Source organism: Nitrosomonas sp., from assembly GCF_019635155.1.
Lineage (GTDB): Bacteria > Pseudomonadota > Gammaproteobacteria > Burkholderiales > Nitrosomonadaceae > Nitrosomonas.
In genome coordinates this window covers 173014-230684 of record NZ_JAHBZY010000002.1, presented here as the reverse complement: position 1 = coordinate 230684, position 57671 = coordinate 173014, and the positions used below count along the sequence as shown (strand labels likewise).

At 46.8% G+C, this 57671-nt stretch carries 53 protein-coding genes and 1 pseudogene (2 of these 54 only partly in view); 27 read left to right on the top strand and 27 right to left on the bottom strand.

Going from position 1 to position 57671, the window contains the following annotated elements; translation table 11 throughout:
- Both serB and KF839_RS02620 read right to left on the bottom strand, forming a co-directional pair.
- A protein-coding gene (gene serB, locus KF839_RS02625; RefSeq protein WP_292916267.1) for a phosphoserine phosphatase SerB crosses the window boundary here: on the bottom strand, positions 1–724 show its 5' portion. The gene continues 113 nt to the left of window position 1, outside the view; the window shows 724 of its 837 coding nt (coding positions 1–724); it begins with the start codon at positions 722–724; the stop codon falls past the left edge of the window.
- A gap of 43 nt (positions 725–767) precedes the next feature.
- A complete protein-coding gene (locus tag KF839_RS02620) occupies positions 768–2228 on the bottom strand; it encodes a sensor domain-containing diguanylate cyclase (protein ID WP_292916266.1) in 1461 nt (486 codons plus the stop codon).
- Positions 2229–2518: 290 nt separating this feature from the next.
- Between KF839_RS02620 and KF839_RS02615 the strand changes: the two genes are divergently transcribed.
- From KF839_RS02615 to KF839_RS02600, 4 genes are all read left to right on the top strand, one after another.
- On the top strand, positions 2519–4015 hold the full coding sequence (locus tag KF839_RS02615) for a leucyl aminopeptidase (protein ID WP_292916265.1): 1497 nt from the start codon (positions 2519–2521) through the stop codon (positions 4013–4015).
- 69 nt (positions 4016–4084) lie between these two features.
- The gene (locus KF839_RS02610) at positions 4085–4531 is read left to right on the top strand and encodes a DNA polymerase III subunit chi (RefSeq protein WP_292916264.1); all 447 of its coding nucleotides are present in this window, start codon (positions 4085–4087) and stop codon (positions 4529–4531) included.
- Between the two features lie 11 nt (positions 4532–4542).
- Positions 4543–4902 (top strand): hypothetical protein, encoded by a 360-nt coding sequence (locus tag KF839_RS02605; protein ID WP_292916263.1) that lies wholly within the window; start codon positions 4543–4545, stop codon positions 4900–4902.
- Positions 4903–5042: 140 nt separating this feature from the next.
- Positions 5043–7811 (top strand): valine--tRNA ligase, encoded by a 2769-nt coding sequence (locus KF839_RS02600; protein ID WP_292916262.1) that lies wholly within the window; start codon positions 5043–5045, stop codon positions 7809–7811.
- A 114-nt stretch (positions 7812–7925) separates the two neighbouring features.
- On the opposite strand, the gene KF839_RS02595 is transcribed toward KF839_RS02600, so the two are convergent.
- Positions 7926–8819, bottom strand: coding sequence for an SPFH domain-containing protein (locus KF839_RS02595; protein ID WP_292916261.1), 894 nt, complete (start codon positions 8817–8819; stop codon positions 7926–7928).
- A 556-nt stretch (positions 8820–9375) separates the two neighbouring features.
- Between KF839_RS02595 and KF839_RS02590 the strand changes: the two genes are divergently transcribed.
- From KF839_RS02590 to KF839_RS02580, 3 genes are all read left to right on the top strand, one after another.
- Positions 9376–10074: an OmpA family protein gene (locus KF839_RS02590; RefSeq protein ID WP_292916260.1), complete on the top strand. Its 699-nt coding sequence runs from the start codon at positions 9376–9378 to the stop codon at positions 10072–10074.
- Entirely contained in the window at positions 10074–11300 is a 1227-nt protein-coding gene (locus KF839_RS02585; protein ID WP_292916259.1) for an ExeA family protein, read from the top strand. Before KF839_RS02590 ends, KF839_RS02585 begins: the two co-directional genes overlap by 1 nt.
- 446 nt (positions 11301–11746) lie before the next feature.
- Entirely contained in the window at positions 11747–11932 is a 186-nt protein-coding gene (locus tag KF839_RS02580; RefSeq protein WP_292916258.1) for a C4-dicarboxylate ABC transporter, read from the top strand.
- A 186-nt stretch (positions 11933–12118) separates the two neighbouring features.
- On the opposite strand, the gene KF839_RS02575 is transcribed toward KF839_RS02580, so the two are convergent.
- Positions 12119–13084 (bottom strand): MBL fold metallo-hydrolase, encoded by a 966-nt coding sequence (locus tag KF839_RS02575; RefSeq protein ID WP_292916257.1) that lies wholly within the window; start codon positions 13082–13084, stop codon positions 12119–12121.
- 50 nt (positions 13085–13134) lie between these two features.
- On the bottom strand, positions 13135–15111 hold the full coding sequence (gene acs, locus KF839_RS02570) for an acetate--CoA ligase (RefSeq protein WP_292916256.1): 1977 nt from the start codon (positions 15109–15111) through the stop codon (positions 13135–13137).
- A gap of 235 nt (positions 15112–15346) precedes the next feature.
- On the opposite strand from acs, the gene rimP reads away from it, so the two are divergent.
- The 5 genes from rimP (at position 15347) to truB (ending at position 21435) form a co-directional block, all read left to right on the top strand.
- Positions 15347–15814 (top strand): ribosome maturation factor RimP, encoded by a 468-nt coding sequence (rimP, locus tag KF839_RS02565; RefSeq protein ID WP_292916255.1) that lies wholly within the window; start codon positions 15347–15349, stop codon positions 15812–15814.
- A gap of 27 nt (positions 15815–15841) precedes the next feature.
- Positions 15842–17314 carry a transcription termination factor NusA gene (nusA, locus tag KF839_RS02560; protein WP_292916254.1) on the top strand — a complete coding sequence of 491 codons (1473 nt, stop codon included), beginning with the start codon at positions 15842–15844 and terminating at the stop codon, positions 17312–17314.
- Between the two features lie 80 nt (positions 17315–17394).
- Positions 17395–20031, top strand: a complete 2637-nt coding sequence (gene infB, locus KF839_RS02555; RefSeq protein ID WP_292916253.1) for a translation initiation factor IF-2 — start codon at positions 17395–17397, stop codon at positions 20029–20031.
- A gap of 26 nt (positions 20032–20057) precedes the next feature.
- Positions 20058–20432 (top strand): 30S ribosome-binding factor RbfA, encoded by a 375-nt coding sequence (gene rbfA / locus KF839_RS02550; RefSeq protein ID WP_292916252.1) that lies wholly within the window; start codon positions 20058–20060, stop codon positions 20430–20432.
- On the top strand, positions 20389–21435 hold the full coding sequence (gene truB, locus KF839_RS02545; protein ID WP_292916251.1) for a tRNA pseudouridine(55) synthase TruB: 1047 nt from the start codon (positions 20389–20391) through the stop codon (positions 21433–21435). Before rbfA ends, truB begins: the two co-directional genes overlap by 44 nt.
- Positions 21436–21564: 129 nt before the next feature.
- On the opposite strand, the gene rimO is transcribed toward truB, so the two are convergent.
- From rimO to KF839_RS02525, 4 genes are all read right to left on the bottom strand, one after another.
- Complete coding sequence (gene rimO / locus KF839_RS02540) at positions 21565–22899, bottom strand: 30S ribosomal protein S12 methylthiotransferase RimO (protein WP_292916250.1); 1335 nt, start codon at positions 22897–22899, stop codon at positions 21565–21567.
- A 228-nt stretch (positions 22900–23127) separates the two neighbouring features.
- A complete protein-coding gene (locus tag KF839_RS02535) occupies positions 23128–23352 on the bottom strand; it encodes a hypothetical protein (RefSeq protein WP_292916249.1) in 225 nt (74 codons plus the stop codon).
- Between the two features lie 15 nt (positions 23353–23367).
- A complete protein-coding gene (locus KF839_RS02530; RefSeq protein WP_292916248.1) occupies positions 23368–24072 on the bottom strand; it encodes a hypothetical protein in 705 nt (234 codons plus the stop codon).
- Between the two features lie 99 nt (positions 24073–24171).
- Complete coding sequence (locus KF839_RS02525) at positions 24172–25086, bottom strand: LysR family transcriptional regulator (RefSeq protein ID WP_292916247.1); 915 nt, start codon at positions 25084–25086, stop codon at positions 24172–24174.
- A gap of 237 nt (positions 25087–25323) precedes the next feature.
- On the opposite strand from KF839_RS02525, the gene KF839_RS02520 reads away from it, so the two are divergent.
- The 5 genes from KF839_RS02520 (at position 25324) to KF839_RS02500 (ending at position 31208) form a co-directional block, all read left to right on the top strand.
- Entirely contained in the window at positions 25324–26745 is a 1422-nt protein-coding gene (locus KF839_RS02520) for a form I ribulose bisphosphate carboxylase large subunit (RefSeq protein ID WP_292916246.1), read from the top strand.
- An 80-nt stretch (positions 26746–26825) separates the two neighbouring features.
- A complete protein-coding gene (locus KF839_RS02515; protein ID WP_292916245.1) occupies positions 26826–27182 on the top strand; it encodes a ribulose bisphosphate carboxylase small subunit in 357 nt (118 codons plus the stop codon).
- Positions 27183–27312: 130 nt separating this feature from the next.
- Entirely contained in the window at positions 27313–28119 is an 807-nt protein-coding gene (locus tag KF839_RS02510) for a CbbQ/NirQ/NorQ/GpvN family protein (protein ID WP_292916244.1), read from the top strand.
- A 55-nt stretch (positions 28120–28174) separates the two neighbouring features.
- Positions 28175–30502, top strand: a complete 2328-nt coding sequence (locus KF839_RS02505) for a nitric oxide reductase activation protein NorD (RefSeq protein WP_292916243.1) — start codon at positions 28175–28177, stop codon at positions 30500–30502.
- Between the two features lie 58 nt (positions 30503–30560).
- Positions 30561–31208: a hypothetical protein gene (locus tag KF839_RS02500; protein WP_292916242.1), complete on the top strand. Its 648-nt coding sequence runs from the start codon at positions 30561–30563 to the stop codon at positions 31206–31208.
- A gap of 51 nt (positions 31209–31259) precedes the next feature.
- Here the strand turns inward: KF839_RS02500 and KF839_RS02495 are convergent, their stop codons facing one another.
- The 6 genes and pseudogenes from KF839_RS02495 to KF839_RS02475 form a co-directional block, all read right to left on the bottom strand.
- Complete coding sequence (locus tag KF839_RS02495) at positions 31260–31607, bottom strand: HVO_A0114 family putative DNA-binding protein (RefSeq protein ID WP_292916241.1); 348 nt, start codon at positions 31605–31607, stop codon at positions 31260–31262.
- Positions 31588–31716 (bottom strand): annotated as a pseudogene (locus KF839_RS14925) (toxin-antitoxin system TumE family protein); the annotation flags it as partial. The gene KF839_RS02495 and the pseudogene KF839_RS14925, both read right to left, overlap by 20 nt.
- Before the next feature lie 12 nt (positions 31717–31728).
- Positions 31729–31944 (bottom strand): hypothetical protein, encoded by a 216-nt coding sequence (locus KF839_RS02490; protein ID WP_292916240.1) that lies wholly within the window; start codon positions 31942–31944, stop codon positions 31729–31731.
- A 66-nt stretch (positions 31945–32010) separates the two neighbouring features.
- On the bottom strand, positions 32011–32352 hold the full coding sequence (locus KF839_RS02485) for a type II toxin-antitoxin system PemK/MazF family toxin (RefSeq protein ID WP_292916239.1): 342 nt from the start codon (positions 32350–32352) through the stop codon (positions 32011–32013).
- Positions 32345–32575, bottom strand: coding sequence for a type II toxin-antitoxin system MazE family antitoxin (mazE, locus tag KF839_RS02480; RefSeq protein ID WP_292916238.1), 231 nt, complete (start codon positions 32573–32575; stop codon positions 32345–32347). The genes KF839_RS02485 and mazE overlap by 8 nt, the downstream gene beginning before the upstream one ends.
- Before the next feature lie 136 nt (positions 32576–32711).
- The gene (locus KF839_RS02475) at positions 32712–34451 is read right to left on the bottom strand and encodes a dihydroxyacetone kinase family protein (protein WP_292916237.1); all 1740 of its coding nucleotides are present in this window, start codon (positions 34449–34451) and stop codon (positions 32712–32714) included.
- A 278-nt stretch (positions 34452–34729) separates the two neighbouring features.
- On the opposite strand from KF839_RS02475, the gene KF839_RS02470 reads away from it, so the two are divergent.
- Genes KF839_RS02470 through KF839_RS02460 form a run of 3 tightly spaced genes read left to right on the top strand, consistent with a single transcriptional unit; the run spans position 34730 to position 38743 of the window.
- Complete coding sequence (locus KF839_RS02470) at positions 34730–36628, top strand: spermidine synthase family protein (RefSeq protein ID WP_292916236.1); 1899 nt, start codon at positions 34730–34732, stop codon at positions 36626–36628.
- 37 nt (positions 36629–36665) lie between these two features.
- Positions 36666–38384, top strand: a complete 1719-nt coding sequence (locus tag KF839_RS02465; protein ID WP_292916235.1) for a cation:proton antiporter domain-containing protein — start codon at positions 36666–36668, stop codon at positions 38382–38384.
- Positions 38385–38440: 56 nt separating this feature from the next.
- Positions 38441–38743, top strand: coding sequence for a hypothetical protein (locus KF839_RS02460; protein WP_292916234.1), 303 nt, complete (start codon positions 38441–38443; stop codon positions 38741–38743).
- 6 nt (positions 38744–38749) lie between these two features.
- On the opposite strand, the gene KF839_RS02455 is transcribed toward KF839_RS02460, so the two are convergent.
- Positions 38750–39154, bottom strand: a complete 405-nt coding sequence (locus KF839_RS02455) for a hypothetical protein (RefSeq protein ID WP_292916233.1) — start codon at positions 39152–39154, stop codon at positions 38750–38752.
- Positions 39155–39331: 177 nt separating this feature from the next.
- Between KF839_RS02455 and KF839_RS02450 the strand changes: the two genes are divergently transcribed.
- The 5 genes from KF839_RS02450 (at position 39332) to KF839_RS02430 (ending at position 45245) form a co-directional block, all read left to right on the top strand.
- A complete protein-coding gene (locus KF839_RS02450; protein WP_292916232.1) occupies positions 39332–40600 on the top strand; it encodes an NRAMP family divalent metal transporter in 1269 nt (422 codons plus the stop codon).
- Positions 40601–40621: 21 nt separating this feature from the next.
- Positions 40622–42445, top strand: coding sequence for an ABCB family ABC transporter ATP-binding protein/permease (locus tag KF839_RS02445; RefSeq protein WP_292916231.1), 1824 nt, complete (start codon positions 40622–40624; stop codon positions 42443–42445).
- 214 nt (positions 42446–42659) lie between these two features.
- Positions 42660–43520, top strand: a complete 861-nt coding sequence (gene motA, locus KF839_RS02440; protein ID WP_292916230.1) for a flagellar motor stator protein MotA — start codon at positions 42660–42662, stop codon at positions 43518–43520.
- Between the two features lie 37 nt (positions 43521–43557).
- Entirely contained in the window at positions 43558–44475 is a 918-nt protein-coding gene (motB, locus tag KF839_RS02435; RefSeq protein WP_292916229.1) for a flagellar motor protein MotB, read from the top strand.
- 23 nt (positions 44476–44498) lie between these two features.
- A complete protein-coding gene (locus KF839_RS02430; RefSeq protein WP_292916228.1) occupies positions 44499–45245 on the top strand; it encodes a class I SAM-dependent methyltransferase in 747 nt (248 codons plus the stop codon).
- Between the two features lie 13 nt (positions 45246–45258).
- Here KF839_RS02430 and cysS read toward each other — a convergent pair whose 3' ends face one another.
- Complete coding sequence (cysS, locus tag KF839_RS02425; protein WP_292916227.1) at positions 45259–46641, bottom strand: cysteine--tRNA ligase; 1383 nt, start codon at positions 46639–46641, stop codon at positions 45259–45261.
- Between the two features lie 150 nt (positions 46642–46791).
- Here cysS and KF839_RS02420 point away from each other — a divergent pair, with 150 nt between their 5' ends.
- Together KF839_RS02420 and KF839_RS02415 are read left to right on the top strand one after the other, a co-directional pair.
- Entirely contained in the window at positions 46792–47385 is a 594-nt protein-coding gene (locus KF839_RS02420; RefSeq protein ID WP_292916226.1) for a peptidylprolyl isomerase, read from the top strand.
- Between the two features lie 29 nt (positions 47386–47414).
- On the top strand, positions 47415–47906 hold the full coding sequence (locus tag KF839_RS02415) for a peptidylprolyl isomerase (RefSeq protein ID WP_292916225.1): 492 nt from the start codon (positions 47415–47417) through the stop codon (positions 47904–47906).
- Between the two features lie 65 nt (positions 47907–47971).
- On the opposite strand, the gene KF839_RS02410 is transcribed toward KF839_RS02415, so the two are convergent.
- The 10 genes from KF839_RS02410 to truA form a co-directional block, all read right to left on the bottom strand.
- Positions 47972–49147 (bottom strand): O-succinylhomoserine sulfhydrylase, encoded by a 1176-nt coding sequence (locus tag KF839_RS02410; RefSeq protein ID WP_292916224.1) that lies wholly within the window; start codon positions 49145–49147, stop codon positions 47972–47974.
- 88 nt (positions 49148–49235) lie between these two features.
- Complete coding sequence (gene purF, locus KF839_RS02405) at positions 49236–50756, bottom strand: amidophosphoribosyltransferase (RefSeq protein WP_292916223.1); 1521 nt, start codon at positions 50754–50756, stop codon at positions 49236–49238.
- A 133-nt stretch (positions 50757–50889) separates the two neighbouring features.
- On the bottom strand, positions 50890–51396 hold the full coding sequence (locus KF839_RS02400) for a CvpA family protein (protein WP_292916222.1): 507 nt from the start codon (positions 51394–51396) through the stop codon (positions 50890–50892).
- Between the two features lie 55 nt (positions 51397–51451).
- Positions 51452–52174 (bottom strand): SPOR domain-containing protein, encoded by a 723-nt coding sequence (locus KF839_RS02395; protein ID WP_292916221.1) that lies wholly within the window; start codon positions 52172–52174, stop codon positions 51452–51454.
- Positions 52175–52196: 22 nt separating this feature from the next.
- Positions 52197–53495 (bottom strand): bifunctional tetrahydrofolate synthase/dihydrofolate synthase, encoded by a 1299-nt coding sequence (gene folC, locus KF839_RS02390; protein WP_292916220.1) that lies wholly within the window; start codon positions 53493–53495, stop codon positions 52197–52199.
- Positions 53496–53518: 23 nt separating this feature from the next.
- The gene (accD, locus tag KF839_RS02385) at positions 53519–54394 is read right to left on the bottom strand and encodes an acetyl-CoA carboxylase, carboxyltransferase subunit beta (RefSeq protein WP_292916219.1); all 876 of its coding nucleotides are present in this window, start codon (positions 54392–54394) and stop codon (positions 53519–53521) included.
- A 36-nt stretch (positions 54395–54430) separates the two neighbouring features.
- Positions 54431–55294, bottom strand: a complete 864-nt coding sequence (trpA, locus tag KF839_RS02380; RefSeq protein WP_292916218.1) for a tryptophan synthase subunit alpha — start codon at positions 55292–55294, stop codon at positions 54431–54433.
- A 62-nt stretch (positions 55295–55356) separates the two neighbouring features.
- A complete protein-coding gene (gene trpB, locus KF839_RS02375) occupies positions 55357–56556 on the bottom strand; it encodes a tryptophan synthase subunit beta (RefSeq protein WP_292916217.1) in 1200 nt (399 codons plus the stop codon).
- Positions 56543–57169, bottom strand: coding sequence for a phosphoribosylanthranilate isomerase (locus KF839_RS02370; RefSeq protein ID WP_292916216.1), 627 nt, complete (start codon positions 57167–57169; stop codon positions 56543–56545). Before KF839_RS02370 ends, trpB begins: the two co-directional genes overlap by 14 nt.
- 22 nt (positions 57170–57191) lie before the next feature.
- Positions 57192–57671 carry the 3' portion of a tRNA pseudouridine(38-40) synthase TruA gene (gene truA / locus KF839_RS02365; protein WP_292916215.1) on the bottom strand. Its footprint extends 321 nt past the window's final position, so only the last 480 of its 801 coding nucleotides appear in the window; the start codon falls outside the window, past its right edge — the gene reads right to left on this strand; its stop codon occupies positions 57192–57194.

The window sequence follows — 57671 nt, the reverse complement described above, 5'->3', positions numbered from 1 at the left end:
CGGACATCATATCCATATCGTTGGCGCCATCCCCGATCGTAATTACTTGTTCGCGCTTTAACGCCAATGCTTCGCATACCTGCCGGAGAACCTGCGCTTTGCCTTGCCTACCGATAATTTCTCCTTGCACTTTACCGGTCAATTTATTGTCTTGAATATCCAACACATTAGCCGCTGAGAAATCCAATCCCAGCTTTGCCTTAATGCGCTCCGTAAAAAAAGTGAAACCACCGGATATCACCATCGTTTTTAATCCGGCACGCTTGGCTTTCTGCAACATGATCTCGGCACCGGGACTCAGTTTCACACGCTCGTCGTACACTCTTTGTAACGCATCTTGATGTAAACCCTGCAACAACGCAGTGCGCCGTACCAGGCTTTCTTCAAAATTCATTTTGCCTTGCATGGTTTGTTGTGTAATTTCTGAAACTTGCGCTTTGATATTCAGCATATCCGCAATCTCATCAATGGATTCAATCGCCAATAATGTCGAGTCCATATCCATCGCGACCAATTTAAAATCCGATAGCTTAACTTCCGGACTCACATATGCAAAATCCAGTTCCGCCTGAGCGCAATGTGCGGATATATCCTCAGAAAAACTTGCTTTAATCAAACGAAAAGCCTGACCGGTTATCCGCTCAATCCCTTCCGCTTGCGACAACTTCGCTAAAGCGCGCAAATCGCTATTATTGATCTCCAATCCCTGAATAATCAGATTCATTATGTCTTTATTTTAAATGTAAGGCAGGTCATTATAAAACTTCTCACTTGCGCCATTCGATTATTTGGTTCCGGCCTGCATTCTTAGCTGCATAGAGCGCTGAATCGGCTGCTTTGACCATGTCTTTGGGCTCAAAAAAATTGACTTCGCCTTCCTGATACGCTGCCACGCCAATCGAAGCGGTAACACGAATGGTTGTGGCGCCATCGAATTTGTATGCGATTGCCGCAATCGCATCTTTTAACCGGGCGATCAAATTTCGCGCGGCGGTCAGCGGAGTGCCCGGAAGAATCAAAGCGAATTCTTCCCCGCCATAACGGCTCAGTGTATCATCTTGCCGAATTTGGTCGAAAATTGTTTTGACCACATTAGCCAAAATGGAATCTCCCGCGACATGCCCGTAGGTGTCGTTGACATCTTTGAAATGGTCAAGATCGATAATCGCGATGGTTAACGGTAAATTATATTGCGTGGCGAGATAGAACTCCCGCTGCAAGGTCTCATCGAAATAAGTCCGGTTATAGGCACCCGTTAAGCCATCACGCTGCGATTTGTCTTCCAAGTCTTTCATTCGGGACAAGCTATAAATCAACAATAGCTCTTTAGCTTCCGCTAAAATTCCGGTGACTTGTGACGGGTGATGGATCGTCAGTTCAAACAGATCTTCAACAGCACTTAAACCGACTTCCATTATTTTTATAACTTCAATCAATGCATTGGCATCAAACCCAAGCCAATCCTTCGCTGCCTCATTCAATGCAACCATTTTCTCAGCTTCTTGCGGATATATAAAATAATCGGCCAAATAGCGGGAAACCGCTAGGCAGGAATGTAACGTCGGCCCTAAATGTCTGGGTTCCGGTTGACTATGACTGTTAATGCACGATAGCGCTATATAATCCGGTATATGCCACCGCTTTAGCAACGCATAACCCAGCTCATCGTGCCCGCAACCCAATGTTTCACGCTCGGTTTTCAGCAAAATATCGTGATCGGTCGTTGCGTTAAAAATTTTTTCGTACTCTTCCGGCATTAAAGCCCAAAAAGCAATAATTCCAATTTCTTGAATCAAGCCTGCTAAGAATAAATCATCCAGATAGCTGAGTTCCAGTTTTTCACCAAGCGCCCTGCAAGCCAGCGCGGATGCAATCGATCGGCGCCAAAACACATAACCGTCAAACGCGGCATTTTGTCCGGATAGCGATGCTTGCATTAATGAATGCGACAATGAAAAGGATAACGCTATAACAAGAACCGTATGTGTACCCAGTATGCTGACAGCTTGGCGTATATTGGTCGCAATCCGACGGGATTTGTACAAAGGCGTGTTTGCTGTCCGCAGCAATTTTGCAGATAACACGGGATCCATAGAAATGTATTGACAAATAGTGCCTATATCCGCCTGTGGGTCATTTGCCAATTCGATGATCTTTACGGCGACCGCCGGTAAAGTCGGTAACGTCTCACAAATATTTAATCGCCTTCTCAGTGAATCATCAATCACTTATTATCTCTATCCTCATGTAACATCTATATACTACTGAATAATATACTGATTAATCTCCGATAATATTAAGATAACATATTAGCTTCATTCTGTAGACGGTATTTATTGAATAACGCCGGAATTGTCCGTGTTATGCTCAATTTCATAATCGGGCATCCATTTTTTCAATCAAACTGCTACTATGCGATTTTATTTTCTATCGATTTTTGACAGAATCCGCTTTTTATATAAGTTAGTCATCGGGCACTTCGTATCTATTAAGTCATCATGCAATAAAGGAGCTGAATGTGGATTTCGCTATCAAAGTAGGAACATCGGATAAACAACGTGGTGCCTGTATGGTTGCCGGCATTTTTGAATCCAGAAAAATGACGGAAACGGCAAAAATTCTCGACAAAACTACTCAAGGTTATATCAAAAGCATTCTTGCATCCGGCGATATGGAAGGGAAAGCGAATACTTCGCTGCTGCTGCATAATGTGCCGAATACGCAATTTAAAAGAATTCTCCTTGTCGGTTTAGGAAAGGAACAAGAATTCAAGGAAAAAAACTTCTTGGCAACCATCGGTTTGATTTTAAATGCATTACAAAAAACTGCAGTGACCGATGTAACATTATCCTTATCCGATTTTCCGCTCAAACAAAAAAACGACGATTGGAAAGTTACACAAACCGCCATCGCGGTATTGAATAGTCTCTATCGCTTTGATCAACTCAAAAGCAAGCCGGAGAATGATCGCAATCCGTTACGAAAGATTGTTTTATGCATTGACGATCGCGCCGCGCTACCAAGCTGCGAGAATGCCTTGCGGCAAGGCTTGGCAATCGCGCATGGTATAAATTTAACTAAAGACTTGGGAAATCAAGCACCGAATATTTGCACCCCGACCTATCTTGCCAAGCAAGCCAAAGATCTGGCAAAAACGCACAAGCTTAAAGCTACCGTGCTTGAAGAAAAAGATATGGAAAAGTTAGGCATGGGTTCCTTGCTGGCCGTCGCTCGCGGCAGCGAACAGCCGGCTAAATTAATCGTACTGGAATATCAAGGATTAACTAAAAAAGATAACCCGGTAGTCCTGGTTGGCAAAGGTGTCACTTTTGATACCGGGGGCATTTCGCTCAAACCTGCCGCAGAAATGGATGAAATGAAATTTGATATGAGCGGCGCCGCCAGTGTACTGGGAACTATGCTTGCTACCGTCGAGTTAAAGTTACCTATCAACTTGATCGGCATCATCCCGGCAACCGAAAATATGCCCAGCGGCAAAGCCACAAAACCGGGCGATGTTGTCACCAGCATGTCTGGACAAACCATTGAAATCCTGAATACCGACGCGGAAGGCCGTTTGATTCTGTGCGATGCATTAACCTACGCCGAGCGCTACAATCCGAAACTGGTTATCGATATCGCAACATTGACGGGTGCATGTGTGATTGCGCTCGGAAACTTCACGACAGGTCTATTAAGTAATGATGAACAGCTCGCACAAGAGTTAATTGCGGCAGGTGAACAAGCGGTCGATAAAGCATGGCAATTACCGCTGGGAGATGACTATCAGGAATTATTAAAAAGTAACTTCGCCGATATCGCCAATATTGGCGGCAGGGCAGCCGGCACAATCACTGCAGCTTGCTTTCTCTCCCGCTTCACTAAAAAATATCGTTGGGCTCACTTGGATATTGCCGGTACCGCTTGGAAATCCGGGAAAGATAAAGGATCAACCGGCCGGCCTGTTCCATTATTAATGCAATTCCTGATCAATCAAGCAAAAGCAACGAGTTGAACACGTTAATGGACGCTCTGATTGATATATTTATCCCACGCGCATTGATTACAGGAGAACGATCACAAATTGAATGGAACTGAAGAAGGGATGGTTCAAATATTTTTCTACTCCGGGGCTGGCGACAAGCTCATTACTGCTTGCCGGCTATGCGCCAAAGCGGTGCAACAGCAGATGAAAGTCCTGGTATATGCGTTAGACGAATCATTAATCAAACAATTTGACGAATTACTTTGGACATTCTCTTCCATCAGCTTTATTCCGCATTGCAACTTACGCGATGAGCCGGATCTGGTGAATATGACACCGGTAGTTCTGAGCAACCGCATCCCTAATGATGAAAAATTCGATGTACTGCTCAATCTGGATCGGCAGTATCCGCCGACGGTCGTTCAGTTTAAACGGGTTATCGAAATCGCGGATAATTCCCCGACCGATAAATCGGAAGCGCGAATTCGATATCGATGCTATAAAGATGCAGGTTACGAGATACAACATTTTCAGCTTAATGAATAAATCGATTGCTTATGAGTGAGAATAATTCTTCAACAGACCTGGATGATTCCGAGATTTTGACAAAATTCCGTAATCTTCTTAGCAAATATCAGCATCAAGGAAAAATAATTTCAACCAGCGACTATCCGGCATCCATCACGACACCACAGTCCGATATTCCCACGAAAACCGAATACTCCGATGAGATTCCGCTATTGACAGATATCGTGATACTTCATCCAACCGTCATCCATCCTCAACCTGCACGATTGACCCCCATCCGCCAAATATTGGATGCAGCATTATCAGAATGCCTGATCGAATTGAATACCACCGATCGAAAAGCATTAGCCAATGCGCTGGAAATTCGATTAGCCCGCCTTTTAAAATAGTTTCAGTCATTCAGAACCAATCGTATTGCTATGTGAAAAATCCGCTCGCGCATCAAAGCAGTGACCCGGCTTGTTATGCGGGTCAAATGCCTTCCGCTATAATAATGGTTTTTGCTTCGTTCAACCAAACATAGAGCGCCATGGAACTCGATAAAAGTTTTGACCCTAAAGTGATAGAAAACCGTTGGTATTCGGCCTGGGAATCCGATGGATATTTCAAGCCTGCAGCTTCAAACAAACAATCCGCTTATTGCATTATGCTGCCACCACCCAATGTCACCGGTACGTTGCATATGGGACATGCATTCCAGCATACGCTCATGGATGCCTTGATACGTTATCACCGCATGCTTGGCGATAACACCTTATGGCAACCCGGCACCGATCACGCCGGTATTGCAACGCAGATTGTAGTTGAGCGACAACTGGATCAGCAGCAACTGAATCGCAGGGAAATGGGGCGTGAAGCCTTTTTACAACGTGTTTGGCAATGGAAAGAGGAATCCGGCTCCACGATCACCCGGCAAATGCGACGCTTAGGCTCTTCCTGTGACTGGACACGCGAACGGTTTACGATGGATGCGGAATTATCCCGGGCCGTCACCGAAGTGTTTGTCCGGCTCTATCGTGACGGATTGATCTATCGCGGAAAACGATTGGTGAATTGGGATCCCGTGCTGCAAACCGCAGTTTCCGATCTGGAAGTAATCTCCACTGAGGAAAATGGTTCCTTGTGGCTTATCCGCTATCCACTGGAACAAACTGATACTATCCAAACCGAACAAAATGATGCTTTGATCGTTGCCACGACACGCCCCGAAACGATGCTCGGCGACGTGGCGGTTGCCGTCCATCCGGATGACCCGCGTTATCAACATCTGATCGGGCGGCGTGTCCGTTTGCCGCTATGCGAGCGAACGATCCCTATAATTGCGGATACCTATGTCGATCGGGAATTTGGAACCGGTTGCGTTAAAATCACCCCTGCTCATGACTTTAACGATTATCAAGTCGGTCAGCGACATCATCTGGTCCCCATCAGCATCTTTACGCTGGATGGAAAAATCAACGATCTGGCTCCGCTTGAATATCAAGGCATGGATCGTTTCGAAGCACGAAAAAAAATTGTTGCCGACCTTGAGAACCAGGGTTTCCTGGCCGAAACCAAGCCGCACAAGCTGATGGCTCCGCGCGGCGATCGCACCAATACCATTATCGAACCGATGTTAACCGACCAATGGTATGTTGCGATGGAAGATCTCGCCAAACGCGGACTGGAAGTTGTTGCTAATGGCGAAATCACATTTACACCGGACAACTGGACGCATGTCTATAACCAGTGGTTGGAGAACATTCAGGATTGGTGTATCTCCCGGCAATTGTGGTGGGGACACCGTATTCCGGCTTGGTATGACGAGGATGGGAATGTCACAGTCGCACACGACTTGGAAGAAGCACAGAAACTATCCGGAAAAACCCATCTCCGGCAAGACGAGGATGTTCTCGACACATGGTTCTCCTCGGCACTCTGGCCATTTTCCACACTGGGATGGCCTAATGACACCGCGGAACTCAAAACCTTTCTACCAACTTCGGTACTGATCACCGGTTTTGACATCATCTTCTTCTGGGTTGCGCGCATGGTGATGATGTCGCTGCATTTCACTGGCAAAGTACCGTTCAAGGAAGTTTATATCACCGGTCTGATTCGCGATGCCGAAGGTCAAAAGATGAGCAAATCCAAAGGTAACGTGCTTGATCCGCTGGATTTGATCGACGGCATTACGTTGCCCGACTTGATTGCGAAGCGCACCACCGGACTGATGAATCCCAAGCAAGCCGATGCGATTGAAAAAAATACCCGCAAACATTTTCCGGATGGTATCCCGGCCTTCGGAACCGATGCTTTGCGCTTTACCTTTGCCAGCCTGGCGTCACATGGCCGCGATATAAAATTTGATATGCAGCGCTGCGAAGGTTACCGTAATTTCTGCAACAAATTATGGAATGCGACACGCTATGTGTTGATGAACTGCGAAGGTAAAGATACCGGTTTAAACGAAACCGCATCACTGGCCTATTCCGCTGCCGATCTATGGATCATCAGCCGCTTGCAACAAGCGGAACTGGCGGTTGCGCAAGCATTTAACAATTACCGCTTCGACTTGGCTGCGCGGGAAGTTTATGAACTGGTCTGGGACGAGTATTGCGATTGGTATGTGGAATTAGCGAAAGTGCAGCTCACGTCCGATCAGGATCCGGTACAGCGGGCAACCCGGCGAACCTTGGTGCGCGTGCTGGAAGCAATGTTACGGCTTGCGCATCCGATTATTCCATTTATTACCGAGGAACTGTGGCAAAAAGTAGCGCCATTGGCCGCAAAATCAGGCGGCAGTAGTATCATGTGCCAGCCCTACCCAACCGCAGATCAACGTAAGGTTGATCAACCTGCCATCGAAAATATTCTGTTGCTAAAAGAATTAGTAAATGCTTGCCGCACTTTACGCGGCGAGATGAATATCTCACCTGCGCTCAAAGTCCCTTTGCTCGCAGCCGGCGATATATCGTTATTGGAAACATATAAACCTTATCTACTCTCACTGGCCAAGTTATCCGCAGTAGAAATCCAACCGGATAATTTACCGGATGCGGATGCACCGGTTGCGATCGTACAGAATTTCAAGTTGATGCTTAAAATTGAAATTGATGTTGCCGCCGAGCGAGAACGTTTATCGAAAGAAATCGTTCGCATCGAAGTGGAGATTACCAAGGCTAACAGTAAGCTCTCAAACTCCAGCTTTATCGAACGCGCGCCCTTGCAAGTCGTCGAACAGGAAAAAGCGCGTTTAGCGGCGTTTAATACAAAGCTTAACAATCTCAACGAGCAGCTACGCAAATTGAATGGGTAAATTCCGATCGCTTGCTTTATCGGACTCTATCACGCAGCTAGGTTCGTAATGCAGTATTCTCAGAATCGATACGCTTGCAACCACCTGTCCCAATAGGTGGTTGCTTAATAATTATTATTGGGTGGATTGCGCCATCTGGATTACCGGTTGCGCACCGGATTCCGATAATAAAACAGTCATCATATTGGTCACCAGTACCGCACGTTGATCCGGCGTTAATGACACGATCTGCCGATCCTCCAATCTTTTTAACGCCACTTCGACCATTCCCACCGCGCCATCCACTAGCTTCTGGCGCGCTATCACTACCGCCTCCGCCTGCTGACGCCGCAACATCGCATTCGCAATTTCGGGCGCATACGCGAGATGAGCAATCTTAGCTTCTTCGATCACGATACCCGCAACATCCACGTGTTGTTGAATCGATTCGCGTAGCACAGCTGCAATGGCTTCCAAGTCCGTACGCAGACTCTTGCGCTGCCTCCCTTCGTCATCGTCATAGGCATGGCTACTGGCTACTTGACGGACAGCGGATTCACTCTGGATTTGCAGATAATTCACAGCACTTTCCACATCAAAAACCGCCCGTGCGGTATCTTGGATACGCCAAGCTATAACGGCGGCTATTTCAATGGGACTGCCGCGCTCATCATTGACCTTCAGCACCGGCGTGTTCCAATTATTAATGCGCAACGATACTTTTGTTCTATTGTAAAAAGGATTGACCCAAAAAAAACCACTGGTATTAACAGTACCGACATAGTTGCCGAAGAAAATCATAACCGCAGCTTGATTAGGTTCTAGCGTGAATAACCCCTTACAGAAAAATAACGCGATGGTCAGCAACACACCGCCCGCAATATTCTTGATCGGCAGACCCGGTGTTGCTACAAGAAAGATTCCAAGAAGGCATGCGGTTATCAATAAAACCAGCATGATCCATCCATTGGCACCCACAATAATTTGCTCGTCAGTTCCAATTGCCTTGTTGCCAGATCTGGTATCCAAAATATGTCTCCTAATAATTTCCCGCACACTGTCTTCTTAAAAGGTAACGGCAAGTAAAAATGCTGTCAAACCGGATTAAAGCCTGCAAAATAGCTTATTTCCACACCAGCTTATCGGGAAAAAAGAATTATCATGCAAATATTGTATTGGTGAGATCGAACCGAATTCACTGCAGTGTGAGATGACACAGCTGAAATCACCAAAATAACCGGTAGCCTGATATTGGATACGAAGCGATACAATATTGATTTACTTAATATTTATAGAGTAATTTTATATTTCTAAGGAAAAAAACAAGAAATTGATCTATCCATATGAAAATAAATATTATAATACCCATGAAGCGCGATGGATTCACTGATAGTAATACAGCGCGGCAATTCCAAAGTTTCGCTTCATCTTCTCGCTATTAACCGGTCGCACAAATAAATTTATTCGGCATCAATCGTAAGTGATCGCCGATAACTTCTAAACCACACCGCCAATTTGGATACGCTAAAATATTGACAATTAAGTTTGAAAATAACCTTTTCAGTAATTCTATTTCGAGTACCTTATGATACGCTCAATCTTTTATGGTCTTTCAGTGATATTTTTCTCACTGGCAATCTTAATAACATATAAAGCCGCTAATAATCCCGAAGATCATTCTTCCACGATCAGCTTGCCGTCGGAATTCACATTGGCACCAGCACCTGCATATCCGCCTTCAGCTCCGTCAGCACCATTCTCGGATATCGTGAATAATGAAACACCATTGCTTAATCACGCATCGACTCCAAACATAATTGAAGAAGCCGGAACCGCCGCTCCTCAGCATGAAAATCAACCGCATGTTCTGGAAGAGGTATCGCAGAATGCAAGCGATAACAAGCCAAGATCACCGTCTCGAACATTAATCGTTTTTAGCGGCAAAACGTTCCGCTCCGGGCAGGATGTCATTCAAGATGTCGCTTATTCCACGATAGAAAATCTTATCAAGGAAATCAACGCCTCCCCGGGAAGCTTGATTCTTATTGAAGGTCATACCGACAATATACCGACCGGCAAAATTGATAGTGACAATTTGGAACTTTCGGCTCGCCGCGCTAAGGCCATCGCCAATATTCTCATGCTTCACGGCATTCCATCGCAACGAATTTCCATCAAAGGTTATGGAGATACCCGTCCGATAGATTCCAATAACACTGAAGAAGGTAGAGCGAAAAACCGTAGAGTGGAAGTAAAACTCATACCTAAAGAGGGGAACATTTAATGCACATGTACGTTCAACACTTCAATCTCAATTTACTTCCTTTCGAGAATGTTCCGGATCCAATATTCTTTTATGATCAGGGCGATCATGCTCGTATCCGGAAGCAGATTTCCGGTTCTCTACAAAGCGGGCGCGGTCTTATCGTCGTCACCGGCCCCATCGGTTCCGGAAAAACCACGCTTAGTCAAATGATAAAGTCCGATTTTCCGGACAATATCAAACTCATTTGGATGGCCGAACCGCCCGCAAGCAGCTCCGATCTGTATCTATTTCTAGCCCAGGAGCTTGGGCTTCAACCGTCTTCGTCCGAAAAAACATTTGTTATGCGAGATATCAGAAATGCGCTACTCCGAATCAACGCGGAAGGAAAAAAATGCCTGGTCATCATGGATGAATCGCATTTGATGACCGAAGACGTTATTAATGGTATCCGCTTATTAAACAATCTTGAAGAAGGATCCCTTAAGCTCATCCAGTTATTGTTGCTGGGTCAAGATGAGTTAATGGAAAAGATCAACCGACCTGAAATGGCGCCCTTCAAACAACGGATTGCCGCCCTTGAAACGCTCGGAAAAATGAATGTTGACGGTGTCTTAAGATACATAAAACATCGCATCCATATTGCGGGCGGCACTCCTAATCTGATTTCAAATACTGGCTGGGAGGCGCTTTCTATCGCTTTCAGTGCCGGCGGTACACCTCGGACAATCAATTCATTATGCGATCGTTCCTTCAATGTTGCCTACGAGCGCAACAAACCCATCATCGACGCACAAGATGTTTATGAAGCAACCCAACGAATGGGATTGGTCACAGATGTATTTCATTACATCATTATGCTCAACAATCAAGAACGCAAAAAACAAGAGTCGCAACATGCAAGCACTGATTCCACATCAGAGGCGGCAACACCGCCATTGGCAACCACAGCAACGCCCGCTGCCGATCCCCCATCAACTGTTGCAACAAGAAAAATCGAGCATAAAAGTCAGATAACCCAGGACGTCGTTCAAGATATCTCCGCAATGAAAATCGATACCTCGGAAAAATCGTTTGACGACATTGCCAACACAATCAAAGCAAAATATGAGCAAAAGAATTTAAAAGTTCCCGCGATCGTGTTGTTATCTTCGATGGTCGCATTTGCCTCAAGTGTGTTTTTCTTTTGTCACCGCTCCGATTATGCTGGATTACTTGAATGCCTTCTAGAATTAGTGAGTATCTGAGTTATTTCTTCTTCTGCATTGTCACGGCTCTTGGTTAGCAGGTAACCTGCCGGTCAGGAGCCCTTCCTCCAGTTAATCAACACAGTGCACGTAATTTGCCAGACGGATCTTCTTTAATTTTCTATTTCCTTTATCGCCAAATAATAAGCGTAATACTATGATCTAGTGTCTATTACCGCCCTTTTTTCTTAACCGGAATTTAACCAATGAATCCATCCGTCTATATTAATTCAGCAATAAGAGTCGCCATCTATCAGCACCCCAAGCGTTAGCCAATAGCTCGACGAAAGATCCTCGAATCACCAAGCCGGTGTCTTTCCAACAATCCAGGGGGCGCCGATTTAATGTGCGTAAAATATACGCAAACTTTCTGTGGTCAAATATATCGAATAAAGCACTAAAAAATTTGTTTAATAATTTCACAAAACGTAATAAAGGAGCTAATCATGTCCACTCATCATATTTTTATTATTTCCGCTTTAGTTATCAGTGGCGTATTCTTTGGGATTCTTTCGATGTTTGGGTTACCGCAAACCATTATTGGATGGGTTATTACTGATGGCGCATTGGCCATGATTCTCTACATCAGCTACTTGGTTATAGCTTCAATCAGAAAAATATCCAAACCCTGAATGCATTAATTCATGGCGTTAGTAGCGAATAATAGTCACATCCTGCAATATGGAGAATATTATGGGTATGAATCAATTGACCATTATCTAAAACCTGGTGATTCATGCCCAAAAGGGTTTTTACTTACTACTATTTTCCCACACGGATCAAATAATCAGGAATGTCAGAAACTACCAGCTACAATTTCATAGCTGTTTAAACCGTTCAGCTGGTTGATCTAGCCAATGGATCAAACCTTGCGTATTTAAGCGAATATCGGATTGCAATAACTCTTCAATTGTAGTTTGTGATAAATGACAACCGTGCTTTGTTAATCGACTTAGCAGCAACTCATTCAAAGCTTCTGAAACTTCAACTGTCCGATTTTGATGATTCCTTGCCCGTTGCGCAATCTCAACATGTTCATCAATTAAATCGTGCATGCATCCTGCATGATGGGTTAAGTGACTAATCCGGCTATAGTGTGTTAAATATGCATAGCGTGGTTGATAACTCAAGATACGATCAATAGAACGATGGGCGGCCGATGGATCAAACTGTACAGGCGATGTAGTAGGAAAAACAAATTCCATCCCAGCGACATCGAACTCCCGGTATGAAACACCAAATGTATCACCTGTAAAAAAAGATTGGCTGCGAGCATCAAAAATACAATTATGATGACGCGCATGCCCGGGAGTATCAAGGAACAACAATGGGCGTCCATTCAGATCAATAGAACATCCATCAGTTGCTTCAATAATCCGGTCTGCTTCGATCGGATAGATCTCACCGTACACGCGCCTGAATTCGGCTTCACCATATACGGCTATGGCACCGGCAACGAGTCGAGCCGGATTTACCATATGACTTGCACCGCGCGGATGAACAATCAGCTTCGCGTTGGGAAAAAGACGCATGCATTCGCTCGCTCCACCCGCGTGGTCCAGATGGATATGCGTGAGTATGATATATTCAATCGCCTCTATCGCAATGGATTTCTGTTTAAGCGATGCAACCACGCCAGGAATGGAAAAAACTGTCCCGGTATCAATCAACGCCGCACTACCGTTTTCGACGATCAAATGTATAGCCGCGCGCCTAGGTCGATGAAACTGCGCATCAATCGCACTAATACCATCTTCATAATCAATTACAATTGGCAATGTCATACTTTTCCGATTCCGCCCGCGATACGTCCATCCGATTTGCGATTCATAATTTATAGGGATTGCATGGGTTTCTTTAATTGTTCCAGAATAGCCGGATTTTCCAGTGTCGATGTATCCTGAGTAATTTCTTCACCTTTGGCAAGCGCACGCAACAGCCGGCGCATAATCTTACCTGATCGGGTTTTTGGTAAATTCTCGCCGAAACGGATTTCCTCAGGCTTTGCGATGGGGCCAATCTCTTTCGCCACCCACTCACGTAATGTCTGAACAATGTCCGCGGTCTCCTCTGCACGCGGATACCGACCTTTTAAAACCACAAAAGCTATGACAGTCTCTCCCTTAATTTCATGAGGCCTGCCCACCACAGCCGCCTCCGCTACCAATGGATGAGCGACCAATGCGGATTCTATTTCCATCGTTCCTAATCGATGCCCCGATACATTTAAAACATCATCAATGCGGCCCATAATCCAGAAGTAATCATCCAGGTCACGATAGGCGGAATCGCCGGCCAGATAATACAAACCATGTCCGATATCTTCCGGAAAATAAGTTTTCTTAAAGCGTTCCGGATCACCCCATAAGGTACGAATTTGTGAAGGAAAAGGCTTCTTAATCACCAAGAAACCGCCTTTCCCTTTCTCTATATCGTGACCCGCTTCGTCAACAATCGCAGCAAAAATTCCAGGCAAAGGAAACGTACAAGAACCTGGCTTAAGAGTCACAGCACCAGGCGCTGGTGCAATCATATGGCAGCCCGTTTCGGTTTGCCACCAGGTGTCGACAACCGGACACCGTGATTGCCCGATTTTTTCATAAAACCAAACCCACGCTTCCGGGTTAATTGGCTCCCCCACCGAACCCAATAAGCGTAGGGACGACAAATCATATTGAGCTGGCAAATCGGCACCCAGTTTAATTAATGAACGAATTGCAGTGGGCGCGGTATAAAAAGTAGTTACCCGATGTTTCTGAATAATTTCCCAAAAACGCCCAGCATCCGGATAAGTTGGAATTCCTTCGAAAATTACCTGCGTAGCGCCCATTGCCAACGGGCCATAGCACACATAACTATGACCGGTAATCCAGCCAACATCAGCAGTACACCAGAAAACATCGTCCGGTTTATAATCAAAAATCCACTCCATTGAAAGTTTTGTGCCAAGCAAGTATCCGGCACTGGAATGCTGAACGCCTTTAGGTTTACCGGTTGATCCGGAGGTATACAATGTGAATAATGGATGTTCCGCACCAACCCACTCCGGTTCGCAGTTCGCATCGGCAGTTTCGGTAAGTTCATGCCACCAGACATCACGCTTAGAGTCGAAAGATATTGCAGTTCCTGTACGCTGAAAAACCACGACGCGCTTGACCGATGCTGCGCCTTCCGTACTCAACGCTTCATCCACAGTTTCCTTGAGTGGATGAAGCTTACCGCCACGGATTTGCTCATCCGCCGTAATAACCGCCACAGCACCGGCATCGACTATGCGCTCATGCAAGCTTTTAGAGGAAAAACCGCCAAAAACTACGGAATGAATTGCACCAATCCGTGCGCATGCTTGCATAGCAACAACCGCCTCGATTCCCATCGGCAAATAAATAATCACTCGGTCACTTTTTTTGATACCGAGCGATTTCAACGCGTTTGCAAACTTACACACTCTCTGATGCAAGTCCCGATAGGTCGATCGCACAACCATGCCATCATCGGCTTCAAATATTATCGCGACTTTGTCAGCTTGCGTTGCCAGGTGCCGATCGAGGCAGTTATACGATACGTTTAACTCGCCGTCACTAAACCACTGATAAAACGGCGGCATTTGATCGTCAAGAACTTGAGTAAAGGGTTTATGCCATAAAATCTGTTCTTTCGCGCGAACCGCCCAAAACTTCAAATAATCCTTCTCCGCTTCTGCACAAAGCATCCGGTAAGCTTGAATACCAGAAATATTGGCTCGCTTGGCAAACTCTTCTGATGGCGGAAAAACACGTGTTTCATGCAATACTGTTTCGATCGTCGACATGCAAAAACTCTCCGATTTCATGAAATCTGAAAATCATCAGATTGTATCACCGGCACCCATCTCCATAAGCACTTCTTTCTTGTTGCCAAGGTAGATAATCGCAGTCAAAATTAAACAATTCCGTTAACATAAATCAATCAAAACCACGCCAGGAAACGCTAAAATAATAGCATGGACAAAAAAGTTTATATTCCATAATTCATAAATATTTGTTAAACTAGCGATAACAATTTCGATGGGCTTTATCAGCCCATTTTTTATTTGTGGCGGAGCTATGACACTGGAAGAATTGTTAGAATCAACTCTTAACAATATGGGCTATGAGTTGGTCGAAGTGGAGCGACTCGCACACAACAAATTAATTCGGATTTATGCAGACAAAGCAGACGGTATCACAATTGATGACTGCGTCTTGATTAGCAATCATTTGAGTCGCTTGTTTGCGGTTGAAAATATAGATTATGGTCGACTGGAAGTGTCTTCGCCCGGACTCGATAGGCCGTTGCGGAAAGAAGCTGATTTCTTACGCTTTATTGGAGAAACAGTCAAATTGAAGTTACGCGTCCCTATTCAAGGACAAAAAAACTTTACTGGAATTTTGCAAGAAGTAAATAATGGCATAATAAAACTTGAAGTTGATGGAAAAGTGCTAGACCTCGAATTAAATAATCTTGGAAAAGCTCGTTTGGTACCAAAATTGTAGGTCATAAAGAAAATAGGCTGGAGGGCTATGAGCCGCGAAATTTTACTGTTGGTCGATGCGTTGGCGCGTGAAAAAGCTGTAGAAAAAGAAATCGTCTTTACAGCATTGGAACTTGCTTTGGCGTCCGCAACTAAAAAACGGTTTCAAGAAGACATCGATACACGCGTTTCTATTGACAGAGTGACAGGAGAGCATCAATCCTTCCGCCGCTGGTTGGTAGTGGAAGACGGTGCTGTAGATGATCCTGCACACCAGGTTTCCTTAAGTGACGCATTACAATCAAATTCCACTATCCAAATCGGGGAATATTTAGAAAAACCCCTCGAACCAATCGAGTTTGGGCGTATTGGTGCACAAGCAGCCAAACAAGTAATCTTTCAAAAAATTCGTGATGCAGAGCGTGAACAAACGCTCAATGACTTTCTTGAAAGAGGTGATTATTTAGTTACCGGCACCATTAAAAGAATAGAACGTGGTAATGCGATAATCGAATCAGGAAAAATTGAAGCGGAGTTGCCTCGTGATCAAATGATTCCGAAAGAAAATTTGCGTGTTGGCGATCGAGTTCGCGCATATTTATATCGGGTTGATCGATCATCGAGAGGTCCACAATTAAAACTCTCACGAATTTCACCGGAATTTTTAACGAAGCTTTTCGAATTAGAAGTTCCTGAAATTGAAGAAGGTTTACTAGAAATCAAAGCTGCTGCGCGGGATCCGGGATCTCGTGCAAAAATTGCCGTCAAATCCAACGATCAACGCATTGATCCGATCGGTACTTGTGTAGGTATGCGCGGCTCAAGGGTTCAAGCGGTTATCAGCGAGCTCGCCGGCGAACGGGTGGATATCGTACTGTGGTCTGATGACCCCGCCACTTTTATCATCAACGCGCTGGCGCCGGCAGAAATCAGCAGTATCATGGTGGATGAAGAAAAACACAGCATGGATATCGTGGTTGATGAAGATAATTTAGCTCAGGCAATCGGCCGTGGCGGACAAAATGTACGCCTGGCATCCGAATTGACAGAATGGGAACTCAATATACTGACTGTAGAAGAATCCAAAACCAAACATGAACAAGAATCATCGCAAATTTGCCAACTTTTTATGCAAAAATTGGATGTCGATGAAGAAATTGCAAAAATATTACTACAAGAAGGTTTTGTGACATTGGAGGAAGTTGCGTATGTTCCGCTCAACGAGATGTTGGAAATCGAATCATTGGATGAAGAAACAGTCAATGAAATACGGAACCGTGCTCGTAATGCGTTATTAACCGATGCCATAGCCAATGAAGAAAAAGTCGAGCACGTCGCTGAAGATTTACTTTCGCTCGAGGGAATGGATATCAATATCGTCAGGGAACTTGCGGCACGCGGTATCAACACGCAAGCAGATTTAGCCGATCTGGCCGCTGACGATTTGGTTGAAATAACCGGCATTGATATTGAACGGGCCAATCGATTGATTATTAAAGCGCGCGAACCTTGGTTTACTTGATTTTAATAGCATGCAAAAAATGGATTACCTTAGTTTCTTACAAGAATCAGCTTGAAGTATGGATTGGTGAAGGGTTATAAATGGCTCAAATGAGTGTGGAACAATTTGCAAATGAATTAGGTTTGTTGCCGGCGGTACTGCTCGAGCAACTAAAAGCCGCGGGCGTCAAAAAGATGCTGGTGGAAGACAATCTAACCGAACAAGACAAAGCACAACTGCTCGATTATCTCAGAAAAACCCATGGAACCGCCGATACAAAAAGCAAAGTTACATTGACCCGCCGACAAACTTCTGAAATCCGGAAATCCGATAGTACGGGCCGGGCGCGGACTATCCAAGTGGAAGTCAGAAAAAGAAGAGTCCTGTCAAAACCGGTGATCCCCGGAGAAACCGGGGTCGCACCAACCAAAGCCCCCACCGCTGAAGTGACGAGCCAACCTGTCATTGATGAAGAACAATTGGCTTTGCGAAATGAAGAAGCAAGAAAACAAGCGGAATTAATTGCACGTCAAGCAGAAGAAATCCGACAGAAGAAAGCTCGCAAGAAAATAGATGAAATTGACAAATCACAATCCATCGCCACTGAGTCCGGAATTTCCGCCGAGCAATCGCTTCCTACAACCCAATCATCGCCACCTGCAGCATCTAGAACCGATTCTGAACCATCGCCGGTTATTGGAAATAAGACCGAACCGGAATCACCGAGTGCCGATCCGCATGCCAATTCTACCGAAGGAACGTTGCATAAACCTGCAGTCAAACCAGAGGAAAAAACCGATAAGAAAAAGAAACAATTAAAACAACAAGTCATATGGAAAGATGAAAGTACCAAGAAACGTGCTGTAAAAACCCGGGGCGATATTTCAAACAACCAAGGCTGGCGTACACGCAGAGATAAGCACAGCAAGCCCCACCACATCGAAGAACAGAATATTCATGGTTTTTCTGCACCCACAGAACCCATTGTGCGCGAGATACTCGTTCCGGAAACCATATCCGTAGGAGCCTTGGCTCAAAAAATGTCAGTAAAAGCTGCGGATGTAATTAAAGTGCTGATGAAAATGGGTAGCATGGTCACGATCAATCAGATGCTGGATCAGGATACCGCCATGATTGTGGTTGAGGAAATGGGACATATTGCAAAATATGCTGAAATGAACAATCCCGAGAATTTTCTTACCGATCAGGAATCGTCGATTCCTCCGGCTGAAATGATTCCCAGGGCTCCAGTGGTTACGGTGATGGGGCACGTTGATCATGGTAAAACCTCTTTGCTTGATTATATTCGCCGCACCCGGGTGGCAGGTGGCGAGGCGGGCGGTATTACGCAACATATCGGCGCTTATCACGTCGAAACAGACCATGGCATGGTTACATTTCTCGATACCCCCGGTCACGAAGCATTTACCGCCATGCGTGCGCGTGGAACAAAAATTACCGATATTGTCATTCTTGTCGTAGCAGCCGATGATGGTGTGATGCCTCAAACTATCGAAGCGATTCATCATGCAAAAGCTGCAAAAATTCCTATCATTGTGGCAGTTAACAAAATTGATAAACCGGAAGCCAATATCGAAAGAATCCGGCACGAATTGGTCGCTCATGAAGTTGTTCCTGAAGATTGGGGAGGCGATACCATATTTGTGGAAGTATCTGCTAAAACCGGACAAGGGATCGATACGCTGCTGGAAAGCATTTTATTGCAAGCGGAAATACTTGAACTCAAAGCGCCTATCAACGCCCCTGCGAAAGGCGTCGTTATCGAATCACGTTTGGATAAAGGCCGCGGTCCGGTAGCAACCATATTAGTACAATCGGGCACATTAAACCGCGGTGACGTGCTGCTGGCTGGCGCCGTTTATGGCAAGGTGCGCGCCATGAACGATGAAAATGGCAAAGCGATCAAGCACGCAGGAACATCGATCCCTGTTGAAATACAGGGCCTATCCGAAGTTCCTGAAGCCGGTGAAACTGTGCTAGTGCTGGATGATGAACGAAAAGCCCGGGAAATTGCATTATTCCGGCAAGGCAAATACCGCGATGTAAAATTAGCAAAACAACAAGCAGCCAAACTGGAAAACGTTTTCGATCAGCAAGAAGACGTCAAGGTTTTGTCACTCATTATCAAAGCGGATGTTCAGGGTTCGTGCGAAGCATTGGCTTATGCCTTGCAGAAAATCTCAACCGACGAAGTAAAAGTCAATATCATTCATAGTGGTGTCGGAGCCATCATTGAGTCGGATGTCAACCTGTCCCTGGCGTCAAAAGCCGTTATTATTGGCTTTAATGTCCGCGCAGACGCCGGTGCCCGTAAATTGATCGCTTCCACCGGTGTCGATGTCCGTTATTACAACATCATCTATGAAGCCGCTGATGAAATTAAAGCCGCCCTTTCCGGAATGATGTCGCCCGACAGAAAAGAAAACATTATTGGTCTGGTCGATATCCGCGAAATTTATCGCATCCCGAAAATTGGAGTGGTTGCTGGATGTTATGTTCTGGATGGCATAGTCAAGAGAAACTCACTCGTCCGGGTTCTGCGCGATGGTTTAGTGATCCATAGCTGCGAACTGGATTCGTTAAAGCGTTTCAAAGATGATGCAAAAGAAGTTAGAGAAGGCTTTGAGTGTGGATTGTCGCTCAAGAACTTCAATGAAATCCAAGTGGGCGATCAGCTGGAAATTTACGAAATTGTGGAAACAGCGCGATCTTTATAATACAACCCGACCTTTCACAAGTTTCCATGCCAAAAGAATATTCCCGCACGCTCCGAGTCGCCGATCAGATACAGCGGGAATTAGCGGATTTACTGCAAAATGAGATCAAAGATCCGCGCGTAAAACAAATCACGATTACTGCCGTTGAAGTAACGCGCGATTACAGTCACGCTAAAATCTTTTATACCACGCTTGGCGATCCTGTAGAAAATGACTTGGTAGAAAAAGGTTTGGAACATGCGAAAGGTTTTTTGCGCACGCATTTATCCCATCGAATGAGTTTAAGAGTCATCCCGCAATTGCATTTTGTCTACGATGAATCAGTTGAACGCGGCATTCGTCTATCAAAATTAATAGATGAAGCAATCGCGCAAGATAAAGCCACGCATCAGTCGGATTAACAAAAAACCATTTTCTGCAGAGCCATCACTTAACTTGTCTAAGCCGGAAAAGCGTAAAATCAGCGGCATATTGCTATTGGATAAACCGCAAGGCATTTCATCCAATAAAGCATTACAAATCGTTAAAAGAATTTTCTCAGCCGAAAAATGCGGCCATACCGGCACATTGGATCCAATGGCGACCGGATTACTTCCAATCTGCTTTGGTGAAGCCACCAAGTTTTCGTCACAATTGCTGGGCGCGGATAAAACTTATGAAGCCATTCTGAAATTAGGTTTTCATAGCACCACTGGCGATGCAGAGGGTGAAATCTCACGAGTGGCTGCAGTTGTAAAATATCCGACCGCATCAACATGCGAACAAGTACTCGAACAATTTATCGGCACCATCAAGCAAACACCACCGATGTACAGCGCGCTAAAACATCGCGGAAAACCACTGTATCACTATGCAAGAAATGGCGACGTCATTGAGCGACAGGCTCGGGAAATTAAGATCTACGCCATCCGTATTCTTTCACTGCAAGATGATGAGCTGCATCTCAGCATTCGTTGCGGAACCGGAACTTATATCCGAGTATTAGCACAAGACATTGGTCAAGCGCTTGGCTGCGAAAGCGCGTACTTAACCGGATTACGCCGTACCGCTATTGACCTTTTTGAAATCAATCAATCCATCGCACTCGCAGCACTTGAGCAGATCGATAGCGCTCAGCGACACCAATGTTTATTACCGGTCGACAGCTTATTGAAAAATTTTACACCGGTTACATTGGATGCACTTGCAACAAGATACATCGTGCAAGGCCGCACTATTCCCTATTTATCCAACTCTTGCGAAAAAACTACCACTGCAAAAACAGTGCGGCTTTATGACGAGCACCAACAGTTTATAGGACTTGGCGAAGTCTCTTCCGGGCAGCAAATCACCGCGAAGCGATTGTTATCAAATACCTGCTTAGCGCACACGCTGACAACGGATCACACGTCTTCCAATGAGTGATGACCCAGATCGTCTTGGTTAAAATGCTAAGCTGACGTATTGAATTATAGGTGAGCAGCCCCGGCTTCCACACTGGCGGAGCATGAATAAGTTGTCAATAATAGGCGCCCGCTTCAATATTCCGAATTATCAGGTCAACGCAACAGCAAATAAATCGTGCGTGTCGGAATCCGTGATCTCCACTTCGATGAAATCTCCCGGTTGAACTTGTCCGGCATTGTCCACGTATACCAGCCCATCGATTTCCGGCGCATCGGCACTACTGCGCGCAACTATCTGATGTTCGGTCAATTGATCCACCATCACTGTCATCTTTTGCCCGACTTTCTCGGCTAATCGCTGACGGCTGATATCTTGCTGCAACTGCATGAAATGCGCCCTGCGTTGCTCCTTGACGTCTTCCGGAACCTGTCCTGGCAGTTGATTGGCTGCGGCACCTGCAACCGGCGAATATGCAAAACAGCCGACGCGATCCAACCGCGCTTCCTGTAAAAAACACAAAAGTTCTTCGAACTCCTCCTCGGTTTCACCAGGAAAACCCACGATAAACGTGCTGCGCAACGTGATGTCAGGGCATATTTGCCGCCATTGTTTGATTCTTGCCAAATTGTTCTCGGCATTGGCAGGTCGCTTCATCGCTTTTAAAATTCTCGAGCTAGCGTGTTGAAACGGTACATCCAGATACGGCAAAATTTTACCTTCCGCCATCAGCGGTATGACCTCATCGACATGGGGATAAGGGTACACATAATGCAACCGTACCCATACACCCAATGACCCCAATGCTTGAGCAAGCTCGGTCAAACGGGTTTTAATCGGCCGCCCCTGCCAGAAACCGGTCCGGTATTTTACATCCACGCCGTACGCGCTGGTATCCTGAGAAATAATCAATAACTCTCTCACACCGGCATCGACTAAATGCTCCGCTTCTTGCATAACCTGATGAATCGGTCGGCTAACCAAATCGCCACGCATCGACGGAATGATGCAAAACGTGCAGCGATGATTACAACCCTCGGAGATTTTGACATAGGCATAGTGTTTGGGTGTTAACCGGATCCCTTGCGGCGGTATCAAGCTGGAGAAAGGATCATGCGGTTGCGGTAAATGCGCATGAATCGCCGACATCACTTCCGGCAATGCATGCGGTCCGGTTACCGCTAAAACCTGCGGATGCGCTTTTTTGACCACTTCGCCATCCTCTTTCGCGCCCAAACAACCCGTTACGATAACGCGACCATTCTCGGCCAGAGCTTCTCCGATGGCATCCAGCGATTCTTCAACAGCGCTATCGATAAACCCGCAGGTATTGACCACTACCAGATCGGCGTCATCGTAAGATGGCGAGATTTCGTACCCTTCGGCACGCAACTGCGTCAGTATTTGCTCGGAATCGACCAGTGCTTTCGGGCAACCTAATGAAATAAAACCAACTTTATTTGGAATTTGTTTGGATGAAGACATAATTGCAGATTCGGAAAAGAATAATTTACCGCCGGTGAGAAACAAACGTACGATTTTAGCCGATAATCGACCGCAACTTTACTCGATAAAGCCCCGCCCAATTTGGGGTTGTATTAAGTTTATCGGCATGGCTATTCTTGAAACGCCAATCGCATGACAGCCAAAAGCCTGGGGAAAAATAGCAAAAATGAAAGAAAAGCTTTGCAATCGATCAAGCCTGAAATTTAATTAATCCGGTCCGCTAAAACGCGCGGCATCGATAATCGACCAAAGATGAAAAATTCCGGCAATCACTGCCGGAACAATCAGCACCCAGAAAAAATAACCTAACCCCGTGATTACAAAAAATAACAAGGCTGGCAGCAAACGCCCCTGCACTAACTGACCAAGCCCTGGAATGAAGAAACTACAAACCGCTGCCAGTACATTACCCCCGGATCCCTGCCCTATCACACTCATCCCCTTATACTATTTTTTCGTAAGTTTATCATGTGTACGATCAACAGCCATATCTGACTTCGAAGCATCATATTCAATGCCCATTAAATTTCCCGCCATTCTTTTTTCACGCACTTCATTCAAATTGGTCAATTGATTGATGCGTTGCGATGTATCGTAAATAGTCGCATCAAGCTTGCGAAGCGATTCATTGTTCAAAGTTTTATTGCAATCGATCTCAATCTTTACAATCAGGAGGTTATTCAGAAAATTGCCGATGATATCCTGAACGGTATGCATCGTAGCTTTTAATACTTTTAACTTCTCTTCCTGAATTTCAACTGTTTTTTTCGTTTGCAAATTCTTCAACCGTTCTTGATGCAATTGATGAATGCTATCACGATGCATCAGGGTCAAAATTGCAGTAACCCAAATTGCCAGCACGCTTAAGAAACGATTGATATAAATAACATGCACGTTCACCTCGCCCCGAGGCGAACCCAAATAACCGATCCACACCAATACCGTACAAACCAGGGCGGCCACTATGGTGAAGTGATTATTGGATGATTTCAATGAAATCAGTATGACGACAATATACAAAATCCCAATCGCGATGCCGAGCGGTATTTTTAAGTCTATCAGCAATATTAATAATGCACATAAACCACACGCCACATATGTGCTATAAGCGGAAGCACCTCTAACTGGCTTGAAAACCTGGTCGGCATGCATGGTAATATTCGTAAAAAATAGACTTAATGAAGTAAGAATATTCTCATATATAATCTCACAAGATAAATCAATAAATATCAAAGGTTTTCTATCGTATTTTCATTGTTTCGTCATCGACATCAATTTTTCAGCCTCTTTCAGCAGGAAATCCTTAAAAGCATTGGCAATGCTGGATAAGCGTTTATTCTTCCGATTCACGACATGCCAATAACGCACGATAGGAAGACCTTGCACATCAAGTATCTTTAAACGCTTGGTTTCAAGTTCCAGTTCAACGGTATGCCGCGACATAATTCCCAACCCCATCCCGGCTTGCACAGCGTGTTTAATAGCTTCCGTGGTATCGGTTTCCATTCCCTTATTGATTTTAATCTTGTGCGCGGAAAAAAAACGCTCCATCGCGCTCCGTGTCCCGGATCCTGATTCCCGGACGAGGAAAGTTTCATTGGCTAGCCGCTTGACTGGAATATCATGCTCCTGACACAATGGGTGGCTCGGCGGCGCGACCACCACTAACGGATTTTCCATGAAGGATTCGCTCTCGATATCGAGATTCTCAGGCGGTTGCCCCATGATCGCAAGGTCAATCAGATTGTCCGCCAGTTGTTTTAATACCGTTTCCCGGTTAGACACGTTCAAGCTAACCGTCACTCCGGGATAACGTTGACAAAACTTCGCCAGCAAATGCGGCGCGAAATAATTGGCCGTAGTTACCACGGCGATATTCAACTTACCGCGCTCCATTCCTTTTAATTCATCCAGCGCCACTTCCATATCGGACAATTGCTGCGCAATGGCGCGACTATATTGATAGAGCTCATGTCCGGCATTCGTCAAATAAATTCGTTTACCAAGTTGCTCGAATAGCGGTAAACTAATGTTGTCTTCCAATTGCTTTATTTGCATGGAAACAGCCGGTTGAGTCAAATGTAATTCTTCTGCGGCTCGCGAATAACTCAAATGCCGAGCCACAGACTCGAAAACTTTGAGTTGCCGTAACGTTACGTGAAACATGATTTAGTCCATCAATTTTTATAAGTAATACCTTATCATAAATATTAGAATTATTGATTTGTTCTTATAATCTTATCGCGCTATAGTTGCAACCTAACAATTTGAGCTATTTCAAGTAGTCGTGTAGTCGTAAAAAGCAAGCTTAAGCAGTCACTTAGGCAGTTATTTTGTAACGTAGTACCTGCTCATGTTCAAGGTTTTTTGAATATGAAAAGGGATTTAACTGGAGAAACTATTATGGCCGTAAAAATATATAACGCTGGTGTAAAAGAATATCGCCAAACTTACTGGACCCCCGATTACACACCACTGGATACAGACATTCTGGCATGTTTTAAAATCACACCACAACCTGGCGTACCTCGTGAAGAAGTAGCAGCGGCAGTGGCTGCAGAATCTTCTACAGGCACTTGGACGACTGTGTGGACCGATTTGTTGACCGATTTGGATTACTACAAAGGACGTGCATACAAGATTGAAGACGTTCCTGGAGATGATTCCTGTTTCTATGCTTTCGTAGCGTACCCTATCGATCTGTTCGAAGAAGGATCCGTGGTTAATGTACTGACCTCGCTGGTTGGTAACGTATTTGGATTTAAAGCGTTGCGCGCGTTGCGTTTGGAAGACGTTCGCTTTCCAATCGCCTACGTCAAAACATGCGGTGGACCTCCAGCCGGTATTCAAGTGGAACGCGATCGTTTGAACAAATATGGCCGCGCGCTATTAGGTTGCACCATTAAACCAAAACTGGGTCTTTCCGCTAAAAATTATGGCCGTGCCGTGTATGAATGCTTGCGTGGCGGTTTGGATTTGACCAAGGACGATGAGAACGTTAACAGCCAACCTTTCATGCGCTGGCGCGATCGTTTCGAATTCGTGATGGAAGCCGTGCATAAGGCAGAACGCGAAACCGGCGAACGCAAAGGTCACTATCTGAACGTTACCGCACCGACCCCGGAAGAAATGTACAAACGTGCTGAATTTGCTAAAGAATTAAATGCGCCGATTATTATGCACGATTACTTAACAGGCGGTTTAACAGCCAACACAGGCTTAGCTAACTGGTGCCGCAACAACGGAATGCTGTTGCACATCCATCGTGCAATGCATGCGGTGCTCGACCGTAACCCGCACCATGGTATCCATTTCCGCGTTTTAACCAAAGTGCTGCGTTTGTCAGGCGGCGATCACCTGCATTCCGGTACCGTGGTCGGTAAATTGGAAGGCGATCGCGCAGCAACCCTCGGTTGGATCGATACCATGCGCGATGAATTCATTAAAGAAGATCGCAGCCGTGGCCTGTTCTTCGATCAAGATTGGGGTTCTATGCCGGGTGTATTCCCAGTTGCTTCGGGTGGTATTCACGTATGGCATATGCCAGCGCTGGTTTCAATCTTTGGTGACGATGCCTGCTTGCAATTTGGCGGCGGTACGTTAGGTCACCCTTGGGGTAATGCTGCTGGCGCCGCTGCTAACCGCGTTGCGCTGGAAGCTTGCGTAGAAGCGCGTAACCAAGGTGTTGAAATCGAGAAAGAAGGTAAAGCGATTCTGACGAAAGCGGCTAAAAGCAGCCCTGAACTGAAAATCGCCATGGAAACATGGAAAGAGATTAAGTTCGAGTTCGATACCGTTGATAAACTCGATATAGCGCACAAATAAGCAATATATAACCAAAGAAGAAAAGCAAATAGTTATATTTCTTTTCTTCTTCATCTCCCTGAAAATGAGGAATATAAATAATGAGTGAAGTAATAGATTACAAATCGCGTGTCAGTGACCCGGCAAGCCGTAAGTTTGAAACATTCTCCTACCTGCCTGCAATGGCCGACAAGGATATCAAGAAACAAGTACAGTATTTGATCAGCAAAGGTTGGAATCCTGCTATCGAACATACAGAACCGGAGTATGTAATGGACTCTTACTGGTATATGTGGAAACTGCCTATGTTTGGTGAAACTGATGTAGATCGCGTGCTGGCGGAAGCTGCTGCGTGCCATAAAGCCAATCCGAACAACCATGTCCGTTTAATTGGCTACAACAATTTTAACCAATCCCAAGGCACGGCCATGGTGATTTACCGCGGCAAGACGGTTTAAGTAATAACGGGGTTCGAACCCGCAAGACCCCCTTCTCCCTTAAACAGGGCAGGGGGTTTTTTTTCACCGGAATTTGGATTGCAGTTACTCGAGGGCATCTCGATAAAGACTGTTTCTATAGGAGTCTGTCATGAGCACTATTATTGATCAATATCGCATCAAAAAAGAACCTTATTACCATCCCGTCGCGGATGAAGTGAAACTCTATGAAGCCGCCTATTCGGTGCGCATGCCGATGATGCTGAAAGGCCCGACCGGCTGCGGCAAAACGCGCTTTGTCGAATATATGGCATGGAAACTGAAAAAACCGCTGATCACCGTTGCCTGTAATGAAGACATGACTGCATCCGATCTAGTCGGACGTTTTCTATTGGATGCCAACGGTACACGCTGGCAAGATGGCCCGCTCGCGGTTGCCGCGCGTTACGGCGCCATCTGCTATCTCGACGAAGTCGTGGAAGCACGCCAGGACACCACCGTGGTGATTCATCCGTTGACCGATAATCGCCGCGTGTTGCCACTCGAGAAAAAAGGCGAATTGATCCAAGCGCACGCGGATTTTCAGATCGTGATTTCGTACAATCCCGGCTATCAAAGCTTGATGAAGGACTTGAAACAATCGACCAAACAACGTTTCGGCGCACTCGACTTTAACTATCCGAGTCATGATATCGAAAGCGAAATCGTTTCACACGAATCCGGTGTGGCCGTCGATGTCGCCGAAAAACTGGTATCGATCGCGGAACGCGCGCGTAACCTCAAGGGGCATGGACTGGATGAAGGCATTTCCACGCGGATGCTGATTTACGCAGGCAGCTTGATTGCCAAGAAAGTCGATGCGCATGCGGCCTGCCGCGTTGCATTGGTGCGGCCGATCACCGATGATCCGGATATGCGCGATGCGCTGGATGCGGCTGTCAGCACATTCTTTAATTAAAAGCTTCTATCAGCGAATATTGTTGATTTGTTCTGAAACATAAATAGGTGCTGCCATGAGTATCAATCTGGACGATTACAAAGAATTACTCGAGGATCTGGAACCGGAATCGATCGAGCTACTCCATCATGCTTGGCCCGAAGCGGTTAAAACTTTTTCGGCGCGCGGGCTGGATAATTATCTGAAAGGCGCATCGGCGATCCGTGGATTAGGGCGCGGGCGCAGCCTGGTGGATTGCTGGATCGATGAAATCCCATTAGTCACTAAAGAAATTGGTGAAGATATTATCAGTGATCTGGCGACCACCGTACTCTCGCTCGCTTCAAGAACTTCGGGCGCTGTGATCGAATTGGTATTAGCAACTTCCCACACCGCCGCCAAGCGTCTAGGCGATGCGCAGTTGTTTCAAAACTACCTGCAATTCCTTAATACTCTGATCGCCCAAGCGCCACGCGGCATGCGCCCTATGCTCAACAAGCTGGATATCCTATTCGGGCAACTGACCCTCGGCGGCCTGCGCCGCTGGGCAATGTGGGGCGCGCACGCGCATCGCACCGATTACGAAGAGCAAATTCGTTATTTCGGGTTGGAATCAAAGGAATCGCTCGCAGTATTACAAAAAGAGCGGAAGGGTACGCTGTTTGTCGATGTGCAACGCCGCATCAATATGTATCTACGCGCGTTATGGGCCCGCGATTTCTTTATGAAACCGACTTCCGGCGATTTTGAAACGCGTGAAGGTTACAAGCCGTTCATCGAAAATTACTTTATTCACTTACCCGATGCTTACGACAGCTTCGGCGACGTTTCCGCAACCGAAGTCTATCGCGCCGCCGCCGCGCATGCTGCCGCGCATCTGGTGGAAACCAAAGAACCCATTTCCGCGGAAAGCTTGAACCCGCTGCAAATGGCGGTGATCTCCGTCATCGAAGACGCACGCATCGAGGAATTATCGATCCGCCGTTTCCCGGGATTGCGCAAAACTTGGTCCGTGCTGCACGACGCAAACCCGGACATGAACACGACCATGGGCGACTATCTGAATCGCTTGGCGCGCGCCCTGCTCGACCCGGATTACAAAGACAAGGATCCGTGGATCGTGGAAGGCCGCAGACTGTTCAAAGCCGCACACGATCAGCTCGATCACTACAAAACCTCGTGGGACATCGGCGTACAACTCGCTCACAGTTTCATGAGCAAGAAAATTCCATACAACCCGCGTACCGACGTGCTCACCGCACCGTACCGCGACGATAATCGTTATTTCTGGGAATTCGAGGAATTCGACTTCAACAAATCGCTATCCGCCGGTTACGATGCCCCCAAACAAATACGCAAATATGTCAACGTGATGGAATTCGCCAACGAACTCGACGTCGAAACCGCCGGTGATGACGCCGAGGAAATCTGGGTCATGGGCACCGAATTTTTCCCGTACGAAGATATGGGCGTATCGTACAACGATATGGAAGGCAAGGAGCCGGTATCGGCCCCCTATCACTACTCCGAATGGGATTACCAAATCCAATTGGAGCGCCCTGATTGGGCGACGGTACAGGAAAAACGCGCCAAAATGGGCGACATGCAATGCATTGACGACATCGCCAACCAATACAAACGTGAAATCGCGCGCATGAAATTTTTGCTCGATGCGATGCAGCCACAAGGCACGCGCCGCATCCGCAAACTCGAGGACGGCGACGAAATCGACATCAATGCTGCGATCCGTTCGATGATCGATATCCGCATGGGCATGCAACCCGACCCGCGCATCATGATGCGTTCGGTGCGTAAAATACGCGACATTTCGGTGCTGGTGCTGCTCGACCTGTCGGAATCGACTAACGATAAGGTCGCCGGTCATGACTACTCGGTGCTCGACCTGACACGCCAGGCGACGGTATTGCTCGCCAATGCCATCAACAAAATCGGCGATCCGTTCGCGATCCATGGCTTCTGCTCCGACGGGCGACACGACGTCGAATACTTCCGCTTCAAGGACTTCGATCAGCCCTACGACGAAATCCCCAAAGCCAAACTCGCCGGCATGACCGGGCAACTGTCGACCCGCATGGGCGCCGCAATGCGCCATGCGACGCATTACCTGAAACTGCAAAAATCGGCGAAAAAACTGCTGCTGGTCATCACCGACGGCGAACCGGCGGATGTCGACGTGCGCGACCCGCAATACCTGCGCCACGACACCAAGAAAGCCGTCGAAGAAGCCGGCCGTTCGGGTATCCTCACCTACTGCATGAGCCTCGACCCACGCGCCGATCAATACGTCTCGCGCATTTTCGGCGAACGCAATTATTTAGTGGTGGATCACGTAGAACGGCTGCCTGAAAAATTACCGGTGTTGTATGCGGGGTTGACGAGGTAAGGATTACCCATATCTATGTTATTTTTCAGATCTACTTTTAATACATTGATGCATGAAAATGGAAGATTATCAAAATAATTTGCAAGCAAAAATTTTTTCTCTTGAAGTAAAAATAAAAAGAATACAACTTATCACTGCCTTTATATTGCTTATTACTGCATTATCGCCTGTAATTCTGTTTTGGGTTGATAGTAACGGTACAAAAAAAATCATCGAATTACTTAAAGAAAAAGAAAAACCTTTTGAGGGAATCTGGTCTTATAACTCCAACTATGAGATCTGGCTTGATGAAAAAAAACCAAAAGAATTAATGGCCGACGGTAAGACTATCATTATATGGAAAGAAAACGCAAAAAAGTATGAAGTGTATATAAGTTTTAAAATTACACGATCAATGCACCATGAACCACTATTAGCCCTTTCTTTAAATGGATTCTTTGACGATGTTAAAAGTGACGGTCGAAATAAGCTACCTAAATTCACAATGGACAATTTTAAAGCTATAGCAAGGTTAGCATACAAAAAAGACTATGGACCTCCAGCACCATCATATCAATTTACTGATTGCAAGGTTAATCGTATTTCTGAAAATGAAGAAAGTGTGAATTCTTTCGAATGTATCTTAATAACGAAATACTCTGATGACCCTGATTCTATTCGTTCTAGATCAAAAGTAACTTTTTCAAGAAAGGATTCACTACACTGATGGACGGCAGCGCGGCAGATTGGAGTGACGCCAGGAACTCCAAAATTTCCATCAAGCCGCTTGCAACAAAAACTCCACCTTAATCGCCTCATAAGGAAATTCAATCGCGCCGGTTTCGGTGCGATTGAGCAATCCTGCTTCCAGCAATGCTGTCACGTCACCGTGAACGCCCTTGACATCGCGCGCCACCCGCCGCGCAGCTTCGCGGATGGAAACCGGGCCCGCACCACAAAGCGTTTTTAGCAATTCCCAACGTTTCGCGGTCAATACCTTCCACAACAACTCGGGGGATGCGAAACTGATGCGATCTGTTTCTTGCTGCTCGTTCAAATGCCATGCACGCGCGAAGCCAGTCATTGCTTCCTTCGGCTCCCGCACGTCAAGAATAACCGTTTTCATGGTTCCACCTCTCAATATCATGTTGAAAATCAGATAGCAATTTCTCCGGGCTAGTAAATTTGTATTCGAATTCCCGGTCATTCCAGTGACGATGATCGCCTTTTCCGGCTTCATTGTCATATCACAACACGCATCGCCCTTTCACAACATAGGCAGGACGATATTTGAATAAATGTTTGGATTTCACCACCGGCTCCACAACCTGCCAGAGAACAAGTTCGGCAAATCGACCCTCGGAATACCCGATACGCTGCCGCAAAAGCTCGATGGATTTCATGTTTGCGATCATGACAACACCCTGGGTTGTTGTCAGTTGCACCAATATGTATGTTGGCAAGCTGCCAGGATAACCTCACGTCATCAGTAAAAACGTTACACCCCCCCGCATATTTTTCTGCCGCACCTACCAATCAAACACAATGGCCAGCGCATTCTTGATCGCCGGAAGATAGCTTTTGTCCAACTTTCCTTGCAGTTTACCGATCCGGGAAACATCTATAGCACGCAGTCGTTTGAGATTGATGTGCCGGTCTTTGTCCAAGCCATTTTCCGGATTGGGTTCCAGATTCACCGCGAAAGGCCAGAGTTTATGATTGGGCAGCAAGGGTGCAACGATCAGTGTTTTCGATTGATTATTAACCAGATCGCCTTGAATGACGACGCAGGGTCTTAATTTCTTGGTTTCCGCACCTATGGCCGGTTCCAGATTGATCCAGTAAATATCGAGCTGCTTGAAATCAGTCATTCGATAAGCCGTCGGATAACGTATTCTCCCAGGCTTGCAATTCCTCCTGGTAATCCAAATCGGCAGCTTCTTCCTGATTGGCTTTAATCAATGCCTGTTTAAGAAAATTCTTGCGTTCCTGCTTCAACAATTCGTTGATATAAGCGCTGCGGTTATCGCCCGCAATATCGTTCAGGAACAGATAGGCTTCATCATCCAATGTAATAGTCGTTCGATATGTCATGAATTACCTCATACTTACAATGCGACAATATTATCACACCAATCAGTATGAATATTGTTCAATGTATTAGAAAACGACTCAACTCATTAATAATTCAACCTCAAACAGTGCATTTTTATTGCAGTTGCCTTACGAATCAAGCGCAATGCTTTCTAATAATTTTACTCACCGCATCAATAATCAACGCCATCGAAACCGCGCCCGGATCGGGTGTCCCGATACTTTTTTCCGCGTGTAGGCGGGCGCGACCGATCTTGGGCGTGAGGTTTCTGGTTGCTTCGGCGGATTGCTTGGCCACTTCCGCAGCGGCTATCCAGACTTCCGCAATTGAGAATCCTTGCGTGGCGCCTTTTGTCAACGCGAAGGAAAATGGGTAGAGCACATCGACTAGCGTTTTGTCGTTGAGCTGCGCCTTGCCGACAGCGATAACAGCTTGCAGTGCCGCTGTAATGCCCGCGGCAATCATTGCAGCATCCGGCTTGGTTTCATCGCTGACAGAATTACCAAGATTGCGCAGGATAACGCCCCACAACATCCCCGAGGTGCCGCCGGCGCGATCCGACCAGGCATCGCCGGCGGCCGCTAATGCCGTCCCTGCTCCGGCTCGAAATGTTATCGCTGTTCTGACAGCATCGACGGCGGCTTTCAACCCACGCTGCATGCCGATGCCGTGATCGCCGTCACCGGCAATTGCATCCAACCGGCCCAGTTCATCTTGCTGCGTTTCGACGGCACCAAGCGCCGCTTCGAACGCTGCCAATATAATTCTGGCGGTTGTTTGCGAATCCGCCGAGCCCGGTTTGATGGTGAATTTTCCTTGCGAACCTGCCGATTCGATGACATGGTCGATCAGCGGTCCGGTGCTCATGATCGTGCCACGATGAAAAGCCGGCGTATCGGCAGCAGCCAGCCAGCTTTGTTCAAGCTCGTCGTCAAGCCAGAACAACGTCAGCGACACGCCGGCCATGTCGAAACTGGTAATCAATTCATCCACCACCGGCGCGACAATACGCAAACCACACGCGGTTAACAGTTGTTCAACTTTACGATACACCACGAATAATTCTTCGTATTTCACCGCACCGAGGCCGTTCAGAATGACGCTGATGCGCGCACCATGAACTGTTTCAACAGTTTCAGGTATTTCAGCCAGCAACTTGCTGACCAGCATTTCCGCCAGACCATCGGCACTCGGCGCTTTTACCCGTTCCAAACCGGGCTCCCCATGAATGCCCATGCCGACTTCCATGGTTCCCGGCGCTACTTCGAACAGCGGTTTAGCCGCACCTGGTAATGTGCAGCCGGAAAACGCCACACCCAGCGAACGCACCCGGCGGTTGGCTGCAGTCGCAATTCCGGCGACTTCATCCAGCGATTTTCCGGCATCCGCCGCAACCGCCGCGGCTTTAAATACCGCCAGGGTACCGGCGATACCGCGGCGCTTGTGCTGCTCATTCACGGAAGCGGATGCGATATCGTCGGTCACCACCACCGAACACACGTCGATACCTTGTGCGCGAAGCTGCGTTTGCGCTTGCTCGAAATTGAGCACGTCACCGGCATAATTGGCGTAGCAAAACAAAATACCGCCGCCCGCATTGACCGCCCGTGCTACATTACAAATTTGCTGCGTCGACGGCGCGGCAAAAACATTGCCGAGTGCGGCGCCATGCGCCAATCCTTGTCCGACAAAACCGCCAAATGCGGGATAATGCCCGGAACCGCCGCCGATCACCACCACCACTTGACCTGGCTTCGCCTTGTACCGGCGAATAACACCGCCTTCGATACGCTGGATTTTGTCGCGGTGCGCGGCGGCATATCCATCGGCCAGCTCGGCGGCAAATTGCGCCGGATCATTAAATAAATAAGTCATTGTCAGTTTCAGATTTCAATCGGAATATTCATAACGCTATCGCTCCCAGTGGAATTATAAGCCGCCGTTCAAATAAATCGCAGCAATACTTCCGCGAAACGGCCGGTCGATCCCAATACTGCTAATTTGATTTTTGTCTTGATCCACTCACGAACCATTATCTCGCCACTCCGTAGTCTGATAAAATCCGATACTGCGTGCGAATCGCGCAGATGCGCTGAATCAGCCTGCTACCCAATTAAATCACTCCGGTTGCCGATCATAAAGGAATCATTGCATTGTTTTCAGCGTTTCAAAATTTGAGTTTCACCCGAATCCTGGTGTTCTTGGCGCTTTCTGCAGGTTGGCTGGGGTTTGCATTCTATTTTGGAAGATTGATCCCGGATAAGCAATTGTGGTTTGCATTATCGGTTACTTTGCTGTTTGGCTTGCCGATCTATTTTGCCGCGATTTACGCAGTCACGATTGAAAGAATTTATCGCACCAGCCAGTTTAAGAAATTGGGTATTTTACACTGGTTGCTAACCCGGCGAATCCTGGCATATATCGGATGGTTGCTATGGGCTGTGGTGTTTGCGTTCTTGTTGTTGTTTTATCTGGGTTCCGCCGAGAAACAGGAATGGATCGTTTTTTTCGCCGCCATTCCGGCATTTGCTGTTATTTACACGCTTTTTTCACCCATTGCGGCCAAAGAATACAAACCTTATATCGCCATGCATAAAACCTTAAGCTGGTCACGCTGGGTCTCCGCCTTGACGATGGCGGTACTTTTCGTCGTTTTTGTCAATCACACCGACGCCAGTCGTCAATATGCTTCATTGGCGGAAGCGGTCGCGGCGGAAAGTCAAAAACTGGATGGAACGACCAACAGCATTTTAATTCTCGAAACCAGCCGGTTGCTGGGTTTTATCGAAGGTATGAAACGCTATGCATTGGGCAGTCTGCATTCTTTGAGCGACGTGTTATACCTTGGTTGCGTTTTTATCGGCAGCCTACTGTTTTTTTACAACGTCATGCTCGGGATTTCCAGTTTCATCGTGCCGTTATCCGAGTACCGACGGGTATTTGCGCCTATTCAGGATAGCGATGAACCGCCAGCGGTATCGCCATGGGCCTGGGCGCTTACTTCAGCTTTCACAACCTTCTTTGTTTTCTTTATTTATGTGCCTTCAACGGTCTATGTAGATGCCTGGCTGCGCTCCAATCCTGAAACCGTCAACGAAATACGTGCTTCGCAGCAAAGCGTGATACAAACCGTGGAAATGATTGGGGACGATTACTATAAACCGGGCACCGCAGAGCAGATCGAGCAAGCCTACCTCGATACCCTCGGCAAAATGGAAGCTTCGCTGGAAAAACTGCGCGAAACCACAGGTGTCGGTTTTCAACAAATGGTCGATAACGTCGATGCGTATCTCGATTGGTACTATAGCCTGCCCGGCGAATACGAACGGATTCTGGCGCTGGCCACCGGTGTTCTGGAAAACTGGATGACGGAGAAACTGCAGAGCTATTTGATGAGGGGTAATGCATTTGGTCCGGTGCAGCAATCCATTGAAGAAGTATTGCAAAGTAACCAGCAATTGCGCGCCGATCATCTGCAACAAGTCGAACGGATTTTGGCCGACAATCGCGTTGAACCCATTAACGATGCGCAACTGGAAATTGTCCGGCATGCTTCTTTGAATGCGCTCAGAGAGCCACCTGCGCACAGTGTCATCGTTAATCTGGAAAACCGCATGCTGATCTCTGGAGGTATCGGTACCGCAGGTGCGATTACCGGCGCTATCGCCGGCAAGATTACCGCCAAAGTAGCCGGCAAAGGGATTATCAAACTCGGCGCGCAAGCATTGATCAAAGTAACCGCCGGCAAAGCGGTCAGTGCCTTAGGCGGTGCTGCTGCCGGCGCTGCCACCGGTATGGCGCTGGGATCATTTATCCCTGGCATTGGCACCGCAATCGGTGCAGTTATCGGTGGTATTATTGGCGGCATCACGATCGGTCTGACTGTCGAAAAACTTTTGCTAATGCTGGAGGAAGCTTTTTCTCGCGACGAGTTCAAACGTCAGATTCTGGACGCGATCGAAGAAGAACGCCTGGAATTTGAAAAATTCTTAACGACACCCGCATTATCGGAAAATCGTCCGGTTGATGTCGAACCGGCTGAAGCGCCCTGAAATACAAATCAAGTATGACTAATAATCCTGGAATTCTATGGACCATAATATTGCATTGATCACAACCATCGCAGCCGGCTTTGGCTTGGCTTTGATTTTCGGCTTTATCGCGGAACGTCTAAAAACACCGGCACTGGTGGGATATCTGCTGGCCGGCATCGCCATCAGCCCATCTACGCCGGGATACGTCGCGGATGTCGGCATTGCGTCGCAATTATCCGAAATCGGCGTTATGCTGCTGATGTTCGGTGTAGGATTACATTTTTCCCTGAACGATCTACTGTCGGTCAAGCGCGTAGCGGTACCCGGTGCGATCGTGCAAATGGCGGTTGCTACCGCTTTGGGAATGACCTTGGCTTCCTGGTGGGGATGGAGCATCGGCGCCGGACTGGTATTTGGTTTGTCATTATCCTGCGCCAGCACCGTTGTGCTGTTGAAAGCGCTGGAATCGCGCGGCTTCCTGGAAACCATGAATGGCCGCATCGCAGTTGGCTGGTTGATCGTCGAAGATTTAGTGACGGTTTTGATTCTGGTGCTGTTGCCTTCATTCGCAGCCATGCTGGGGGGTGCCAATGAAAACGGCAATCCGACCGAACCACTATGGCGCACTATCGGCGTAACGTTATTGCTGGTTTCGGCATTCATCGCATTGATGCTGATCGTCGGCCGCCGGGTGCTGCCGTGGTTATTATGGCAAGTTGCCCGCACCGGTTCGCGTGAAATGTTCACATTGGCGGTTGTCGCTGTCGCCATTTGCATCGCCTACGGCGCAGCCGCGCTGTTCAACGTATCGTTTGCACTGGGCGCGTTTTTTGCCGGCATGGTCATGCGCGAATCCAAATTCAGTCATCGCGCTGCAGAAGAGTCTCTGCCATTGCGCGATGCTTTTGCCGTGCTGTTTTTTGTTTCCGTCGGTATGCTGTTCGACCCCGCCGTGTTAGTCGATGAGCCGGTACGGGTTCTAGCGGTCGCGGCTATTATCATTGTCGGCAAATCCATGGCAGCCATGTTACTGGTATTGATTCTGCGCTACCCGCTCAACACCTCGCTGACGGTCGCCGCCAGCCTCGGGCAAATTGGGGAATTCTCTTTTATTCTGGCGGGATTGGGATTATCTCTGGGTTTGATGCCAGCCGAGGGCATGAGTCTGGTCCTTGCCGGAGCGCTCATTTCGATCGCTTTCAATCCGATTGCATTCGCCGCGATCACGCCGTTCAGGAATCTGATCCTGAAACATTCCGCTTTGGCTCGCAAATACGAAAACCGGGACGATCCCTTTGCGGAATTACCAATGAGCACGGAGCGTAAATTTCTCGAGGGTCAAGTTGTGCTGGTCGGCTATGGTCATGTTGGAGAACGCATTGCGCAGGCGTTAAATGAAAAAAATATCCCCTTTATCGTCGCGGAACAGAATCGCGAATTGGTGCAGGATTTACGCAAGCAAGGCATAAATGCCGTTTCCGGCGATGCAAACGAACCGTCGGTGTTGATCCAGGCGCATATCACGGATGCCGCCATGTTGGTGATCGCAACGCCGAATCCGCTGAACGCCCGGCACATGATCGATATCGCACGCACCTTAAACCCGGATATCGAAATTGTATTGCACGCGCGCAGTGAAGACGAAACGAAATTATTGCGTAAAGATAATCTGGGTACGGTATTCTTTGCCGAAGAGGAGTTGGCTAAAAATATGTCGCATCATATTTTGGATCGATTCGATACGAAATCGGGATCGAAGCTAAGCGCACACTGAGTTCTTTATCGCTGAAGAAACTTTACAATCTATTAAATCATTAAGAGAAATCATCTATGGCAGAACAATTCTATGTGGGTATTTATGACGATAACAACGGCGGACTCACGCATCTCGGCCGGGTCGTGCGCGATGCCTGGGTATTCGGTCTTTTACCGGAAACGGAAACATGCGCCGGCTGGAGCACTTCGCAAATGCAAGTTTTATATGAAAAGGTTCATGATGCTTGGGAGCCGTATGCGCACCTGCCGAGCCGTTTACCGGACGAACTCCGCGAACGGCACACTGCAATTTATGATGCAGCGATCCGGCATGCAAAAAGCAAAGGCTGGGATGCCGAATTGGGTGACGATGATTAGCGCCGATTACGCTTTCGCAGGGAAATGAATCACCCGCGCCGGTCCGTCCAGTCTGGACTTGCTTTCCAGAAGTTGTAGCGCCAGCGGAAATTCGCGTTGTAATCGCAGCATTATTTCCGGCATATGATCGCGATAATAAATGGCTTCATAGGCAACCGGCTCATCCAGCGTATTCCGGTCATGGCGTTTAAAGTTGCACCAGGCGATATCGATCCAGCATTTGCGCTCACCATCAATAAATACGAATTCATCATGATCAATAATCGCCATATACTGCATGCTGCGAATCGGTACAAACAAATGCCGGGTTGTGCATCTTGATAACAAAGTAACGGCCAAGTTATATGATTTTGCTGGTAAATAGCGCGCTTCCCTGTTAATTTCAGGATCACGGTAACAGGTAATTTCCATTTCCAACCTCCGCGAAGCAAAGTAATAATGACATATGATGAATCGTATCCGATTTTCAATCAAGCTATACAACAAGGCACACAATTTTCCACCGCTTACCTTACTTGCGAATCCTGCAGAATGCCCGGGTAATAAAATATCATTTCCAACTGACTTCCATGAAAGAATAAGAAACCAATGACATTGATTAACCGTTTTCTTTCGCGCTTGGGCCCCGGCTTACTGTATGCCGGAGCGGCCGTTGGCGTTTCCCATCTGGTGCAGTCGACGCAAGCCGGCGGCATGTTCGGTTTTGAATTGATTATCGCCATCCTCATCATTCATGCCATCAAGTATCCTTTTTTTGAATTCGGCCCCCGCTACACCGCAGCGACCGGTCAGCATATCCTGCATGGCTATTTGAAACTCGGAAAATGGGCGGTATGGCTTTATTTATTTATGGCGGTCGCCACGATGTTTATCGTACAAGCAGCCATTACGGTTGTCACTGCCGGTCTTATTACCAATATTTTCGGACTTGAAGGTCTTGGCGGGCACGAGCCGCAAATGGTCGCCTTCATCATTGGCAGCCTTTTACTGTTAATTTCTTTTACGCTGTTAGTCAGCGGTCACTATGTATTGCTCGACAAGTTGATGAAAATCATCATCCTGATATTGACGATCACGTCAATTGCCGCAGTTATCATGCTGTTGTTCGACAACCCGGGACATCATAAAACCGCTACGGTCTTTTTCGATTTTTCGGATACCGCACATTTAATCTTTTTAGCGACATTTCTGGGATGGATGCCGGCACCTCTGGATCTTTCAATATGGCATTCGATTTGGTCAAAAAGTAAAAATGACAGCGATGGCAGAATCTCATCCATGCAGGAAACCTTGTTTGATTTCCGCGTGGGCTTTATCGGCACGGCATTTCTAGCGATTTGCTTTTTGTTGCTCGGCGCATTGGTCATGTATGGCAGCGGCATTCCTTTTGCCGCCGGGGGCGCGGCGTTTGCCGGACAGCTACTCGACATGTACCAGCAAGCCCTCGGAGATTGGGCTTATCCAATCGTCGCCATCGCGGCAATTGCGACCATGTTCAGCACTACGTTGACCGTGCTTGATGCATTTCCACGCTCGATCAGCGCTTCACTCGAATTACTGTTTCCAGATCGGATTCGGCAACGGAATCGTAACATCACCTATCTGATCGGTTTGGTAATTTTAATCGCGGGAACTCTGTTTATCTTGTTCTTTTATCTGGCTTCCATGCGCGAGATGGTTAAAATCGCCACCGTCATTTCGTTTGTCGCTGCGCCGATCATCGCGATATTAAACATGCAGGCGGTTTTCAGCCGCCATATGCCCGACCGATACCGTCCGGGCAAACTCATGTGGATCTGGTGCTGGTTCGGTGTCGCCGCTTTATCCGCTTGTTCTATCTTTTATTTGTTGCTCTAGGTAACGCCGCGAACAACCGTCATGCGTCCAACTCGTCTGGAAAAACCTGCGGCCACGCAAAATAACCTGAAAACGATCGCAGCGCTGTTACCTTATCTGTGGGAATTCAAAGCCAGAGTCATTTTGGCGCTGACACTCCTGGTATTGGCAAAAGTCGCGAACGTCTCGGTGCCGCTGGTGCTAAAAGAAATTGTCGACGCCCTGGATCAACCCCGCGCCGAGCTGATGTTACCCGTCTTTCTATTGATCAGCTACGGTGTTTTGCGATTATGCAGCACATTATTCGGTGAATTGCGCGATGCCATTTTCGCCAAGGTAACGCAACGCGCTATCCGGCGTGTTGCCATCAAGGTTTTCTTGCACCTGCACTCATTATCGCTGCGTTTTCACTTGGAACGTCAGACTGGCGGCGTTTCACGCGACATTGAACGCGGCTCGCGAGGCATTTCATTTTTGCTCAATTTTATGCTATTCAATATTCTGCCGACTTTGCTCGAGATCGGCTTGGTATTGACCATTTTGATTGGAAGATATGATATTTGGTTTGCCGGCATTATTGCTGCAACGTTGCTCGCTTATATTGCACTTACGCTGATTGTGACCGAATGGCGCATGATTTTTCGCCGCACCATGAACAACATGGATTCGAAAGCGAATACCCAAGCCATTGACAGTCTACTGAATTATGAGACGGTCAAATATTTCGCCAATGAGAATTGGGAAGCGCGGCGCTATGACGAGCATTTGCAAGCCTGGGAAAAAGCCGCCGTGCGCAACCAAACGTCGCTCGCCACATTGAATGCCGGGCAGAGCGCCATCATCGCCATCGGCGTTACGTTGCTGATGTTTCTCGCTGCGGATCATGTAATCGCCGGTAGCATGACGCTGGGCGATCTGGTCTTGATTAATGCGTTCATGCTGCAACTCTACATGCCGCTCCATTTTCTCGGTTTTGTTTATCGGGAAATCAAACATTCGCTGGCGGATATGGAACGGATGTTTACGCTGCTTGGAGAAAACCGGGAAATAATGGACAAACCGGATGCTCAAGTACTGAGTGCAAATCGCGCGGCCATCCGGTTTGACCATGTTGATTTTTTTTATGAATCGAACCGCCAAATTTTATTCGACGTAACGTTTGACATTCCTGCCGGGCAAAATGTCGCAGTGGTGGGCCACAGCGGTTCCGGAAAATCAACACTGGCGCGGTTGTTGTTTCGTTTTTACGATGTGCAATCGGGCTGCATTTCGATCAACGGCCAGGATATTCGCGACATTACACAACAAAGTTTACGCGCAGCCATCGGCATCGTTCCGCAGGATACGGTGTTGTTCAATGACAGTATTTATTACAACATCGCCTATGGACGCCCGGATGCAACGTCGGAGGAGGTCTTCGCAGCGGCGCGCGCCGCTCATATTCATGATTTTATTGAACGGCTACCGTTGAAATATGAAACGGTCGTCGGTGAGCGCGGTTTGAAATTATCCGGCGGCGAAAAACAGCGGGTTGCCATTGCGCGCACCATCCTTAAAAACCCGGCCATTCTGATTTTCGATGAAGCTACATCGGCGCTGGATTCGGAATCCGAGAAACGCATTCAAGCCGAATTAAAGCGTATCGCAATTAATCGCACCACGTTAACGATCGCTCATCGGCTCTCGACGATCGCCGATGCCGATCAGATTCTTGTCATGGAGCAGGGCCGAATCATAGAGCGCGGCACGCATCAACAGTTACTTGCCGCCAACGGCACCTATGCTCACATGTGGGAATTACAACAGCAAGAAGAAATCGCGCAAACTAAGCAACCGGCGATCACTATTCGTCAACCGTCTCTATAAATTTCCGCCCCCTCGCTGCAATCTCGAAATGCTCGATTACGCACTGTTTGCCGCATCGTAGCGATGCTCCGTTTCCTGGAAAAATAAAGAACCTGAAAATACCGGGAGAAAACCGACTTTATCCCCACGAATGAATTTTGCATGGATGTGTTAACTTCCCAATCCAGAATTTGCCATCAACAATTGCGTAATTACATTCTAGGGAGTCATCGCAATGCTTGTATCCGTTGGGTATCTCATTATTATTATCTCTGTTTTCGGCGGATTTGCCTTAGCCGGAGGTCACTTGGCTTCATTATGGCAGCCTGTGGAACTTCTCATGATCGGTGGAGGCGCGATCGGGGCATTCGTTGTCGGCAACTCAAACAAGGCATTGAAGGCCACCCTGAAGGCACTACCAACCGTATTCAAAAGTTCGAAGCTTAACAAAGCATTGTATATGGACTTAATGACATTACTGTATGAAATACTCAGCAAAGTCCGTAAAGAAGGCTTGATGTCGATCGAAGGAGACGTCGACGATCCTTCCAACAGTCCGATTTTCACGAAATACCCGGATATTCTGGCGGATCACCATATCACCGAATTTATTACGGATTATCTGCGCTTGATGGTAGGCGGCAATTTGAATTCGCTCGAGATTGAAAGCTTGATGGACAGCGAGCTGGAAACGCACCATCAAGAAGGCGAAGTCCCGATCCATGTGATCTCGAAACTCGGCGACGGGTTGCCGGCTTTCGGTATTGTGGCTGCAGTCATGGGGGTGGTACATACCATGGAGTCGGTTCATTTGCCGCCCAGTGAATTGGGTATTTTGATTGCCGCAGCATTGGTCGGTACTTTCCTGGGAATTCTGCTGGCCTACGGTTTTGTCAGCCCATTGGCCGGAAAGCTTGAACATAACCTTCACGAATCCAGCAAGATGTTCGAGTGTATCAAAATCACCCTGCTCGCCAATCTCAACGGTTATTCGCCGGTCCTGGCAGTGGAGTTCGGCAGGAAAGTTCTATTCACAACCGAAAGACCGTCTTTCCTGGAATTGGAAGAACATGTCAAGCAAAGCAAATCCAAATAACTATTAATTTCTTTCTCTTTGAACGACAGGAACCATTATGGCTGACGATCTTGCACAGCGACCGATAGTTATCAAAAGAATCAAGAAAGTCGCGGGAGGGCATCATGGCGGCGCTTGGAAAATTGCATATGCCGACTTCGTGACCGCGATGATGGCATTCTTTCTATTGATGTGGTTGTTGGGATCGTCGACCAAGAGCCAATTGGAAGGGATTTCGGAATATTTCAAAACCCCGTTGAAAGTCGCTTTGATGGGCGGATCGTCGATTGGCGAAAGCAATAGCGTACTTAAAGGTGGCGGCACCGATTTAACGCGCCAGCATGGCGAAGTCAAAAAGGGTGCGATAAAAGATGATGACAGCGCCCAAGCCAAGAAAATCATCCGGGAACGGGCGGAGCGTATCAAGCTGGAAGGATTGAAACAAAAAATCGAAGAAGCGATCGAAAACAATCCTTCGCTCAAAAAGTTTGCCAATCAATTGCTGCTGGACATTACTTCGGATGGTTTAAGAATCCAAATCGTCGATGAGCAGAACCGTCCGATGTTCGCGTTGGGCAGAGCGGAATTGCAACCTTATACCAAAACCATTTTGCGTGAAATCGGCAAGATGCTGAACGATGTCGACAACAAGATCAGTCTTTCCGGACATACCGATGCCAAGCCTTTTCCTTCCGGCGATAAAGGCTACAGCAACTGGGAATTATCAGCGGATCGCGCCAATGCATCACGCCGCGAATTGATTGTCGGCGGCATGGATACCAACAAAGTCCTGCAGGTCATCGGATTGTCTTCAGCGGTTCTTTTTGACAAGGATGATCCGCTCAATCCAATCAACCGCCGCATCAGCATTGTGGTATTGAACGAGCGGGCCGAGAAAGCGGTAACGATGGATAATCCGACCCTCGATATTGATATGCAAGCGCAACCGGACACGGAATTGCTGCAGAACCCTTAAACAATCACACGGACTACTCAAAAATGCCAAAACGTTTTCATCCCGCCATTATTGCGTTATTGATCCAGATTGCATCGACCGCTACAGCCGGAACATTAATGTCGATGGTAACCGTCCATGCCAGCTTATTCGAGTGGGCGATACTACAGGGATTGCTGGCCGGATTACTGAGTTTCCTGGCGAAATCGCCCGTGTGGTGGGTACCCATACATTTCCTGTTTATGCCGCTGGTCATTATCACCCTGGCATTTGACATTTCAGCAACCTGGTACTTAGTGATGTTCCTTGGCTTGCTATTAATTTACGGCAAGTCATTTGTGACGCAAGTACCGTTGTACCTTTCCAGTGAAACTGTCAACCAGGCGCTCGAAACATTATTACCCAAACAAAATCAATTCACTTTTATCGATTTGGGAAGCGGCTGCGGCGGATTATTAAAAAATCTGGCCCGGATCCATGGCAACGGGTCGTTTCATGGCATTGAATCCGCCCCTATTCCGTTTGTTATTAGTAAACTACGAAGCTTGTTCGATTCTGATTACGATGTGCACTGGGGGGATTTCTGGAAACACGATTTTTCACGCTATGACGTGGTTTATGCCTATCTTTCGCCGGTACCCATGGATTCGCTTTGGCAAAAAGCAAAAAAAGAAATGCGTCCGGGCAGTCTATTAATCAGCAATACTTTTGTTATTCCCGGCGTCGCACCGGACAAAAGCATTCAGTTGAATGATTTTTCCAACTCAACGCTTTATCTTTGGCGACTGTAACAGTAACGGAATGCTAAACACGCCGCCAGGTAGTGCCTTGGGCGCCATCTTCCAAAATAATACCCTGTTGTTGAAGATTCTTCCGGATCTCGTCTGCTTCCGCATAACGCCCCGTTTTGCGCGCCTCGATACGCTGTTGAATCAACGATTCGATCTGATCTTGTGTCAATGAAGTAGCGTTATCAACCGCCAAGGCGTTTTGCAAATAATCAACCGGATTTTGCTGTAATAACCCGAGCAGTTCACCCAGCGCCTTCAATAATGCCGCACGATCTTCCGAGCGTGTTTTGTTTATCTCGCTTGCCAGCTCAAACAGTACGGCGATTGCATCCGGCGTATTGAAATCATCTTCCATGGCCGCTTTAAACTTTTGTGCATGGTGGTTACTCCAGTCAATGGTTTGTATAACGACCGGCCCGGCATCCTTTAATGCGATATATAGTCGATCGAGCGCAAGCTTTGTATCTTTCAGATGTTGATCGGAATAATTGAGCGGACTGCGGTAGTGCGCTCGTAAAATAAAAAAACGCACCACTTCCGGTTGGTATAACTTGAGAATTTCCCTAACAGTAAAAAAATTCCCAAGCGACTTCGACATCTTTTCATTGTCAACACGCACAAAACCGTTATGCATCCAGTAATTCACGAACACATGATCATGCGCGCCTTCACTTTGAGCAATTTCATTTTCGTGATGCGGAAACTGCAAATCCTGGCCGCCTCCGTGAATATCAAAATGAATACCCAGTAACTGCTCGCTCATCGCCGAACACTCGATATGCCATCCCGGACGGCCATTGCCCCAGGGAGATTCCCAGAACGGTTCGCCGGCTTTTGCCGACTTCCATAATACAAAATCCAGCGGATCCTTTTTACTGGAGTCAATTTCAACACGTTCACCGGCACGAAGATCATTTAAAGATTTACCAGACAATTTTCCATAACCGGGAAAATTATGAACCGCATAATAGACATCGCCATTACTCGCCGGGTATGCCAGATTCTTCTTAACCAGCATATCGATCATTGCAACCATATGATTTACATAATTTGTGGCACGCGGCTCATGACTGGGCGGCACGACACCCAGCGCTGCAGCATCCTCATCCATTGCCTGGATGAAACGCGCGGTTAACGCGCCGATCGATTCATTGTTTTCTTGCGCACGATTAATGATCTTATCGTCGATATCGGTGATATTTCGAACATAAATTACTTCGAAACCATTGGCTCTGAACCACCGGACAACCATGTCAAAAACCACCAGAACCCGTGCATGCCCCAAATGGCAGTAATCATAAACCGTCATGCCGCAAACATAGATCTTTACTTTTCCGGGCGAAATAGGAATGAATTCTTGTTTCTCGCGGGCGATTGAATTGTATATCTTGAGCATATGATCAACGAATCGAATTGTAATTCTGTTTATCTTATTGATAGAATCTCGAATGCTGTGTGTTATCGTCTGCACTCAAAAAAGTGCCGCAGAGTATAACATAGTGTTTAAATGAAACTCTTACCATCCATTACCATAGGCCGAATATCGATGCGACGTTACCAAGTTGTGCTGTTCACTATTCTGTTTTTAACTCATTTGAATGTTTTCGCAGCTAATATCATGGTCGAAATGAGAACGAATGCCGGCACTATCGTTCTTGAGCTGTATCCTGACAAAGCACCTAAAACGGTAGAAAATTTCTTAGAATATGTAGAAGACGGTTTTTACAAGAACACGATATTTCATCGGGTAATTGCCGGATTTATGATTCAAGGTGGCGGTTTCGATCAAGCGTTTAACCAGAAACCGACCCGCCCTCCGATTCGCAACGAAGCCGCAAATGACCTTAGAAATGAAATTGGCACCATCGCTATGGCACGCACATCGGATCCTCATTCCGCGTCCGCGCAATTTTTTATCAACGTCGCCAATAATCAATTTCTGGATTATAAAGCACCTAGTCAAAGCGGCTATGGTTACGCGGTATTTGGAAAAGTAGTCAGTGGAATGGAAGTCGTTAACAAAATTGCTGCGACCCCTACCGGCTCCGCCGGCCCATTTCCCAGCGATGTACCGAAAAATAAGGTGATTATTGAGGATATCGTTAGATTGCCCGTGTCAGAAAACAGCAGCACTCAATAGTACAATTCATCAATCAATTTAGGACTGATATGGTCAAACTGCAAACTAACTTTGGCGCCATAATACTGGAACTCGACAGCGAAAAAGCGCCAGAAACCGTACAAAATTTTTTGAATTATGTTTCGAGCGGTTTTTACGACAACACATTGTTTCATCGCGTCATTGACGATTTCATGATTCAGGGCGGAGGATTTGCACCCGGAATGAAACAAAAATCAACCCAGTCACCCATCCAAAATGAGGCGGCCAATGGCCTCCGCAACGATGCTTACACGATTGCCATGGCACGAACAGCCGATGTCCATTCAGCCACCGCGCAATTCTTTATCAATGTGACTAGCAATGGTTTCCTGAATTATAAATCTCCGACGACACAAGGCTATGGTTATTGCGTATTCGGGAAAGTCGTCGAGGGACAAGATGTCGTTGATGCAATCAAGAAAGTCAAAACCGGCGATTATGCCGGTCATCAGAACGTGCCGCTGGAAGATGTCATCATCGAGAAAGCCGAAGTGATTTAACCATGAACGGCAAGACAAACCCAGTTCGGCATTGGCACACACCACTTGGCGATAGCTTAAAAGGTTTAAGCAAGTCCTCGCGCCAAATCAGCTTGGAGATCCTGAACTGACTCCAGTCCCACTGCGATACGTAGCAATCCGTCCGTTATCCCGGCGGCATCCCGGGCCTCCTGACTAATCCGTGCATGTGTCGTAGTCGCTGGATGCGTCAGCGTACTTTTTGCATCGCCCAAGTTCGCGGTAATCGAAATCAAGCGAGTCGAATCAATCACGCGCCAAGCGGCTTCTTTACCGCCTTTAACTTCGAACGAGACAATTCCGCCACCTGATCTTTGCTGACGTTTTGCCAAGTCATGCTGCGGATGTGATGTGAGTCCGGGATAGAAAATGCGTGTCACATTGGGCTGTTTCTCCAGCCATTGCGCCATTCTCAGAGCATTTTCGGAATGTGCTTCCACACGAATTTTAAGTGTTTCCAATCCTTTTAATATAACCCAGGCATTGAAAGCGCTCAGTGTCGGACCGGCGGTTCGCAAGAAACCGAATATTCCACTATCCATTAGCAATTCCCGCTTTCCTAGTACGGCTCCTCCCAAGACTCTTCCCTGCCCATCCAGATATTTGGTGGCGGAATGAATGACAATATCCGCTCCCAATTCAAGCGGTTTTTGTAAGATGGGCGTACAGAAGCAATTATCCACAACCAGCCATGCACCGGTTGTTTTTGCGATTCGCGCCAATCCCGCAATATCAGAAATTTCAGTTAACGGATTAGAGGGTGTCTCCAGAAAAAAAAGTTTGGTATTCGGTTGCACCGCACTTCGCCATGCATCAACATCCGTTGCCGACACGAAAGTCGTATCGATATTAAATTTCTTCAGTATGTTATTAAATAAATTTACCGTTGCACCAAATAAGCTTTGCGAAGCGACAATATGATCCCCGGCTGACAATAATCCCATGACGCACGCTAAAATTGCCGACATACCCGAAGATGTCGCAATGCAAGCTTCCGCTTCCTCCAGTACCGCCAGTCGTTCTTCGAATGCAGTAACAGTAGGATTCGTAAATCGCGAGTAAATATTACCTGGCTCATTCCCTGAAAAGCGAGCGGCTGCTTGAGCAGCACTTTCAAATACAAAACTTGAAGTCAAATACATCGCCTCAGAATGCTCATTGAACTGGCTACGATGAATACCGGTATGTAACGCGAGCGTCTCTGGTTGCAAATTGTCTGACATATCTTTGAAGTCTTGAAAATAAAAAGTGATTTAGATTATTACAGTGCTTTGAAGAAAATACGGTTTTACGATAGTTAGCGCGATAATCTTATTCAGAAAAAACCAAACTTAAATCCAGTTGCGTGTTCGATTGAGCAAGTGACAACGGTTGACTGGAATTTCTTTGTAACTCCAGAGTATTGAGATACTCATGCGTCACATCGCCGGTAATATAAATCCCGTTGAAACAGGATGTTTCAAAATCCTTCACGGTATGGGATACTTTGGAAACGGCCTGAGTGAGTGCTTCCAGATCCTGGAATACCAGATAATCCGCGCCAATCTCTTCACATATTTGTTCGGACGTCCGATCCGTAGCGATTAACTCCTGCCGGGTCGGCATGTCAATGCCATACACATTCGGGAATCTCACCGGTGGAGCGGCAGATGCAAAAAAGATCTTATTGGCGCCGGCTTCCCTCGCCATTTGAACGATTTCGCGGCTGGTAGTCCCCCTCACGATCGAATCGTCGACCAATAATACATTCTTGCCACGGAACTCAATATTCATTGCATTTAATTTCTGCCGTACGGATTTACGCCTTTGTTGCTGTCCTGGCATGATAAAAGTACGCCCAACGTATCGATTCTTGACAAAGCCTTCGCGGAAATCGATACCTAAGTGATTAGCAAGCTGTAAAGCGCTGGGGCGGCTGGAATCCGGAATTGGAATAACAACATCAATATCCAGATGGTGCATCGTTTTCTTTATTTTTTCCGCGAGCTGCTCACCCATATTCAAACGGGTTTCATAGACGGAAACGCCATCGATGACAGAATCAGGCCGCGCTAAATAGACATATTCAAAAATACAAGGATTCAGAGAAAAATCGATCGCGCATTGTTTATTATAAAAATTACCGTCTTCATCGATAAAAATCGCTTCACCCGGTGCGACATCGCGGATTAATTTAAAACCCAATGTATCCAGTGCGACACTTTCCGATGCGACGATATATTCGTCGCCCAACTCATTCTCCGCCGTGCCAAAAACTAACGGCCGAATGCCATAAGGATCGCGAAAAGCTAATAATCCATAACCGGCGATCATGGCTATCACTGCATAGGCGCCTTTGCATCGTTTATGCACGCCGGCGACAGCCGAGAAAATAGTTTCCGGATCGAGCCGGCAATTCCTGGTGCTCTCCTGTAGTTCGTGCGCGAGAACATTTAGCAGAACCTCCGAATCCGAGTTGGTGTTGACATGCCTTAAATCCGTTTTAAAAAGCTCTTGATTGAGCTGTTCGGCATTGGTCAGATTACCATTGTGACTTAATACAATTCCAAAAGGAGAATTGACATAGAAAGGCTGTGCTTCCGCTGGTGAATTAACAGACCCCGCAGTAGGATAACGCACATGTCCGATGCCGATATTCCCTGACAGCGCCCGCATATTTCTCGTACGAAACACATCACGAACCAAACCAAGCCCTTTGTGCATATGAAACGTGTTGCCTTGCGCAGTCACGATGCCACTTGCATCTTGCCCTCGATGCTGCAACATTAACAAACCGTCATACAAAAGTTGATTCGCTGGAGATTTTGCAACAATACCGAGAATTCCGCACATAGAAATGCTCCGTTGGTTTTGCTTTAATCAGTATTTAATTAGGAATTAATAAGCCAGATCATTGCACTGCTGTCGTGTTTTTTTCAACAATAACAATTTTTCATAAACTGCCGCTTATTACATTCACTAACGCTTAAAAATTTTCTTTTCTTTCAAAACTAATACGTTTCGATAAATCGTCGGGCAGCCAGGGCAGCACTTGGATTGCAATCGCTTCCAAAGGACGACTTAATACGGCTTGGTGCCAGAAAACTTGATTTGGAATCGTGGTCAATCCTGCCATTAAAACCAATAAAATCACTATCACAAGCGCTCGTATAAAACCGAAAACAGAACCAAGCAATCGATCAATAAACCCCAAACCGATTCCCTTTATTAAAGCGGCCAGTAACATCGTCGCGAGCGCTGTAATCAGCAAAACCGCAAGAAACGTTACGACGAATGCAATGGCATATCGCAATGTCTCACCAACAATTTCACCCGGCAGGAACTGCTCAGTGAATGAAGAGTAAGAGCTGGCCACAATAAAAGCGACCACCCAGCCGGCAATAGACAATCCTTCACGGACAAATCCCCGCAGGATACTCAATACAATCGATACCAAGAAAATAGCGGAAACAACATAATCAAAAACGGTCATCAGTTAAGAGATACTATTCAGTTAATTCATTAACATCAATAATTGCGATATCGACTCATCTTGGTACCACCACGCCATCCAAGCCAAATGTTTTTAATTTTTTTATTTCACTATCCGCAGCACTTCGATTAGGAAAAGGTCCCGTACGCACGCGCGTCACTTGATTGCCATTGATGACCAAAGATTCCGTATAAGCTTTAAAACCGTTCGATAATAACAGTGCTTGTTGCAACTTGGCTTTGTCCGGATCCGAAAATGCGCCTAACTGAACAACAAATCCTTTTTCCGCATCAGGGGCTTGTACCGGCGCCTTAACAACCGCCGCAACCGCCGGTGCACTCGGTGGCGCTACAGCGGCACTTGCAGTTGTCGCAGCCACAGCAGGCGTTCTGGATGGAGTTGCTGCGTGTCGTTCAAATTTAGGTTTGATGCCGGGAATCGGGATACGTCTCTGAAAATTTGATGATTCAACATTCTCATCCCGAGTCGCATGAGCAATCTTTGATTTTTCTTGTAATTCCGCCTGATCAACCACATTCGAAGATTCGAGGCTTGCCGAAAAATTTTCTTCCGGAATTGGTGGTGCAGTTGTAATTGCATTTTTATTCGCTTCCGGCAAATTAATCGCAATCTCATGCTGTTCCGTTTCCGGTTTGGGCTCATCGAAAATTGCAGGCAAAACGATAATAGAAATAAGAACCAGAACGATAGCGCCAACCAACCGTCTTCTTGCGCGTTTCCGTAGTAATAATTCTTCTTCGCTGATATTTTTATTCATTTGAAATATCCGATTACTACTCTCATGAGGACATGTGCAACTGATTCAGCACATCGCCAACCGTATAGAAAGATCCAAATATGCAAATTCTATCATTTTTAGCTGCTTGTTCACAGGCAAAAGCAAAGGCTTCAGCACCGTCAGAAAAGCGGTATATTGATTGATTCCCCCTCAAAAAGTCAGCAGCGTGGATTTCTTGGACGATATGTTCGACTGTAGCGGCGCGAGGGGATTGAATTGGGAATAGCAACCAAACATCGATCTCGTCTTTAAGCTTTTGCACAACACCCTGAATATCCTTATCCTGCAACATTGAAAACACGGCATAAGTCCGTCCGGCACACTGAGTTGCAGTCAAATTTTGCGCCAAAACAGCAGCGGCGGCAGGATTGTGCGCAACATCCAAAATTATCATCGGCTGCGTTGAAACCACCTGGAATCGACCGGGTATTGCCGCTTTGATCAACCCTTGCCGAATATCCTTCATGTTAACGGGCAGCAGTTCATTCACTTCGTCAAGAGCCGCTAAGCATGCACTTGCGTTTTGTAGCTGTTTGTCACCTCGTAACGTTGGAACGGGCAATGAATGGCGCCATCCCCTGGGTCCCCAATAGTCCCACTGGTTGATCTTTGATTGAAAGCCAAATTCTTTCGAGAATCTACTCAAATGCGCCTCAATTTTTCTTGCCTGCTGATAGACAGAATCCGGTATGTCTATCTCTGCACAAATTGCTGGCTTACTCTGCCTAAAAATCGCAGCTTTCTCGAATCCGATTTCCTCTCTCGTATTTCCAAGATACTCCATGTGATCGAGATCGATACTGGTTAAAATTGCGCAATCCGGATCGAAGATATTAACCGCATCGAGGCGGCCGCCCAAACCAATCTCAAGAATCGCCACATCCACACGTGTTTGAATAAACCAACGCATCGCAGCCAGCGTACTGAATTCAAAGAAAGTCAGCGGTGTATGACAATCCCGCCGTGCGACTTCCACTTGCGAAAAAGCCAAGCAAAGACTTTCGCTATCGATCTCCTTGCCATCAATTCGAATGCGTTCGTTAAATCGCACTAAATGCGGAGAGGTATAACAACCGACTTTATAGCCCGCACTCTGTAGAATGGCTTCAAGCATGGCGCAAACGGAACCTTTTCCATTAGTGCCCCCTACTGTGATGATTGGAAATCGAGGGATTAACCCTAATTCGGATCGCACATTAGCCACCCGTTCCAATCCCATTTCGATGGTACTTGGGTGAAGCGATTCCAGGTAATGCAACCAATCTGCGAGTGATTCCGCTGTCAGGCCCGGCACATCCATTTGCATGAACCCAAAAAGAAGAATTATGGTAACGGAGTGGGAATAGGAGTCCGCATCAATTGAGTACAAAGATTGACGAGCTTGTCGCGCATTTGCCGGCGATCGACAATCATGTCGATCGCTCCATGCTGCAAAAGAAACTCGGCGCGTTGAAAACCATCGGGGAGTGTCTGCCGGACTGTCTGCTCAATGACACGCGGCCCCGCAAAGCCGATTAATGCGCCAGGTTCGGCAATCACGACATCACCAATAAAGGCGAAACTGGCGGATACCCCCCCCATTGTCGGATCCGTCAATACCGAAATAAAAGGCAATTTGTTATGACTGAGGCGCGTTAAAGCAGCGGTCGTTTTTGCCATTTGCATCAGGGAAAACAATCCCTCCTGCATCCGCGCGCCACCGCTGGCACTGAAGCAAATAAAAGGAAGATGGTGATCAATGCAAGTTTTAACGCCCCGTACAAACCGCTCTCCCACGACCGATCCCATGGAGCCACCCATAAAACCGAATTCGAATACAGCAGCAACAACCGGGATTGTCTTGATAGTGCCTCGCATGACCACTAAAGAGTCATTCTCATCAGTACTTTCCTGAGCTTGCGTCAGTCGGTCCACATAGCGTTTGCTATCCTTAAATTTCAAAACATCCGTTGCCATCACTTCCGCACCGATTTCATACCGCCCTTCGGGGTCCAGCAAATAATCCAGCCTATCTCTCGCAGGAATACGATTATGGTAATCGCATTTTGGACAAACATTCAGGTTCTTAGCTAAATCGGTATAGTACAAAACCGCTTCGCAATGATTGCATTTACTCCACAGTCCTTCAGGTACAATTTTCTTCTCGCCGGCTTCTTTTCTTTTGATTTTTGGAGGAATAATATTTTGGAACCAGCTCATAGCGAATGTATCCTAAAGCGCGAGTTATTGATTATTTCAATTCTCATCAATTGCTTTGCGAAGTGTATTTAACAAGTTGCCGCCCTTGTCCAATATCTCCGCTTCTGTTGATTTTTCAATTTCTTCGATAATCCGGCTGCCAACCACGACAGCATCCGCCAAGCTTGCAACCGCCTTTGCAGTAGCGCCATCACGAATGCCAAATCCTACCCCGATCGGTAACGAAATATGTTGGCGTAATTTTGCCAGCATGTCGCTAACGTCTTGCAAATCAAGATGCGATGCGCCAGTGACGCCTTTAAGCGAGACATAATAAACATAACCCCGAGCCACTTTTGCCACCTGCTCAATGCGCTGTTGCGGGGTCGTTGGAGACAACAAAAATATCGCATCGATTCCTTGTTGATCGAGACACTCCACCCATTTTTCCGACTCTTCGGGCGGATAATCGACAATCAGAACGCCATCGATACCACACTGTTTCGCTTTGGCGGCAAATGATCCATAACCCATTGCTTCGATGGGATTCGCATACCCCATTAAAACAATTGGTGTCCTCGAATCCGTTTTCCTAAACTCATTGACCATATCCAGTACATCATTCAAGCTGACATGATGCTTCAATGCACGTTCCGACGATCTCTGAATCGTTGGCCCATCGGCCATTGGATCCGAAAAAGGAACCCCTAGCTCAATGATATTCGCACCGGAATGAACTAATTGATGCATGAGCGGCACGGTCACCTGAGGATTGGGATCACCCGCAGTAATAAAAGGAATCAATGCCTTACGGTTTTGACTTTTTAATATATTAAATGTTTTAGCGATACGATTTGACTTCTTAACATCAGTATCACTGCTACCGCTTAAAAAATTCAGCAAGCTTTTAATAAAACTCATTTGGGTATTCCGATTGGAATTCTTTCCAGAAGATTAAAAATTGAAAATACGAATGCCACTCATTAAAGTGTCAAGCCTGACATTTGCGCAACCGTCGCCATATCCTTATCACCTCGCCCTGAGAGGTTAACCAACAACAATTTGTCCTTGGATAGCGTAGGTGCATATTTGGCCGCATAAGCTAAGGCATGACTTGATTCCAGCGCCGGCATAATGCCTTCGTAGCGGCATAACGTATGAAATGCATCCAAAGCTTCATCATCGGTAATTGCAACATACTCTGCTCGACCGCAGTCCTTGAGCCAGGCATGCTCCGGTCCCACACCGGGATAATCCAGACCGGCTGAAATGGAATGGGTTTCAATAATCTGCCCGTTCTCATCTTGAATCAGATAGGTTCGATTGCCATGCAATACGCCCGGTTTTCCTGTCGACAACGTCGCTGCATGCTGGTTGGTATCAATGCCTTTGCCGGCTGCTTCAACGCCGATCAAGCGAACATTGGCATCGTCAATATAGGGATAAAATAAGCCAATCGCGTTAGAGCCGCCGCCAACGCATGCGATCAACGCATCCGGCTGCCGCTGAAAATCTTCCTGCATTTGTGCTTTTGCTTCTGTTCCAATCACAACCTGGAAATCTCTAACCATCATTGGATAAGGATGCGGACCCGCGACGGTACCGATAATATAAAAGGTATCTTCAACATTGGTCACCCAATCCCGCATCGCTTCATTCAAGGCATCTTTCAACGTCCGGGATCCGGATTCGACCGGAATTACGGTTGCACCTAGCAATTTCATGCGATACACATTCGTGGCTTGCCGCTTGACGTCTTCGGATCCCATATAAACCACGCATTCCATTCCATAACGCGCCGCTACCGTAGCACTGGCTACGCCATGTTGTCCCGCGCCGGTCTCGGCGATAACGCGCTTTTTGCCCATACGCCGGGCCAACAGCGCTTGTCCGATAGTATTGTTGATTTTATGCGCCCCGGTGTGATTCAGGTCTTCACGCTTCAGCAATATTTGTGCGCCGCCTAAATGTTCTGACCAGCGCTTGGCATGATAAATCGGGCTGGGGCGCCCCACATAATGCTTTAATTCATAGGCGAATTCAGCCAGGAAATCAGGATCGCTGCGGTAAAATTCATACTGTTTTCGCAAATCTTCCAATGCTGAAATGAGCGTTTCAGCAACAAATATGCCTCCATACGGACCGAAATGGCCTTCTTTATTTGGAAGATCATAAGCATTCACAATTTTTCACTCCTTGCATAAAAGCAATAATTTTTTTCTTATCTTTGATACCTTTCGTTGCTTCGACACCGCTTGAGACATCAACCGCCCAAGGTTTCGTTTGCTTGATCGCCAACGCAACATTATCTGAATTCAAACCACCGGACAGAATGAATGGAACAGGTAGATTCTTAGGGATAAGATGCCAATCAAATACATGCCCCGTACCGCCCGGCATGCCCTCGGCAAAAGCATCCAACAACAATCCTTTCGCAGTACGGTAACGCGCACCGTATTGTAGCAAATCTGTATCTGATTTGACTCGAATTGCTTTGATATAGGGCTGAGAAAATTGACTACAAAATTCCGGTGATTCATCGCCATGAAATTGCAGCAGGTTGAGCCTGGCAGCTCGTGCAGTCTCCTCCACCCACGCCATGTCTGGGTCGACATAAACTCCAACAGTACATACAAAGGGCGGTATGATCGCGCTAATCCGTCCGGCCAAATCAGGATCTATATTGCGCGCGCTCTTAGGCCAAAAAACAAATCCAATAGCATCCGCGCCTGCTTGAACGGCCGCCTCAGCATCTTCACTCCGAGTAATTCCACATACTTTTACACGCACTGACATGAAAATCGATAATTTCTCTCAGTTAATTCTGGCGGAATGCGCCGCTGGAAATGATTGGTAATTCGGAAAACTCCGGAATCACCCAACTTGGATCGTATTTAACACCCGCCAAATACAGACCCGAAGCGGAGAAAGTCGGTGCTGCAAACATTCGGTTCCTGTGTTTGAGGAGATCGTCAATCCAATCGGAAGAATACTTTCCTTTTCCGATATAAACAAGGCAACCGATAATATTTCGGACCATATGATGCAAAAATGAATTCGCCCGCAAATCAAAAATCACAAGATTTCCTTGGCGAGTGATGTTCAGATGAGTCATTGTTCTTACCGGTGAATTCGCTTGGCACTCCGCAGCCCGGAACGATGAAAAATCATGCTCCCCGATTAAAAATCTTCCCGCCGCTTGCATCTTCTCCAATTCTAGCGGTTGGTGAAACCAGCCTACTTTATTGTGATGCAACCCGGGCCTAACCGGCTGATTCAATAATAGATAGAGATATCG

Excerpts from the sequence above, each read along its gene's own strand:
- KF839_RS02605 (WP_292916263.1), top strand. The coding sequence starts at position 4,543 with ATGAGTGAGAATAATTCTTCAACAGACCTGGATGATTCCGAGATTTTG.
- KF839_RS02600 (WP_292916262.1), top strand. The coding sequence starts at position 5,043 with ATGGAACTCGATAAAAGTTTTGACCCTAAAGTGATAGAAAACCGTTGG.
- KF839_RS02590 (WP_292916260.1), top strand. The coding sequence starts at position 9,376 with ATGATACGCTCAATCTTTTATGGTCTTTCAGTGATATTTTTCTCACTG.
- KF839_RS02585 (WP_292916259.1), top strand. The coding sequence starts at position 10,074 with ATGCACATGTACGTTCAACACTTCAATCTCAATTTACTTCCTTTCGAG.
- KF839_RS02580 (WP_292916258.1), top strand. The coding sequence starts at position 11,747 with ATGTCCACTCATCATATTTTTATTATTTCCGCTTTAGTTATCAGTGGC.
- KF839_RS02575 (WP_292916257.1), bottom strand. The coding sequence starts at position 13,084 with ATGACATTGCCAATTGTAATTGATTATGAAGATGGTATTAGTGCGATT.
- acs (WP_292916256.1), bottom strand. The coding sequence starts at position 15,111 with ATGTCGACGATCGAAACAGTATTGCATGAAACACGTGTTTTTCCGCCA.
- rimP (WP_292916255.1), top strand. The coding sequence starts at position 15,347 with ATGGGCTTTATCAGCCCATTTTTTATTTGTGGCGGAGCTATGACACTG.
- nusA (WP_292916254.1), top strand. The coding sequence starts at position 15,842 with ATGAGCCGCGAAATTTTACTGTTGGTCGATGCGTTGGCGCGTGAAAAA.
- infB (WP_292916253.1), top strand. The coding sequence starts at position 17,395 with ATGGCTCAAATGAGTGTGGAACAATTTGCAAATGAATTAGGTTTGTTG.
- rbfA (WP_292916252.1), top strand. The coding sequence starts at position 20,058 with ATGCCAAAAGAATATTCCCGCACGCTCCGAGTCGCCGATCAGATACAG.
- truB (WP_292916251.1), top strand. The coding sequence starts at position 20,389 with ATGAAGCAATCGCGCAAGATAAAGCCACGCATCAGTCGGATTAACAAA.
- rimO (WP_292916250.1), bottom strand. The coding sequence starts at position 22,899 with ATGTCTTCATCCAAACAAATTCCAAATAAAGTTGGTTTTATTTCATTA.
- KF839_RS02530 (WP_292916248.1), bottom strand. The coding sequence starts at position 24,072 with ATGCATGCCGACCAGGTTTTCAAGCCAGTTAGAGGTGCTTCCGCTTAT.
- KF839_RS02525 (WP_292916247.1), bottom strand. The coding sequence starts at position 25,086 with ATGTTTCACGTAACGTTACGGCAACTCAAAGTTTTCGAGTCTGTGGCT.
- KF839_RS02520 (WP_292916246.1), top strand. The coding sequence starts at position 25,324 with ATGGCCGTAAAAATATATAACGCTGGTGTAAAAGAATATCGCCAAACT.
- KF839_RS02515 (WP_292916245.1), top strand. The coding sequence starts at position 26,826 with ATGAGTGAAGTAATAGATTACAAATCGCGTGTCAGTGACCCGGCAAGC.
- KF839_RS02510 (WP_292916244.1), top strand. The coding sequence starts at position 27,313 with ATGAGCACTATTATTGATCAATATCGCATCAAAAAAGAACCTTATTAC.
- KF839_RS02505 (WP_292916243.1), top strand. The coding sequence starts at position 28,175 with ATGAGTATCAATCTGGACGATTACAAAGAATTACTCGAGGATCTGGAA.
- KF839_RS02500 (WP_292916242.1), top strand. The coding sequence starts at position 30,561 with ATGGAAGATTATCAAAATAATTTGCAAGCAAAAATTTTTTCTCTTGAA.
- KF839_RS02495 (WP_292916241.1), bottom strand. The coding sequence starts at position 31,607 with ATGAAAACGGTTATTCTTGACGTGCGGGAGCCGAAGGAAGCAATGACT.
- KF839_RS02485 (WP_292916239.1), bottom strand. The coding sequence starts at position 32,352 with ATGACTGATTTCAAGCAGCTCGATATTTACTGGATCAATCTGGAACCG.
- mazE (WP_292916238.1), bottom strand. The coding sequence starts at position 32,575 with ATGACATATCGAACGACTATTACATTGGATGATGAAGCCTATCTGTTC.
- KF839_RS02475 (WP_292916237.1), bottom strand. The coding sequence starts at position 34,451 with ATGACTTATTTATTTAATGATCCGGCGCAATTTGCCGCCGAGCTGGCC.
- KF839_RS02465 (WP_292916235.1), top strand. The coding sequence starts at position 36,666 with ATGGACCATAATATTGCATTGATCACAACCATCGCAGCCGGCTTTGGC.
- KF839_RS02460 (WP_292916234.1), top strand. The coding sequence starts at position 38,441 with ATGGCAGAACAATTCTATGTGGGTATTTATGACGATAACAACGGCGGA.
- KF839_RS02455 (WP_292916233.1), bottom strand. The coding sequence starts at position 39,154 with ATGGAAATTACCTGTTACCGTGATCCTGAAATTAACAGGGAAGCGCGC.
- KF839_RS02450 (WP_292916232.1), top strand. The coding sequence starts at position 39,332 with ATGACATTGATTAACCGTTTTCTTTCGCGCTTGGGCCCCGGCTTACTG.
- KF839_RS02445 (WP_292916231.1), top strand. The coding sequence starts at position 40,622 with ATGCGTCCAACTCGTCTGGAAAAACCTGCGGCCACGCAAAATAACCTG.
- motA (WP_292916230.1), top strand. The coding sequence starts at position 42,660 with ATGCTTGTATCCGTTGGGTATCTCATTATTATTATCTCTGTTTTCGGC.
- motB (WP_292916229.1), top strand. The coding sequence starts at position 43,558 with ATGGCTGACGATCTTGCACAGCGACCGATAGTTATCAAAAGAATCAAG.
- KF839_RS02430 (WP_292916228.1), top strand. The coding sequence starts at position 44,499 with ATGCCAAAACGTTTTCATCCCGCCATTATTGCGTTATTGATCCAGATT.
- cysS (WP_292916227.1), bottom strand. The coding sequence starts at position 46,641 with ATGCTCAAGATATACAATTCAATCGCCCGCGAGAAACAAGAATTCATT.
- KF839_RS02420 (WP_292916226.1), top strand. The coding sequence starts at position 46,792 with ATGCGACGTTACCAAGTTGTGCTGTTCACTATTCTGTTTTTAACTCAT.
- KF839_RS02415 (WP_292916225.1), top strand. The coding sequence starts at position 47,415 with ATGGTCAAACTGCAAACTAACTTTGGCGCCATAATACTGGAACTCGAC.
- KF839_RS02410 (WP_292916224.1), bottom strand. The coding sequence starts at position 49,147 with ATGTCAGACAATTTGCAACCAGAGACGCTCGCGTTACATACCGGTATT.
- purF (WP_292916223.1), bottom strand. The coding sequence starts at position 50,756 with ATGTGCGGAATTCTCGGTATTGTTGCAAAATCTCCAGCGAATCAACTT.
- KF839_RS02400 (WP_292916222.1), bottom strand. The coding sequence starts at position 51,396 with ATGACCGTTTTTGATTATGTTGTTTCCGCTATTTTCTTGGTATCGATT.
- KF839_RS02395 (WP_292916221.1), bottom strand. The coding sequence starts at position 52,174 with ATGAATAAAAATATCAGCGAAGAAGAATTATTACTACGGAAACGCGCA.
- folC (WP_292916220.1), bottom strand. The coding sequence starts at position 53,495 with ATGGATGTGCCGGGCCTGACAGCGGAATCACTCGCAGATTGGTTGCAT.
- accD (WP_292916219.1), bottom strand. The coding sequence starts at position 54,394 with ATGAGCTGGTTCCAAAATATTATTCCTCCAAAAATCAAAAGAAAAGAA.
- trpA (WP_292916218.1), bottom strand. The coding sequence starts at position 55,294 with ATGAGTTTTATTAAAAGCTTGCTGAATTTTTTAAGCGGTAGCAGTGAT.
- KF839_RS02370 (WP_292916216.1), bottom strand. The coding sequence starts at position 57,169 with ATGTCAGTGCGTGTAAAAGTATGTGGAATTACTCGGAGTGAAGATGCT.